Source organism: Agrobacterium sp. 20P9.1.2 (assembly GCF_057799395.1).
Genome location: NZ_JBYOKI010000001.1, coordinates 1,126,117 through 1,170,421 on the forward strand (window position 1 = coordinate 1,126,117; position 44,305 = coordinate 1,170,421).

Here is a 44,305-nt window from a genome sequence, read left to right on the forward strand (position 1 = left end):
CTTGAAGACGGCGAACTCCGGTTACCTGACACGTCGTCTCGTTGACGTCGCGCAGGATTGCATCGTCAACTCCGTGGATTGCGGCACCGATAAGGGCCTCACCATGACTGCCATCGTTGATGCCGGTCAGGTCGTTGCTTCGCTCGGCGCACGTATCCTTGGTCGTACGGCTCTCGATAACATCGACAACCCGGTTACTGGCGAGAACATCGTCAAGGCTGGCAAGCTGATCGACGAAGCCGAAGTGGCGATCATCGAAAAGGCTGGCATCCAGTCCGTTCGCATCCGCTCTGCTCTGACCTGCGAAATCCAGGTCGGTGTCTGCGGCGTCTGCTACGGTCGTGACCTTGCACGCGGTACGCCTGTCAACATGGGCGAAGCCGTTGGCGTTATCGCCGCTCAGTCCATCGGTGAACCAGGCACGCAGCTTACCATGCGTACCTTCCACCTTGGCGGTACGGCTAACGTGGTCGACCAGTCGTTCCTGGAAGCGTCTTATGAAGGCACGATCCAGATCAAGAACCGCAACAGCCTGCGTAACTCCGAAGGCATTCTCATCGCGATGGGCCGTAACATGTCGGTCACCATTCTCGATGAGCGTGGCGTCGAGCGTTCCTCGCAGCGTGTTGCCTACGGTTCGAAGCTGTTCGTGGATGATGGCGACAAGGTCAAGCGCGGCCAGCGTCTGGCAGAGTGGGACCCTTACACCCGTCCAATGATGACGGAAGTGGAAGGCACCGTTCACTTCGAAGATCTGGTCGATGGTCTTTCCGTTCTGGAAGCAACCGACGAATCCACCGGTATCACCAAGCGTCAGGTTATCGACTGGCGTTCGACACCGCGTGGTTCGGACCTTAAACCGTCCATCGTTATCAAGGATGCTTCCGGCACCGTGCTGAAGCTTTCCCGTGGTGGTGAAGCCCGCTTCCAGCTGTCGGTTGACGCTATCCTGTCGGTCGAGCCTGGTCAGAAGGTCTTCCAGGGTGACGTGCTTGCACGTTCGCCGCTGGAAAGCGCCAAGACCAAGGACATCACCGGTGGTCTGCCGCGTGTTGCCGAACTCTTCGAAGCGCGTCGTCCGAAGGATCACGCTATCATCGCCGAAATCGATGGTACGATCCGTCTGGGCCGCGACTACAAGAACAAGCGTCGCGTTCAGATCGAGCCTGCGGAAGATGGCGTCGAGCCAGTCGAATACCTGATCCCGAAGGGCAAGCCCTTCCACCTTCAGGAAGGCGACTACATCGAGAAGGGCGAATACATTCTCGATGGTAACCCGGCACCACACGACATTCTGGCGATCAAGGGTGTAGAGGCTCTGGCTTCTTACCTTGTGAACGAAATCCAGGAAGTCTACCGCTTACAGGGCGTTGTCATCAACGACAAGCACATCGAAGTGATCGTGCGCCAGATGTTGCAGAAGGTGGAAATCACTGATGCAGGCGACTCGCATTACATCGTTGGCGACAGCGTTGATCGCATCGAGATGGAAGACAACAACGACCGTCTGATCGACGAAGGCAAGAAGCCTGCCTATGGCGACCCGGTTCTTCTGGGTATCACCAAGGCATCGCTGCAGACGCCATCGTTCATCTCGGCTGCTTCGTTCCAGGAAACCACAAAGGTTCTCACGGAAGCTGCAATCGCCGGCAAGACGGATACGCTGCAGGGTCTGAAGGAAAACGTCATCGTCGGCCGTCTCATCCCGGCCGGTACCGGCGGCACCATGACCCAGATCCGTCGCATCGCTACAAGCCGCGACGATCTCATCATCGAAGAGCGCAAGAAGAGCACCGGCTCTTCTTCCGCAAACCAGATGTTGCAGGACATGACAGACAAGGCTCCAGCTGCCGAGTAACGGCGGTTGGGGTAGGGGCCTCGCGAGGCGCCGTCTGATGTAAATGAAAACGCCCGGAGTGATCCGGGCGTTTTTGCGTTTCGGGGGTGGTTTGAAGCGTGGCGTGTCACAGACCCGACTTAAAAGCAGGACACACTCAGCTTATGCGTTGAAACAGGATGTGGCACTTGGAGCAACTGACCTTTCGCAGAGCAATCGCAGCCGATCTGACGACGATCATTGGCCTCCTTGCTGATGACGTTCTAGGCGCCGGACGGGAATCGGTTCTTGCTGAAAAGATGGCCCTGTACCGGGCGGCCTTTGCCGATATCGATGCTGATCGCAATCAGTTCCTATGCGTGGTCGAAGATGGCAACGAGGTCGTCGGCACATTCCAACTCACCATCATTCCGGGCTTATCTCGCGGCGGCGCGAAGCGCGCTCAGATCGAGGCCGTTCGCGTGGCCAGATCAAGACGAAACGAGCAAATCGGGGAGGCGATGTTTCAATGGGCCATCGACTATAGCCGCTCTCAAGGCTGCTCGCTTGTTCAACTGACGACGGACAAGGAGCGTCCGGATGCGCACCGGTTTTATGAGCGGTTGGGTTTTGAGCCGACACATATTGGTTATAAGCTGCAGCTGTCTTGACCATGGGCCGCAACGATCATCCCTACAACTAAGAGTGTAACGCAATGTTCAGTATGAAGCCGGTCTCGTTCAAAAACGGAACTATCGATGTGGCAGGCAACATCTATCTTCCGGATAGTTTTGACGAAGATCGGTCTTACGCCGCAATTGTCATCGCTACGCCCGGCAGCAGCGTTAAAGAGCAGATCGGTGCGATCTATGCGGAAAAGCTGGTAGATGCTGGGCTTATCGCTCTCGTCTTCGACCCGTCCTATCAGGGCGAAAGCGGCGGCACGCCACGCGATCTTGAAAACCCTTCAGTGCGGGTAGAAGACATACGCTGCGCGGTCGATTTTCTGATGACGCTGGCTTACGTCGGCGAAGAGCGCGTCGGTCTGCTCGGCATATGCGCAGGCGGCGGATATGCCGTGAATGCGGCGCTACTGAACACCGCTTCAAGGCAGTTGGAACAGTGGTCGCTAGCGATATAGGCCGTGCCTTTCGTGCAATGTACTCCAAAGCAGACCTCATCGGTACCTTGGAAGCCGTCGGGCGACAACGCACCGCGGAGGCGCGGGGTGGTGAAGAGCGTCGTGATCCATGGATTCCCGATAGTCTGAAGGCGGCTGATGCCGCCGGCATGACCGACAGGGATGTGTTGGATGCGGTTGCTTTCTATCGCGAGTCACGCTGGCGCCATGACAACTCGACGAACCGCGTGTATTTCGCGAGCTTCGATCATATCCTTGGCTTCGACGCGTTTCACCTCGTTCCGGATTTGCTGACGCAGGCGCTTCAGGTAATCGTCGGAGGTCGCCGTGGCATTACCGGTTCGTTTGAAGATGGTGAACGGCTGTTTGATCTCGCGCGGACAACGAAGGACTTCTTCGTGATCGAGGGGGCAGGCCATTACGACATGTACCATAAACCTGAATATGTGGCGCAGGCGATTGGCCGATTGGTGCCGTTCTATACCCAGCACCTCGCTGGATAGCGGGTCCGCACATGGCTGAAAATCGGAGGCGGGTCGGGTGAGGGGCGGTCAGCACGCCCAACACCTTCAGCCAGCCACCTGAGTTACTTACGCAAACCTAATAATCGCCACTTCGCCCTCAAGCGCGCCCTGATAGGCAGACGCATGCGGCTCTTCGTCGGGGGCATCCGTCAGCATGCCGATCTGGTCGAGGTCGGCTTCCAGAAAACCTTCTTCGGAAAGAGCGTTCAGCGCTTCGCGCACGGCGCTGTCGTCGTCCGGTGCGCTGAGAATGACGTGGATGTCGATGCCTTCGTCGCCTTCACGCTCATAGGCCTTGCCGATGACGATGAACACCATGGCATCGTCGCGTCCGTTGTCGTTGTCTGGTTCTGTAATCATGACGCGATTCCTTTTCTGGCTATGATTGTGTGGCATATGAGGAAGGTGTGGCCGATGGCCTTGCTTCTTCTTTGCCCTCAAGGGAATCAATAGACGGCTTTTGTGAAAAGCCAAAGGCCGGAATGGGAAAAGCATGCGCGGGGAGGGGCTTTATGTTAAAAGCGTTTCGAAATCCTGTACACCAGGGGCTCCCAGCCCGCCGCGCGGGTACTAAATGCGGATTCACCCTTGACGAAAGCGGGGTAAAACAGTAGTACGCCCGCCATCGGAGCCAATGTGAGGTCTGGCCGTCTGGAACGACTCGTTCTGGAGATCACCTCAAACAAGGCTCCAAAAACACGTACGAGACACGAATGTTGCACGCACGACGTATGATTTACGTCCTCTGCATTGAGTGGTCCATCCGTGAAAACCGGATCGGGCCACGTTTTGCGCATGAGACTATGCGTGCGTCGTTGCCGGAAACGGTATAACCGCCATCCGTGAGGGTGGCTAAAGTAGTTTTTGCAAGGGATGGTTATATGCCTACCGTAAACCAGCTGATCCGTAAGCCACGTCAGGCACAGGTAAAGCGTAATAAGGTTCCTGCTCTGCAGGAAAACCCACAGAAGCGTGGCGTTTGCACCCGCGTTTACACAACGACCCCTAAGAAGCCTAACTCGGCTCTTCGTAAGGTTGCCAAGATCCGCCTGACCAACGGCTTCGAAGTCATCGGCTACATTCCTGGTGAAGGCCACAACCTTCAGGAACACTCCGTTGTCATGATCCGTGGCGGTCGCGTAAAGGACTTGCCGGGCGTTCGTTACCACATCATCCGTGGTGTTCTCGATACGCAGGGCGTCAAGAACCGTAAGCAGCGTCGTTCGAAGTACGGTGCAAAGCGTCCGAAGTAATTCGGTTTAACAAATTCCGGCGCTGCGCGAGGTTCTCCGCGTGGTAAAGCGTCATTCAAAGTTGAGAGACAAATAGTATGTCCCGTCGCCATAGTGCAGAAAAGCGTGAGATCAACCCGGATCCAAAGTTCGGTGATCTGATCGTTACCAAGTTCATGAACGCCATCATGCTTCACGGCAAGAAGTCGGTCGCAGAAAGCATCGTTTACGGCGCGTTCGACGTCGTTCAGGGCAAGACCAAGGCAGAGCCGCTCGGCATCTTCCATTCGGCCCTCGACAATGTTGCTCCGCACGTCGAAGTGCGTTCGCGCCGCGTTGGTGGTGCCACCTACCAGGTTCCGGTCGATGTTCGCCCAGAGCGCCGTCAGGCTCTCGCGATCCGCTGGCTGATCGCTGCTGCGCGCAAGCGCAACGAAACGACCATGGTCGATCGCCTTTCCGGCGAACTCATGGACGCTGCGAACAACCGCGGTTCCGCAGTCAAGAAGCGCGAAGACACGCACAAGATGGCCGACGCCAACCGCGCATTCTCGCATTACCGCTGGTAATCTAACCGATCCGAAAGGCAGTCCGTTATGGCTCGCGAATATAAAATCGAAGACTACCGCAATTTCGGTATCATGGCGCATATCGACGCCGGCAAGACGACCACTACCGAGCGTATTCTTTACTACACCGGTAAGTCGCACAAGATCGGCGAAGTTCACGATGGCGCAGCCACGATGGACTGGATGGAGCAGGAGCAGGAACGTGGTATCACCATCACGTCCGCTGCTACGACGACCTTCTGGAAGGGTCGCGACGGCAAGATGCGCCGTTTCAACATCATCGACACCCCCGGCCACGTTGACTTCACGATTGAAGTCGAGCGTTCGCTGCGCGTTCTCGACGGTGCTATTGCTCTTCTCGATGCCAACGCCGGTGTAGAGCCACAGACGGAAACCGTCTGGCGCCAGGCAGAGAAGTACAACGTTCCGCGTATGATCTTCTGCAACAAGATGGACAAGACCGGTGCTGACTTCTACCGCTCGGTAGAAATGATCAAGACCCGTCTCGGCGCCATCGCAGTCGTCATGCAGCTCCCAATCGGTGCAGAAACCGAGTTCAAGGGCGTTATCGATCTGATCGAGATGAACGCACTCATCTGGCGCGACGAGTCTCTCGGCGCTCAGTGGGACGTCGTTGAAATCCCAGAAGACATGAAGGCCAAGGCAGACGAATATCGCGAAAAGCTGATCGAGACTGTTGTCGAGATCGACGAAGAAGCGATGGAAGACTACCTGAACGGCAAAATGCCTGACAACGACAAGATCCGTGCGCTCGTTCGCCGCGGCACCATCGACGTCAAGTTCCACCCGATGTTCTGCGGTACTGCGTTCAAGAACAAGGGCGTTCAGCCTCTGCTCGACGCCGTTTGCGATTACCTGCCTTCGCCGCTGGACATTCCTGCGATCAAGGGCATCGACTTCAAGACCGAAGCCGAAATCGAGCGTCATGCAGATGACTCCGAGCCGCTTTCGATGCTTGCGTTCAAGATCATGAACGACCCCTTCGTCGGTTCGCTCACCTTCGCACGTATCTATTCGGGCAAGCTCGAAAAGGGCACATCTGTCATCAACACGGTCAAGGACAAGCGCGAGCGCGTCGGCCGTATGCTTCAGATGCACTCCAACTCCCGTGAAGACATCGAAGAAGCCTTTGCTGGCGACATCGTTGCTCTCGCAGGCCTCAAGGAAACCACAACAGGCGATACGCTCTGCGATCCTCTGAAGCCGGTTATCCTCGAGCGTATGGAATTCCCTGAGCCGGTCATCCAGATCGCTATCGAGCCGAAGACCAAGGGCGACCAGGAAAAGATGGGCCTCGCGCTCAACCGCCTGGCAGCTGAAGATCCTTCGTTCCGCGTCAAGACGGATGAAGAATCCGGTCAGACGATCATCGCTGGCATGGGCGAACTTCACCTCGACATTCTCGTTGACCGTATGCGTCGCGAGTTCAAGGTCGAAGCCACCGTCGGTGCTCCGCAGGTTGCTTACCGTGAAACCATCACGCGTCAGCACGAAGAAGATTACACACACAAGAAGCAGTCCGGTGGTACCGGTCAGTTCGCTCGTGTCAAGATCATCTTCGAACCGAACCCAGATGGCGAAGAGTTCAAGTTCGAGTCCAAGATCGTTGGTGGTGCTGTTCCGAAGGAATACATCCCGGGCGTTCAGAAGGGTATCGAAAGCGTTCTGTCTTCCGGTCCTCTGGCTGGCTTCCCGATGCTTGGCGTCAAGGCAACCCTGATCGACGGCGCATACCACGACGTTGACTCCTCGGTTCTGGCGTTCGAAATCGCATCGCGTGCCTGCTTCCGTGAAGCAGCGAAGAAGGCTGGTGCACAGCTTCTCGAGCCGATGATGAAGGTTGAAGTCGTTACTCCTGAAGATTACGTCGGTGACGTGATCGGCGATCTGAACTCGCGTCGCGGTCAGATCCAGGGTCAGGAAAGCCGCGGTATTGCCGTTGTCATCAACGCGCACGTTCCGCTGGCCAACATGTTCAAGTACGTCGACAACCTGCGCTCCATGTCTCAGGGCCGCGCGCAGTACTCGATGACCTTCGATCATTATTCGCCGGTTCCGAGCAACGTTGCTCAGGAAATCCAGGCAAAGTACTCCGGTCAGAAGTGATCGGGGTACGCCCCAAACGAATTTAGAGTTTATTCCCGTTACGGGATCAGAATGGAGAGCCACTAATGGCAAAGAGCAAGTTTGAGCGCAATAAGCCGCACGTCAACATTGGCACGATCGGTCACGTTGACCACGGCAAGACGTCGTTGACTGCTGCGATCACGAAGTACTTCGGCGAGTTCAAGGCGTATGACCAAATCGACGCTGCACCGGAAGAAAAGGCCCGCGGTATCACGATTTCGACGGCTCACGTTGAATATGAGACTCCGAACCGTCACTACGCGCACGTTGACTGCCCCGGCCACGCCGACTACGTGAAGAACATGATCACCGGTGCTGCCCAGATGGACGGCGCGATCCTGGTTTGCTCTGCAGCCGACGGCCCAATGCCACAGACCCGCGAGCACATCCTGCTTGCTCGTCAGGTTGGCGTTCCGGCTCTGGTCGTGTTCCTCAACAAGGTTGACCAGGTTGACGACGCAGAACTCTTGGAACTGGTAGAACTGGAAGTTCGCGAACTTCTGTCGTCCTACGACTTCCCAGGCGACGATGTTCCTGTCGTCAAGGGTTCGGCACTTGCTGCTCTTGAAGATTCTGACAAGACGATCGGTGAAGACGCGATCCGCGAGCTGATGGCTCAGGTTGACGCCTACATCCCTACGCCAGAGCGTCCAATCGACCAGCCGTTCCTGATGCCAATCGAAGACGTGTTCTCGATCTCTGGCCGCGGTACGGTTGTGACGGGTCGCGTTGAGCGCGGTATCGTCAAGGTTGGTGAAGAAGTCGAAATCGTCGGCATCAAGCCAACATCCAAGACGACTGTTACCGGCGTTGAAATGTTCCGCAAGCTGCTCGATCAGGGCCAGGCTGGCGACAACATCGGCGCACTGGTTCGCGGCGTTACCCGTGACGGCGTTGAGCGTGGTCAGATTCTGTGCAAGCCAGGTTCTGTCAAGCCGCACAAGAAGTTCATGGCTGAAGCCTACATCCTGACGAAGGAAGAAGGCGGCCGTCATACGCCGTTCTTCACGAACTACCGCCCACAGTTCTACTTCCGTACGACGGACGTGACCGGTATCGTTTCGCTTCCAGAAGGCACGGAAATGGTTATGCCAGGCGACAACGTCACCGTTGCTGTTGAGCTGATCGTTCCGATCGCGATGGAAGAAAAGCTGCGCTTCGCTATCCGCGAAGGCGGCCGTACCGTCGGCGCCGGCATCGTTGCTTCGATCGTCGAGTAATAAACGCTGACGGTGCCATGGCATCGTCGCGAATAGAGCAGGGGGCAATTCCTGCTGTGTGTTAGTGGCCGATGGCGGTGCGAAAGACACCGCCATCGGACGTTTTATAAAAAGCGTTGCGGCGTTGCATTTTTAAGGCTTGAAAAATCCGGTGAAAGCGCGTAAACGCGCACTCACACTCACCAGTTGGATTCGCATCCGTTGCGAGGCCCGGTGATTTCAACATTACAGACTACCGAAATGATTGGGATGCTGCTTTGCATTCCTCTTGATTTTTGAAAATCTGCGGCGCCACGATCAACAGGTTCATGTATTTCCGCGTGCGGAAATCCAAAGACAAAGAACAAGGACAAGACGAATGAACGGCCAGAATATCCGTATCCGCCTCAAGGCGTTTGATCACCGGATCCTCGATGCCTCTACCCGTGAAATCGTGTCGACCGCCAAGCGCACTGGCGCCAGCGTTCGCGGCCCGGTTCCGCTGCCTACACGCATCGAAAAGTTTACCGTCAACCGCTCTCCTCACGTTGACAAGAAGAGCCGTGAGCAGTTCGAAATGCGGACGCACAAGCGTCTTCTCGATATCGTAGACCCAACCCCACAGACCGTCGATGCTTTGATGAAGCTCGACCTGGCTGCTGGCGTTGACGTCGAAATCAAGCTCTAAGACCTCGGCCTGACCTTGCGAAAGTAAGGGCCGATATAACAAGGAAGGTACGTGGAGCAATCCAACGACTTCCAATCCGGAGACCGGAAACGTCGTGAGATGTCGAAGGGAACTCCTTAACAAAGGCCACAGAGGGTTCTCCCTTGAAGGCTCGCAAGAGGATTGAACCAATGCGTTCAGGTGTGATTGCACAGAAAGTGGGTATGACCCGGGTCTATAACGACGCCGGTGAGCATATTCCAGTAACGGTACTGCGTTTGGACAACGTACAAGTTGTTTCCCAGCGCACAGAAGACAAGAATGGCTACACCGCAGTTCAGCTCGGTGCCGGCCAGTCCAAGGTCAAGAATACGACAAAGGCACTTCGCGGTCATTTCGCCGCCGCCAGCGTCGAGCCGAAAGCAAAGCTCGTTGAGTTTCGGGTTTCCCCCGAGAACCTCATCGACGTCGGTGCAACACTGACCGCAGATCATTTCCAGACAGGCCAGCTGGTAGACGTTACCGGCACGACAATCGGTAAAGGTTTTGCCGGTTCGATGAAGCGCCACAACTTCGGTGGTGGCCGCGCGTCGCACGGTAACTCGATCTCGCACCGCGCACATGGTTCGACTGGTTCGAACCAGGATCCGGGCAAGGTCTGGAAGGGCAAGCGCATGGCTGGTCATATGGGCAGCACACGCGTCACCACCCAGAATCTGGAAGTGGTTTCGACCGATGAGGGTCGCGGTTTGATCCTCGTGAAGGGCGCCGTTCCCGGTTCCAAGGGTTCCTGGATCATCGTCCGCGACGCCGTTAAGTCGGCAGCGAAGTAAGGGAGCCTCATCATGGAATTGAACGTCAAAACCCTCGAGGGAAAAGACGCCGGCACGGTATCCCTGTCGGACGAAATTTTCGGCCTCGACCCGCGCCAGGACATCCTGGCCCGCATGGTTCGTTACCAGCTTGCCAAGAAGCAGCAGGGAACGCACAAATCCAAGAACCGTTCGGAAGTTTCCCGTACGGGTGCAAAGATGTACAAGCAGAAGGGTACGGGCCGCGCTCGTCACCATTCGGCTCGCGCACCGCAGTTCCGCGGCGGCGGCAAGGCCCATGGCCCAGTCGTTCGTAGCCACGCTCACGATCTTCCGAAGAAGGTTCGTGCGCTTGCTCTGCGTCACGCTTTGTCTGCAAAGCTGAAGTCGGAAGAACTGATCATTGTCGATCAGCTCGTTGCGACCGATGCAAAGACAAAGGGCCTGCTTGGCCACTTCGCAACGCTTGGCCTGACCAACGCTCTCGTAATTGGCGGCGCTGAACTTGATGGCAACTTCAAGCTCGCAGCTCAGAACATTCCGAATGTGGACGTTCTGCCGATTCAGGGCATCAATGTTTACGACATCCTGCGCCGCGGTAAGCTCGTGCTGTCCAAGGCTGCGGTAGAAGCCCTCGAGGAGCGGTTCAAATGACGGATCTTCGCCACTACGACGTGATCGTATCTCCTTCGATCACAGAAAAGTCGACGCTGGTCTCTGAACAGAACCAGGTCGTATTCAACGTCGCCAAGGACGCTTCGAAGCCTGAAATCAAGGCAGCGATCGAAGCACTCTTCGGCGTCAAGGTCACGGCAGTGAACACGCTTATCCGCAAGGGTAAGACCCGTCGTTTCCGTGGATTCGCTGGTAAGCGTAAGGATGTCAAGAAAGCCATCGTTACGCTGGCTGAAGGTCAATCCATCGACGTGTCCACCGGACTCTAAAGGTTAGGCCCAAGCGGGCAAAGACCCAAAAGGGAACAAATACAATGGCATTGAAAAGTTTCAATCCGACCACGCCAAGCCAGCGTCAGCTGGTTATCGTGGACCGTTCTTCGCTCTACAAGGGCAAGCCGGTAAAGGCTCTTACAGAGGGCCTCAGCTCGAAGGGTGGCCGTAACAACCAGGGCCGGATCACCGTTCGTTTTCAGGGCGGCGGTCACAAGCGGACCTACCGTCTGGTAGACTTCAAGCGTCGTAAATTCGACGTTGAAGGTACGGTCGAGCGTCTGGAATATGACCCTAACCGCACCGCATTCATCGCGCTCGTGACATACACGGACGGCGAACAGGCTTACATTCTCGCGCCACAGCGTCTCGCTGCCGGTGACAAGGTGATCGCCTCCGAAAAGGCAGTGGACGTGAAGCCAGGCAACACAATGCCTCTTCAGTACATTCCTGTCGGATCGATCATCCATAACGTCGAGATGAAGCCTGCAAAGGGTGGTCAGATTGCCCGCTCTGCCGGTACTTATGTTCAGCTCGTTGGTCGCGATGCAGGGATGGCGATCCTTCGCTTGAACTCCGGTGAGCAGCGTCTGGTGCATGGCTCTTGCCTTGCATCCATCGGTGCTGTCTCGAATGCCGATCATGGCAACATCAACGACGGCAAAGCCGGTCGTTCACGCTGGCGCGGCAAGAAGCCTCACGTTCGCGGTGTCGTGATGAACCCGGTCGACCACCCACACGGTGGTGGTGAAGGTCGCACGTCGGGTGGTCGTCACCCGGTTACCCCTTGGGGTAAGCCTACCAAAGGCAAGCGCACCCGCTCGAACAAATCGACCGACAAGTTCATCATGCGTTCGCGCCATCAGCGCAAGAAGTAAGAGAGGAACTCTCAAATGGCTCGTTCAGTATGGAAAGGTCCGTTTGTTGACGGCTATCTTCTCACTAAGGCTGAGAAGGTACGTGAAGGCGGACGCAATGAAGTGATCAAGATCTGGAGCCGTCGCTCCACGATCCTGCCGCAGTTCGTTGGTCTGACATTCGGCGTCTACAACGGCAGCAAGCATGTGCCCGTCTCGGTCAACGAAGACATGGTCGGACACAAGTTCGGTGAATTCTCTCCGACCCGGACCTATTACGGTCATGGTGCGGACAAGAAGGCAAAGAGGAAGTAATCATGGCGAAGGCTAAGACCGAACGCCGGCTGAAGGACAATGAGGCTCAGGCCATTGCCCGTACGCTCCGCGTCAGCCCCCAGAAACTGAACCTGGTTGCCGCTCTTATCCGTGGCAAGAAGGTTGATCGCGCTCTCGCCGAGCTCGAATTCTCCCGCAAGCGTATCGCTTCCACCGTCAAGAAGACGCTGGAATCGGCAATCGCTAACGCTGAAAACAACCATGACCTCGACGTCGACGCTCTCGTCGTCGCCGAGGCCTATGTCGGCAAGTCCATCACCATGAAGCGTTTCCACGCTCGTGGCCGTGGTCGTGCATCGCGTATCGAAAAGCCGTTCTCTCACTTGACGATCGTTGTTCGTGAAGTGGAAGAAAAAGGGGAGGCCGCATAATGGGTCAGAAAATCAATCCAATCGGCTTCCGCCTCGGCATTAACCGTACGTGGGATAGCCGCTGGTATGCAGACACTGCCGAATACGGCAAGCTTCTGCACGAAGACCTGGCTATCCGCGCTTACCTGATCAAGGAATTGAAGCAGGCTGGCATCGCCAAGGTTATCATCGAGCGTCCGCACAAGAAGTGCCGCGTGACCATTCACTCGGCTCGTCCGGGTCTGATCATCGGCAAGAAGGGTGCAGACATCGAGAAGCTTCGCAAGAAGATTTCTGAGATGACCGCGTCTGAAACGCACCTCAACATCGTTGAAGTGCGCAAGCCTGAAATCGACGCAACGCTTGTTGCTCAGTCGATTGCTCAGCAGCTTGAGCGCCGCGTGGCATTCCGCCGTGCAATGAAGCGCGCTGTTCAGTCCGCACTGCGTCTTGGCGCCGAAGGCATCAAGATCACCTGCGGTGGCCGTCTCGGCGGCGCTGAAATCGCTCGTACCGAATGGTACCGCGAAGGTCGCGTTCCTTTGCACACGCTGCGTGCAGACATCGATTACGGTGTAGCAGAAGCTACAACGGCATTCGGTATTTGCGGCATCAAGGTCTGGATCTTCAAGGGCGAAATCCTTGAGCACGATCCGATGGCTTCTGAACGTCGTGGTCTAGAAGGCGATGCACAGGGCCCTGCAAGCCGTGAGCAGCGCGGTGATCGTGGCGACCGTCGCCGCGAAAACGCTTGATTGACGCTGGCGAAAGATAAGCTCGGAGAAGTTAGAAAATGTTGCAGCCAAAGCGTACTAAGTACCGTAAGCAGTTTAAGGGTCGCATTAAAGGTGTGGCCAAGGGCGGCTTTGACCTGGCATTCGGTGAATTCGGCTTGAAGTCGCAGGAACCGAACCGCGTGAACGCGCGCGAGATCGAGGCGGCCCGCCGCGCGATCACGCGTTACATGAAGCGCGCTGGTCGTGTGTGGATCCGCGTATTCCCAGACACTCCGGTTACGGCGAAGCCGACCGAAGTTCGTATGGGTAAGGGCAAGGGTTCTGTTGAATACTGGGCATGCAAGGTCAAGCCCGGTCGTATGATGTTCGAGATCGACGGTGTTTCCGAGGAGATCGCCCGCGAGGCGCTTCGTCTCGGCGCTGCCAAGCTCTCGGTGAAGACGCGCTTCGTTCAGCGCATCGCAGAGTAAGGAGCAGGCACCATGAAAGCCGAAGACGTTCGCGGCCTCAGCGCCGATCAGCTCAAGGACAAACTTGCCGACCTGAAGAAAGAGCAGTTCAACCTGCGCTTCCAGAAGGCAACCGGCCAGTTGGAAAAGTCCTCGCGCATTGACGAAGTCCGCAAGGACATCGCCCGCGTGAAAACCATTGCCCGCCAGAAGGCGGCAGAAGCCAAGGCCTAAAGGAAGAATAATATGCCTAAACGCATTCTGCAGGGCGTCGTTGTGTCCGACAAGAACGAGAAGACTGTCGTAGTTCGCGTCGAGCGCCGATTCGCTCACCCGCTGCTTCAGAAGACCGTTCGCCGTTCGAAGAAGTACAAGGCGCACGACGAAAACAACCAGTACAAGATCGGCGATGTCGTTTCCATCGAGGAATGCGCACCGATTTCCAAGGACAAGCGCTGGACGGTCGTTTCCGCCCAGGCATAATTTCAACTGATTTTCGCGCAGCTCTTGCTATATGCGCGAAAGTCTGTATGAAGCAGCGCAAGGACGCTCGTTCACGGGCGTTCTTTTGCTTTGATGCGCACGGAAGGTCCTTTAGGAAACCACCCTGTCACGATTATTCCGCGCGAAAACAGAGACATTTCATAAGCTGGAACAGGGGGCTGTTTCTATAAACTTGCCCAACCGGTCCGGTAACAACAAGAAGGCGACCTGACATGATTCAGATGCAAACAAACCTCGACGTGGCGGATAACTCCGGCGCACGTCGTGTCATGTGCATCAAGGTGCTGGGCGGCTCGAAGCGTAAGTATGCTTCCGTTGGCGACATTATTGTCGTTTCTATTAAGGAAGCCATTCCGCGCGGCCGCGTCAAGAAGGGCGACGTGATGAAGGCGGTCGTTGTTCGTACCGCGAAAGACATCCGCCGCGCTGACGGCAGCGTCATCCGTTTCGATAACAACGCAGCCGTTCTTATCGATAACAAGAAAGAGCCGATCGGCACCCGTATCTTCGGACCGGTTCCACGCGAACTTCGCGCTAAGAACCACATGAAGATCATCTCGCTGGCTCCAGAAGTACTGTAAGGAGCGATAGCGATGCAGAAGATCCGCAAAGGCGACAAGGTTGTCGTATTGACCGGTAAGGACAAGGGCCGTACCGGCGAAGTAACACAGGTCTTGCCGAAAGAAGACCGGGCTGTCGTGAGTGGCGTAAACATGGTGAAGCGTCACCAGCGCCAGACCCAGAGCCAGGAAGCCGGCATCATCAACAAGGAAGCTTCCTTGCACATTTCCAACCTCGCCATCGCCGATAAGGATGGCAAGCCGACTCGCGTTGGTTTCAAGGTTGTTGACGGCAAGAAGGTCCGCGTGGCCAAGCGTTCGGGAGAAGTGATCGATGGCTGAGTCCAAGTACGAGCCGCGTCTCAAGACTGAATACGTTTCCCGTATTCGTGGCGCAATGCAGGAGAAGTTCTCCTACGCTAACGTTATGATGATCCCCAAGCTGGACAAGATCGTCATCAACATGGGCGTTGGTGAAGCAACTGCTGATTCGAAGAAGCCAACGGTTGCTGCTGGCGATCTGGCGGCAATTGCCGGTCAGAAGCCTGTCATCACCAAGGCTCGCAATTCGATCGCGGGCTTCAAGGTTCGCGAACATATGCCAATCGGTGCGAAGGTTACCCTTCGTGGCGCCCGCATGTACGAATTCCTTGATCGTCTGGTCAACATCGCGCTTCCGCGCGTTCGCGACTTCCGGGGTCTGAACCCCAAGAGCTTTGACGGCCGTGGCAACTTCGCCATGGGCATCAAGGAACACATTGTGTTCCCTGAGATCAACTACGATAAGGTTGATCAGATGTGGGGCATGGACATCATCGTTTGCACGACGGCGACGTCGGACGACGAAGCGCGGGCTCTTCTAACAGAGTTCAACTTCCCGTTCCGTCAATAACCGTAACGACGAGCGTAGAAAAGGAACTACGATATGGCGAAAACAAGCGCAGTTGAAAAGAACAAGCGCCGCCGCAAGACAGTGGCTTCGCAGGCCGGCAAGCGTGCCGCCCTGAAGGCTATTGTCATGAACCAGTCCCTTCCGATCGAAGAGCGGTTCCAGGCAACTCTGAAGCTCGCTTCGCTGCCGCGTGACGGCTCGAAGACGCGTATCCGCAACCGCTGCGAAGTAACGGGCCGTCCGCGCGCGTTCTACCGCAAACTCGGAATGTCGCGTATTGCGCTTCGCGAGTTGGGCAACTCCGGCAAGGTGCCGGGTATTGTCAAGTCGAGCTGGTAAGGAGACGGGCACATGACAATGACTGATCCGTTGGGTGATATGCTCACCCGAATCCGCAATGGTGCTGCCCGTCGCAAGTCTTCGGTCAACACGCCAGCATCCAGCCTCCGCGCACGCGTTCTCGACGTGCTGCAGGCTGAAGGCTACATTCGCGGTTATTCCAAGGTCGATTTCGAGAACGGCAAGTCCGAACTCACCATCGAACTGAAGTACTACGAAGGCGCGTCTGTGATCCGTGAGATCGGCCGCGTGTCCAAGCCGGGCCGCCGGGTTTATGTCTCGGTCAAGTCCATTCCGCAGGTCGCGAACGGCCTCGGCATTAGCATTCTTTCGACTCCGAAGGGTGTTATGGCCGATCACCAGGCTCGCGAACAGAACGTTGGTGGCGAGGTTCTTTGCTCGGTCTTCTAAGACTGAGCAGGGATCTCCTTAACGGACAGACAGGATAGAAATATGTCTCGTATCGGTAAAAAGCCCGTTCAGGTTCCTGCAGGTGTGACGGCCAGTGTCGACGGCCAGAAGATTACTGCCAAGGGTCCTAAGGGTGAACTGTTCTTCGTCGCCAATGACGAAGTCCAGGTTAAACTGGAAGATAACGCGGTTTCGGTTACGCCTTCCAATGACAGCAAGGAAGCTCGTTCCAAGTGGGGCATGTCCCGCACGATGGTCGAGAACATCTTCAAGGGTGTCAAGGACGGTTACGAACGCAAGCTCGAAATCAACGGCGTTGGTTATCGTGCGGCCATGCAGGGTAAGAACCTGCAGCTGGCACTCGGTTTTAGCCACGACGTGATTTACCAGACTCCGGAAGGCATCACGATTGCCGTTCCGAAGCCAACGGAAATCATCGTTTCGGGTATTAACAAGCAGCAGGTCGGTCAGGTTGCCGCGGAAATCCGCGAATACCGTGGTCCCGAGCCCTACAAGGGCAAAGGCGTCAAGTACGCTGAAGAACGGATCATCCGCAAAGAAGGCAAGAAGAAGTAAGGATCACGCGAAATGGCTAGCAGGAAAGAAGCACTTGCACGTCGCGCGAACCGCGTGCGCCGCCAGATCAAGGCGGTTGCCAACGGTCGCCCGCGCCTGTCGGTTCATCGCTCGTCGAAGAACATCTACGTTCAGGTCATCGATGATGTGGCTGGAAAGACGCTTGCGTCTGCCTCCACGCTCGAGGCTGATCTGCGCTCGTCCCTGAAGACGGGTGCAGACGTTGCAGCAGCTGCCGTTGTTGGCAAGCTGGTTGCTGAACGTGCCAGCAAGGCTGGTATCAAGGATGTCGTATTCGACCGCGGCGCTTTCATTTACCATGGCCGCATCAAGGCTTTGGCTGAAGCAGCCCGCGAAGGCGGTCTGAACTTCTAATGACTTTATCCGCCCGGACAACGTTTCGGGCGGATTTCACCGGGCCATGCGGGCTTCAGCAATGAAGCCGATGGTCTTTTCGTTTGCCGTTCCACCCGTAAAAGAAAAAGGAAAAGGACAATGGCACAAGAAAAAAGAGGTTCTCGCGACGACCGCCAGAACCGTGAAGAGCGCGATAGCGAATTCGTCGACAAGCTGGTCGCGATCAACCGCGTAGCGAAAGTCGTCAAGGGCGGCCGTCGTTTCGGTTTTGCTGCTCTCGTAGTTGTAGGCGATCAGAAGGGCCGCGTTGGCTTCGGTCACGGCAAGGCTCGTGAAGTTCCTGAAGCAATCCGCAAGGCAACTGAAAGCGCAAAGCGCGATCTGATTTTCGTTCCGCTTCGCGATGGCCGCACGCTGCACCACGACGTCAACGGTCGTCACGGCGCTGGCAAGGTTCTGCTGCGCTCGGCAAAGGCCGGTACCGGTATCATCGCCGGTGGTCCGATGCGCGCTGTTTTCGAAACGCTCGGCGTTCATGACGTCGTCGCAAAGTCGACCGGTTCTTCGAACCCATACAACATGGTTCGCGCAACGTTCGACGCTCTGAAGCACCAGGTTCATCCGAAGGACATCGCTGCACAGCGTGGTCTTAAGTATGCGACCCTTCAGTCCCGCCGCGCCGCTTCCGGCAACGCGACTGAAGAATAAGGAGCAGTATCATGGCCAAGAAGACTACTGAAGCCAAGACGACTGTTACGGTCGAACAGATCGGCAGCCCAATTCGCCGCCCTGCGGTTCAGCGCCAGACGCTGATCGGCCTGGGTCTCAACAAGATGCACCGTCAGCGCACTCTGGAAGATACCCCAGCTGTTCGCGGCATGATCCGTGCTGTCCAGCATCTCGTTCGCGTCGTAGACGAGAAGTGAGACGGAGGAAGTCATCATGAAACTCAATGAAATTAAAGACAACGAAGGCTCCACGAAGGACCGTATCCGCGTAGGTCGCGGTATTGGTTCCGGCAAGGGCAAGACCGGTGGTCGCGGCGTCAAGGGTCAGAAGGCTCGTTCCGGCGTTGCCATCAACGGCTTCGAAGGCGGTCAGATGCCAATCTACCGTCGTCTGCCAAAGCGCGGCTTCACCAACATCTTCGCATCTGAATTCGTCACCGTTTCGCTCGGTCGCGTTCAGGCTGCTATCGATGCAGGCAAGCTCGATGCCAAGGCAACGATCGATGCTGCTGCTCTCAAGGCTGCTGGCGTTATTCGTCGCCCGAAGGACGGCGTTCGCATTCTGGCCGACGGCGAGCTGACAACGAAGGTTTCCTTCGAAGTTGCTGGCGCTTCCAAGCCTGCTGTTGAAAAGATCGAGAAAGCTGGTAGCTCTATCAAGCTTCTGGTTGTTGCAGCGGAAGCCGCAGAGTAATATAAGATGCTGAACGCCCGGTGTGTTTCACTCCGGGCGTTCGCGCTCTAAAGTCGCATAAGTTCTTGAATCCTAATCGATTATATCGAGGATTATGCGGAAACTCTCAAGCAGCGTGAAAATGTTGCGGGGAGAGCCTCACAGTTCTGAAGCATTCAGGTGAATGTGGAGCGAACGAACGAAAACAAGGGTGAGGCATGATTTCGGCGTAAAAGCCGTGATCCGTCCGAAGCCCGGTTTTTGAACCAGTATCTTTACGACCTTTTCCGGAATTGCCGGTTTCCGTGCCGCTGGACAAGGGTCATGCGGAGAAATTTATGGCTTCAGCAGCGGAACAACTGGCCTCAAACCTGAATTTTTCGACCTTCGCGAAAGCTGAAGATCTGAAAAAGCGCCTCTGGTTTACCCTTGCCGCACTTCTCGTTTATCGTCTTGGTACGCATATTCCGCTTCCTGGTCTGAACCCGGAAGCCTATGCTCGGGCCTTTCAGGGTCAGGCCAACGGTATCCTCGGTCTCTTCAACATGTTTGCGGGCGGCGCCGTTGAGCGCATGGCGATCTTCGCGCTCGGCATCATGCCTTACATTTCCGCATCGATCATCGTACAGCTGATGACATCGGTCGTGCCTTCGCTCGAAGCCTTGAAAAAGGAAGGTGAGGCGGGCCGCAAGATCATCAACCAGTACACGCGCTACGGCACGGTGCTTCTCGGCACGCTGCAGGCTTACGGTATTGCCGCAGGTCTCGAAAGCGGGGCAGGGCTGGTCATCGATCCAGGCTGGTTCTTCCGCGTCTCGACCGTCATCACGCTGCTTGGCGGCACGATGTTCCTGATGTGGCTCGGTGAGCAGATCACATCGCGCGGTATCGGTAACGGTATTTCTCTGATCATCTTCGCGGGTATTGCCGCAGGTCTGCCGAAGGCTCTGGCTGGTACGCTGGAACTGGGTCGTACCGGTGCTCTGTCCACAACGCTGATTCTCACCGTCGTTGTCGTTGCTATCGGCGTGATCGCGCTGATCGTTTTCGTGGAGCGCGCACAGCGTCGTCTTCTGATTCAATATCCGAAGCGACAAGTCGGCAACCGTATGTTCCAGGGCGATACATCGCATCTGCCTTTGAAGCTCAACACGGCTGGCGTTATTCCTGCGATCTTCGCATCCTCGCTGCTGCTGCTGCCTGCGACTGCCGCTGGCTTCACCAACAGCACGAACCTGCCACCATGGGCGACGGCCATCATTGCGTCTCTTCAGCACGGACAGCCGCTGTTCATGCTGCTTTACGGCCTGCTGATCGCCTTCTTTGCTTTCTTCTACACGGCCATCGTCTTCAATCCGAAGGATACGGCTGACAATCTGAAGAAGCATGGCGGCTTTATTCCAGGCATTCGCCCCGGCGAGCGCACGGCGGAATATATCGACTACGTGTTGACGCGCATCACCGTTGTGGGTGCCATCTACCTCGTCTTCGTCTGTATTCTTCCTGAAACGCTTATCGCGCGCACAGGTATCCCATTAGCCCTTGGTGGTACTTCGCTTTTGATCGTAGTCAGTGTAACTCTTGATACTGTGGCACAGATTCAGGGTCACCTGATCGCCCAGCAATATGAGGGGCTGATCAAGAAATCGAAACTGCGTGGAGGAAAGAGGGGACGATGAGACTGATATTTTTGGGACCACCGGGAGCTGGCAAGGGAACCCAGGCGAAGCGGCTGACCGACAAGTACGGCATTCCGCAGCTGTCTACGGGCGATATGCTCCGGGCGGCCGTCAGCGACGGTTCTGAGATCGGCAAGCGCGCCAAGGAAGTCATGGATGCTGGCGGTCTCGTATCGGATGATATCGTCAACCAGATCGTTTCCGAACGTATCGAGCAGCCGGACTGTGCCAAGGGGTTCATCCTCGACGGTTATCCGCGCACGGTTCCGCAGGCCAAGGCGCTTGCGGAAAACATGCGGCAGAAGAATCTCGTGCTCGATGCCGTTATCGAGCTGAAGGTGGACGAAGAGGCGCTCATTCGCCGAATCGAAAACCGCGTGGCAGAAACGATTGCCGCAGGTGGCACGGTTCGTTCGGATGACAATCCAGAATCGTTCCGCAAGCGTCTTTCCGAATACCGCGAAAAGACGGCACCTTTGTCCGCCTATTACGAGGGGCAGGGCGAGCTTGTGGTGCTGGATGGCATGGCGCATGTCGATGATGTGACCGTCGCTATCGAGGGTGTTCTTGAAAAAGCACCGAATGCAGCGGCTTCTGCTGCGCGTATCTAAAGAATCTTGGCGGGGCCGGTTGCTTTTTTGAACCGATTCCGTTAAACACCGCGCCAACTCGCGACAACCCAAGCGACTGGCGCGGATTTTCCTTTAGGGAAGGAAAGTCCGGGTTCGGTCGTTTTGACTTGTGACGAACAGGAATTTGAACTGGCGGCAAACTCGTGCCGCTCAAATGAAAGCACCACTTGCCGGATGGCAACTGGAACGCAAGGAGAATAGACGTGGCACGTATCGCTGGCGTCAACATCCCGACGGCTAAGCGCGTTGTTATCGCTTTGACCTATATTCACGGGATTGGTCCGAAATTCGCGCAGGAAATCATGGACAAGGTCGGTATTCCGGCTGAGAAGCGCGTTCATCAGCTGACGGATGCCGAAATCCTTCAGATCCGCGAAGCCATCGACCGCGACTATCGCGTCGAGGGTGATCTTCGTCGCGAAACCGCGATGAACATCAAGCGCCTGATGGACCTCGGTTGCTACCGTGGCCTTCGCCACCGTCGTGGCCTTCCGGTCCGCGGTCAGCGCACGCACACCAACGCTCGTACCCGTAAGGGTCCGGCGAAGGCGATCGCTGGTAAGAAGAAGTAATTTTCCGGTTTTCCGGAAAGGGGAGGCTGGTGCAAGCCGCACCAGCCTTTCTGAGTTTGGCGAGATGCTTCTCAGGAAGCTGATCGCCGGTGTAGCCGCTGGTGTTACGGCGGTGAAGAGATCAATGAAAGGTACATCATGGCCAAGGAAGCCACACGCGTACGCCGCCGCGAACGCAAAAATATCACGTCGGGTGTTGCGCACGTCAACTCGACCTTCAACAACACGATGATCACCATCACCGACGCACAGGGCAATGCTATTGCCTGGTCGTCTGCTGGTGCAAAGGGCTTCAAGGGTTCGCGTAAATCGACTCCTTTTGCTGCTCAGATCGCTGCTGAAGATTGCGCCAAGAAGGCTCAGGAACACGGCATGAAGTCGCTTGAGGTAGAGGTTTGCGGTCCAGGTTCGGGTCGTGAGTCCGCACTTCGCGCTCTCCAGGCTGCCGGTTTCATGATCACCTCCATCCGCGACGTGACGCCGATCCCGCACAACGGTTGCCGCCCGCGCAAGAAGCGTCGCGTCTAACGCGTTTCTGTCTGGGAATTCCGCCTTGCCTTTGGTCTGGCGGAATTTTCGCGTAATCGGCGTGTGGTTGCCGGCTTGTCCGGTTTTCCGACGCTTTCAAACCCTCCGATGAACCTTCGGGTTCCTCTCGGTGATCATGCTCGGTCCGCCACGATTGGATGGTGGCGGCGAACGGAAGGTTTAAAGATGATTCAAAAGAATTGGCAGGAACTGATCAAGCCGAACAAGGTCGAGTTCACGTCTTCCAGCCGCACCAAGGCAACGCTGGTTGCCGAGCCGCTGGAACGCGGTTTCGGTCTGACGCTCGGTAACGCGCTCCGTCGCGTTCTCTTGTCGTCTCTGCGTGGCGCCGCTGTGACAGCGGTACAGATCGACGGCGTTCTGCACGAGTTCTCCTCTATTCCCGGCGTTCGGGAAGACGTGACTGATATCGTGCTGAACATCAAGGAAATCGCCATCAAGATGGATGGTGACGATTCCAAGCGCATGGTCGTGCGCAAGCAGGGTCCAGGTGCCGTCACCGCTGGTGATATCCAGACGGTTGGCGACATCGAGATCCTCAATCCCGACCACGTTATCTGCACGCTTGATGATGGCGCTGAAATCCGCATGGAATTCACCGTCAACAACGGCAAGGGCTACGTGCCTGCAGAACGTAACCGCGCGGAAGATGCACCTATCGGTCTTATTCCGGTGGACAGCCTTTATTCTCCGGTCAAGAAAGTGTCCTACAAGGTGGAAAACACCCGTGAAGGCCAGGTTCTGGACTATGACAAGCTGATCATGACGATCGAGACCAACGGTTCGGTTTCTGGCGAAGACGCCGTTGCCTTCGCCGCTCGCATTCTTCAGGACCAGCTCGGCGTCTTCGTCAACTTCGACGAGCCGCAGAAGGAAGCAGAAGAAGAATCTGTGACCGAACTGGCATTCAACCCGGCGCTTCTCAAGAAGGTCGACGAGTTGGAACTGTCCGTTCGTTCGGCAAACTGCCTGAAGAACGACAACATCGTCTACATTGGCGACCTCATTCAGAAGACAGAAGCCGAAATGCTTCGCACGCCGAACTTTGGTCGCAAGTCGCTCAACGAAATCAAGGAAGTTCTCGCTTCCATGGGTCTGCATCTCGGCATGGAAGTGCCCGCATGGCCACCAGAGAACATCGAAGATCTCGCTAAGCGTTACGAAGACCAGTATTAACCAATAAAAAGGCAGGCCCTTTAAAGACTGCCTTTCCCCGTCAAACAGCAGGCACGTCGCCTGCATGTGCCAGGAAACGGCAGGGCCGAACAGGAAACCTGCATTAAAGGAGAATAGCAATGCGCCACGGAAATTCAGGCCGCAAGCTCAATAGAACCGCCAGCCACCGCAAGGCAATGTTTGCCAACATGGCTGCTTCGCTCATCACCCATGAGCAGATCGTAACAACTCTGCCAAAGGCGAAGGAAATTCGCCCGATCGTAGAAAAGCTGGTAACCCTCGGCAAGCGCGGCGACCTGCACGCTCGTCGTCAGGCTATCTCGCAGATCAAGGACCAGGACGCTGTTCGCAAGCTGTTCGAAGCCATCGCTGAACGTTACGCAACCCGCAACGGCGGCTACCTGCGTATCATGAAGGCTGGCTACCGTCAGGGCGACAACGCTGCCATGGCTGTTGTCGAGTTCGTAGAACGCGACGTAGACGCCAAGGGCAAGGCTGACAAGGCTCGCGTTGCTGCAGAAGCTGCTGAAGCCGAAGCTGCATAATATTCGTCCCTTACGGGGATGAAACAAAAAGCCGGACGAGCGATCGTCCGGCTTTTTTTTGTTTTGGTGGTGGGTGAGGGTAGTTGGGAGGGTGCACACAGCCAAGCGCGTCTGCTCGCAGATTTTACAGGCGCGGGTGGCTTTATTGGAGTGAGTCGTTTAAACGGCAGCTTTTTATGGATGAAAGAATGACCACTGAACCGGTATTGCGCCTAGCTTCAACGAACGAGCTGGCAGATCTTTCTGCAATTATGTCTGACTGCCTGCAGCATTACTTCGGCAGCAGCGAAGGCGGACACGAAGCGGCGTTGAGAACGTTGGAGTCGTCACCTAAATCCGTGGAGGCTGTTATAGCATACGCCGGCTCAACGCCTGCGGGGTTCGCTACTTTTGCAGTCGTTTATCCAGGGCCTGACGGCCGCGGCACTCTCTACATGAAAGATCTTTTCGTTTCTTCAAACGCTCGGTCGCAAAACCTCGGCCGCAAATTGATGATATATCTAGCGACAATAGCGGTCGAACGGAATTGTATCCGGTTTGATTGGACGGCAGAGACCAGCAATCCCAAAGCCTTGGCTTTCTATGATCGACTAGGAGCAAGTCGAGTCGAGGAAAAGGTCTATTTCAGACTGCAAGGGGACGCGCTGATAGACTTTCTCAGTGAACGGTAGCTTGCCGATTTCAGTGTTTTCCGCTGAGACGACACCTGGAGCAAGTCGTGCAAAAAAAGAGGCCAGACGCAAACCATCCATCGTCGAGTTTTCAGTCGAACTGCTCATCTTCATAGGGAAGGTTGTACTCGGCCCATCGATCGCGCGGAATCGAGGCGCCCAACATGAATTCGGAGGCCACCACTTTCTTTCTATCCGGAGCCAGCTGGCATTTGAACTGAATTGAATACCAATCGCGTTCGCTATGGACCGCCGCTCCCTTCGCGATAAAGTCACTGCCTGAAAGTTTTGGATCAGCCATGGCATATGCCACTACCCGGTCAGGCTTGAGTTCCTTGTTCCAAGCTCCGACCTGCGCCATCGCTTCGAGATTACAGAGCTGTTCGATCTGATCAGCTGGCGAAAGCTGTCTCAGCGCCTCTCTGGCTTGGCCGCTGCGGCGATCTGCAAGAACGTCCTCCGAGAGCATTTGCGAAGGCTTTACGAATGTCGGTTCACTTTTTTGCGCAAGTCATTCGGCGGCGCTACGGCTGGGTCGGCCTCAGGGTCGGGTGGCTGAGAAATGACTGGTTGGGCAGGCGGGGACGGGAGGTCATCTGCTGATGCCGAAGGCTGTGCTGGCTTCTGTTGGACATTGTCCAAAGCCAACGTAACGATTTCCACACTGATGCCGTCTTCCTGCACGGCTGATTTCTGTGCAGGCGAGGGCATGAGGAAGAGGAAGATGCCAAGAAGACAATGGAGCAGAACAGACAGAACGACGCCCCGTCCGTCGAACCTTCGTTTCACTCGTTCGGTTTCTCTCATCGCTGCTCGTCAACTCACTCCGGCACCGAAATTCGCCGTTTGATGTGCTTCAGATGCGAAACAATCGTGAACGTCATGATGACCAGCAATGACCAGGAACTCCACTTCCCGATATGCACTGCCGACCACGCGCCGAGCAGGTTGGGATAGCTCCAGATGCCGAAGAAGGTGGAGATGTTCTCTGCAAGCCAGACGAAGAAGCCGATCAGGATGAAGGAGAGCAGCAGCGGCATTTTGCGGTCTCGGTCATAGGGGCGGTAGATGACGGTGGCGCGGGCGTAGAGGCCGATGGCGCAGGCGGCGATGTACCAGCGGTAGTCACCGATGAAGTGGTGAGTGAAGAAGTTGGCGTAGATGGCGATGCCCATCAGCGACGCCATCCAGTAGGGCGGATGGTGGCGGATGCGCACATCCAGCAGGCGCCATGCCTGAATGATGTAGCTGCCGACGGCGGCATACATGAAGCCGGAAAAGAGGGGTACGCCCAGAACTTTCGTGTAAGCGAAGTCCTGATAGGACCATGACTGGATGCTGCCGGATGTCTTGAACACCTCCAGTGCAAAGCCGACGACGTGAAAGAGCAGAATGGCCTTGGCTTCGTCCCATGTTTCCAGCTTGCTCCAGATCATGAAAAACTGAATGCCAAGGGCGATGACAAGCAGCACATCGTAGCGGGGCAGGCCGAACAGGCCACCGCGTGGCACAAGAAAGATCGAGATGAAAAACAGCCCGGCGAACATGCAGGCTCGCGCTTCCTTGATGCCGAAATAGAGAAACTCGACGATGAAACGCTTTACGCCTCTCAACTCTCCCCAGGGCTGTCTATCGCATAGAAAGGCGTCAAGCGTAGCGAGGCGACTGGCGGGGTAGGTGGTTTCGCTTGTCAAAGCCATCGGTCCTCTTACTCGGCAGGATTGTATCTCTACAACAAACCGGAAATAAAGCGACATGATGATCAAACATGCCCACCGATTTTATGGCAGCCGATTGGCGTTTTTTATCTCCGCCTGTGGAGTGATCTTCGCCGGTCTGCTGCTGCGGCGATATGGCTATACGGTCGGGTTGCCCTTCGTCGTGGTGAAATATGGCGGGTCGGTGCTGTGGGGATCAATGGTCTATCTGCTTGTGGCGACCGTCATGCCATTGCGCAAACGGCATCTGGCCGTCGCAGTCGCTTGCGGGCTGGCAATCGCTGTGGAATTGATCCGGCTCGTTCATTTTCCAGCGCTGGATGCGTTTCGGGCTACGACATCGGGAGCACTGCTGCTCGGCCGCGTTTTTTCGCTGTGGAATATTGCGTGTTACGGGCTGGGAATAGCGGCGGCTGCGCTCATCGCGCAGCGCCTCTAGGCGAAAGAGCTGCCTTGCGCGCCCGCTTCCGGGCCATGATTGCGGGTCTGATGGTTCGATAGCCGAGCAGAATGAGCATGACCGAAATGTAGAAGACCGGCTCTAGCGTCAGCGATTTGCGCGCCAGCACGAAATGCAAAATGCCGGAGATGAGGATGAAATAGCTCAGGCGATGCAGCGTGTTCCAGCGCGAGCCAAGTTGGCGGATCGACCAGCGGTTGGAGGTCAGCGCCAGCGGGATGAGCATGACGAGCCCCGCCATGCCGAACATGATGTAGGGCCGCTTGAGAATATCGCCGATGATGGAGCTGAAGACCATGCCCCGGTCCAGAACCAGATAGACCGCGAAATGCGCCAGCACGTAATAAAAGGCGATGAGGCCCAACGCCCGGCGATAGGCGATGAGATTGATGTTGAAGAGATCACGCAGCGGCGTGACGCAGAGGCCGAGACAGAGGAAACGCAGCGCCCAGATGCCGAGAAGATGCTCGAAATCCTTGACCGGATTGAAGCCGAGCCCGCCGGTGGCTGCGAGATAAAAGTACCAGATGCCGGGACACAGGCCAATGATGTAAAGCGCCCAGATGGCCGCGGGCTGATATCGCTTCGGCAGGGACGGGAGCGAGACGGCAAACGCCATGGTCAGTAATTCGCCTTCAGATCCAGCCCGTTATAAAGACTTGCGACCTCATCATAGCCGTTGAACATCAGCGTTGGACGTCTCTGGGTGCTGAAGAAGCCGCCTTCGCCGATGCGTTGCTCGGTGGCCTGGCTCCAGCGCGGATGATCAACCTTCGGATTGACGTTGGAGTAGAAGCCATATTCGCGGGCATTGGAGTTTTTCCACGTCGTTTCCGGCTGCTTTTCCACCAGTGAAATACGCACGATAGATTTGATGCCCTTGAAACCATATTTCCATGGCACGACAAGGCGGATCGGCGCGCCGTTCTGGTTCGGCAGCGTTTCCCCATAAAGGCCGACTGCAAGAATCGTCAGCGGGTGGCGTGCCTCATCAAGACGCAGGCCTTCGACATAGGGCCAGTCCAGTGGCTGGAAAAAGCCCTTCTGCCCCGGCATTTCCTCCGGGCGAACCACTGTTTCAAAAGCGACGTATTTGGCACTGCCCAGCGGCTCCACCTTATCTAGTAGGGTGGAGAGCGAGAAACCAATCCATGGGATGACCATGGACCAGCCTTCCACGCAGCGCATGCGATAGGTCCGCTCTTCCAGCGGAGATTTCAGCAGGTCTTCGATGCCGAATTCCTGCGGCTTGCCGACCAGCCCATCCACCTTCACCGTCCACGGCGTCGGTTTGAAGTCGCCTGAATTGGCTTTCGGGTCGGCCTTGTCCGTGCCGAATTCGTAGAAATTGTTGTAGCTGGTCACAGCATCGAGCGGCGTCAGCTTTTCATCCAGCTTGTAAGGGCCGGGTTGGGCGGTGAGCGGTGCTGCGAAAGCACTCTCAGCCGTCAGCCCCATGGCGGCAAAGCCCGCTGCGGTTCCGAGAAAATTGCGCCGGGACATGTAGACGTCGCGCGGGGTGATTTCGGCAGACGAAATGCGGGGCGGGCGGTAGGCGGGCATGGAAACCTCCTGAGAAGCCAATCAGCGATATTGCTATCCAATACCCAGTACGTTGGCTCGTAAGATATGTTTCACATTACGAGAAAAAAATTGAAATGGAGCATGCGCGGAAAACAATTTTACGAGAACGATATGCAATTCGCGGAAAAAGATGAGGCGCACGGTTGAAGGTGCGCCTCATGATATCAGCCTCAGAGGATCAGGCGGAACTTGGCGAAGCCCTCGGCACCATCGCCAGCTTCCTCGATCTTTGCGCCCTTGACGTCCTTGGCATATTGGCGCGCCTTCGGGCCGGTTTCGAACACGGCTGTCGTGTTGGCCACTGGTGCAAAGGACCAGTTGTCGTCGGCAGACGGATTGATCGTGCCCTGCGCGATGATGTAGCGCACGATGACATCGCGGTTGGTATCCGGCGCAACGAAGATGATCTTGTCGGACGCGATACCGGGGAACTTGCCGCCACCGCTGGCGCGGTAATTGTTCGTTGCAACCACGAATTTCTGTGCCGGATCGATCGGCTTGCCTTCGAACTGAAGGTTGACGATACGGTTGCTCTCCGGCGTCACGGCCTTGCCGTCCTTGTCGAACTTGGCCGGTTTGGAAATGTCGATCTGGTAGGTCACGCCGTCGATGACATCGTAATTGTAGGACGGGAAATCGTTGTTCAGCAGCGGCGCGTCCTTTGCGCCAGCTTCGACCGTGTTGAACATGCCTGCCGACATTTCCAGCCAGTCCTTGACCTGCGCGCCGGTGATCAGCACGGCCTGCACCGTGTTAGGGTAGAGATAAAGGTCGGCGACGTTCTTGATGGCGATATCACCGGTGGGGACATCGGTGTAATAATCCGAGCCACCACGACCACCAGCCTTGAAGGGAGCGGCGGCAGACAGAACCGGCAGATCCTTATACTGGCCTTCCTTCAGCATGTCCTTGATGTACCAGGTCTGGGCATTGGACACGATCTGGACAGATGGATCATCCGCCACCAGCGCGAAGTAGGAATAGAGCGGCGCGGATGTCTTGCCCACGGGGCGGCGGACATAGGCGAGGGTGGCTTCGTGATCGGTCTTGGCGGCGGCGATGATTTCCGGCTTGTCTTTCACGTCGGCCACGATCTTGCGGTTATCGTCGCGGTGATAGATCGGGCGGGCTTCGGTGGTAAAGTCCACGATCTTCCAGTTCTTGCCATCCTTTTCCAGCAGCAGATCGATGAGGCCCATATGCGAGCCCCAGAAACCGGCCATGACGGCGGGCTTGCCCATCAGCGTGCCCTTGACCGGATCGGCACCTTCGATGCCATCCCATGTCTTGGGGCCGGGGAAGACGAGATGCTGGTGACCTGTGAAGACGGCATCGATGCCCTGAACGCCAGCGAGATACAGCGAGGCATTTTCCATGCGGTCGCTTTGACCCTTGCCTTCGATACCGGAATGCGACAGCGCGATGATGATATCAGCACCCTGTTCCTTCATCACGGGCACCCAGGCCTTGGCGGCATCGACGATATCGCGGGTCTGTGCTTTGCCTTCAAGGTTCTTGGCATCCCACATCATGATCTGTGGCGGTACGAAGCCGATGATACCGACCTTGACCGGGCTGGTCGCGCCGGAGCCGTCCTTGATCTGCTTTTCAAGGATCACATAGGGCTTGAAGAAGAGGTCGTCCTGCTTGGGGTCGGACGCGAGCTGGCCCTTGGTCAGGTTGGCGCAGACGTAGGGGAAGCCAGCACCGCCCAGCGTGTTGAACATGAAATCGAGTCCATAATTGAACTCGTGGTTACCCAGCGTGCCGCAATCATAACCCAGCACATTCATGGCATTGATGACCGGGTGCTTGTCACCCGCCTTCATGCCACGCTCATAGGCAATGTAATCGCCCAGCGGGTTGCCCTGAAGGAAGTCGCCATTGTCCACCAGCATGGAGTTGCCGGCTTCGGCACGAATGCTGTCGATGATGGAGGCGGTACGGGCCAGACCCAGCGTGTCGTTCGGCTTATCGGCGTAATAATCATAAGGGAAAACGTGGACGTGAATATCCGTCGTTTCCATGATGCGCAGATGCGCCTGGTTGCCCTGCGCACGCGCCGCAAACGGGTGGAGCATGACAAAGGCCGAAGAGGCGGCAATGCCTCTCAGCAGAGAACGTCGCGTGATGGGATGAAGGCCGATAAGCGAAGACATGGAAGCTCCTCGAATGAGTTCAGGCTGCGTGGGAAGGCGGCAGCGTAAAACGAATAATCGAGGAGTCCATCATCAAAATGACAGCCATGTGACTTGTCCCGGATTTTTAAACCATCCGGTAAATTTCATTTCATCCAGCCAGCGTCGGCTTCACATCCGCATGGAAGAAACGGAAGTAGGAGGAAAGCTGGGCCAGCGTGTTGGTGGAAAGCTGCAATTGCAGACCAAGCCTGTTCATGTGCTGCCACTGCACCGTGCCTTCGATGAAGCCGAGGTCTTCGCTCTGCACCTTGACCCGGCTTCCCTTGGTGGCGGCGAATGCGCCTTCCAGTTCCAGCGCCATGCCGGTGGCCGAAAGATCGACCACGCGGCCTTTCACCGATTGATTGAAATACTGAACCGTTCCGTAAATACGTGTCTTGCTGCGGCCCGCGCCGCGATTCTGCATGGTCAGATTGCCGGTCATCTTCATAATTCCCGATTTATCACTGTCCCAAAATCGCACGGAAAATTTGCGGACCGCTTATTTTATTCGGTAAAATTAAGCCCAACTGCGTATTCAGGCGGTCTATGCGGCATTGGTAGCAATTGTTGCGGGCGGAGCGGACGTGAACATAGGCGATGTCATCCCGCGCCAGCAGCTCCTTTGCCCTATCTGCAATATCTCCCGTCGCAGTCACAGCACCCGTGCCGTAAACGATTCGATCAGCATGGCTGTAACCGCGCACGATATAGTCCGCGCTGTCGAGCATGGGCGGCAATATGTCGTCTGCGGCAGGGGGCTCGCAGGCTTCAGCATGGATGAAAATGGGGCCGGTTTCCGCAAAGGGTTGCAGGCGCGGAAAGGGACGATAGGCCAGGAGAAGCATGGCTTCGCCATCCTTTATCTGCCCAAGGCAGACGCGGCAGGGATAGGTGCCGACGGCAATCGATGGTTCGGGATTCTGCCCGTTGGCATCCGGCTTTCCATTGCGAAAGGCTTCGGCCTCACTGGCGGCCATGGCGGTAAAAACGATCTCGGTCATAACGGCTCCTTTGCGTTGCTAGTTTGTCGCTATGCTCTTCAAAGAGTCGTGTATCCACCCGTTTCTTGCCTCTGGAGGCAACCAGCCCATTGCTTGTGCCGTTTACTTTCGCAATCAATCATACGTCCTCGTTTTAGAAAGTTGACGTCCATGCTGCGCAGGTTGATGACCGCTTCTCTGGTCACCGTTTTTTCGTTCATTTCACCTGCCGCCCATGCGCAAACAGCACCCGCGCTGGATGATCTTTCGGACGAGCAATTGCAGCAGACGGTGAATTTTGTCATCGGCAACGCGATTTTCAGCCTCTATCACGAAGCATCCCGGATGCTGATTTCCGATCTGGCGCTGCCGGAGCCGGGTGCTGGCAAGGATGCCGCCGATCAGCTGGCGGGAACAATGATGCTAGAGGCAAACGAGGAGTGGCTGGACACGGCCATCGTCAACGCGACCGACAGCTGGTATCTGGCGCGCTCGGCTCAGGCCTTGCCAGACCACAACTCCCCGCTTTATTCGACGCTGGTGCCCAACCCCGCGCGTGACCGCCAGATGGCCTGCCTGATGGTCGGCAAGGATGCCGGTGGTTATGGCGATCTGGCCGGTATGATTGGCCTGCCCAAGGATGACTGGAAGGCCTGTGAAGCGGCTTACCCGCAAACCGTCAGCCACTGGAACGAAGTGCTGAAACCTTATGTGGCCAAGGCCGGTGCGACGAAATTCATCGCCCGCTATGAGCCGGTGCGTGATCCGTTTCTGGATATCTACGCCACCATCGTCAAGGAATCCAAAGTTCTCGATCTGATTGCCCGCAGCTTCAACGGTTATACGCTCAAGGGCGACGTGAAGCTGACGGCCCGCACCTGTGGCCGCCCGGATGTTTACTGGTCTGCTGAAAAGCGGGAAATCACTTACTGCTACGAAATGGCAAAGTTCCATGGCGAACTCATCGCCTCGCATCTTTCCGGCGGCGGCAGCGAAAAGGAAAGCAGCCCGGCAAAGGAAGTCCCGACGGCGGTTAACCTGGGTCAGGAATTGTAAACCAGGCCAACTCTGCTACTTTTCCCTTAAGACGCGGGAGGTGCAGATGTCACGCTTGGTTGTTCGCAGTTTTTCAATATCGCTCGATGGGTATGGTGCAGGTGTCGATCAAAGCCTGGAGAACCCGCTCGGCGTGGATGGCAAGACGCTCCATAGTTGGGCGTTTGCGACGCAGACATTCCATAAAATGTTCGGTCAGGACGGCGGCTCGACGGGGATCGACGAGCAATTTGCGGCTGCCGGTTTCGACAATCTAGGTGCCTGGATTTTGGGGCGCAACATGTTCGGTCCCATACGCGGACCTTGGCCAGACGACGAGTGGAAGGGTTGGTGGGGCGAGGAGCCACCATACCACGTTCCGGTCTTCGTATTGACGCACCATGCGCGGCCACCTTTGGAGATGAAGGGTGGCACCATCTTTCATTTTATCACTGGTGGCATTGAAGAGGCACTGCAGGCAGCGAAAGCTGCGGCAGGTGGCAAGGATGTGCGGCTGGGCGGAGGCGTTTCCTCGATCCGGCAATATTTGCAAAAGCAGCTGATCGATGAGCTTCATGTGGCGCAGAGCCCGGTGTTGTTGGGGAAGGGCGAGAACCTGTTCGAAGGGCTCGATCTTCCTGCCCTTGGTTATCGCTGCACTGAAACGGTGCGCGGCGAAAATGCCACGCACCTCATCATCAAAAAGACGAGCGCGTCGTAGCGCGGATCAGCCCCGTCGGGAAATTTCCAGATATTCGCTGTCCGTCAGCGGCTCTACCCATGCTTCATAGGTGCTGACCGGTGAGAAGCCCATCATCTGGTAAAGCTGAAGCGCGCGGGGGTGGTCGAGCGTGTTGGTGGAGACGGTGATCTTCTTCGGATTGTCCTGCCATGCGGAATAAAGCGCCTGCAGCAGAAACCATTTGCCCACGCCTGCGCCAATCGCTTCCTCCATCAGGCCGAAATAGGACAGCTCAGTCACGTCAGAATCGAGCTTGTGAAGCTCGAAGAAGCCAGCGGGCGCGCCGTTCATATAAAGCACGGTCACCGAATTGGCCGGGTCGCGCAGCGTGGCGGAAAGCTCGGCGTCGCTCATGCGCATACGCTTGTGCCAGTGCCAGCGCTTGCCGACGCGCCAGTAGAGATAGCGATAAAAATGCAGCGGAATATTCGTCGTGCGCATGATGGCGGTCTGGATATTGACCGGCACCGGCAGGCTGACCTTGGGTGCCGACGTCATTTCCAGCTGCGTAACATGGGCCTTGATCGGGCCGTGTGGCTGTGTTGGAACAGGCTCGGCTGGGCCGGTCACGATGGCCGTGTCTTGCTTGCTGCCCCACTCGGACCATGATCCGTCGTAGAGCGAGTTGTCCGAGTGGCCCAGCGATTCCAGCGCAAGCGTGATCACGGCAGCCGTAACGCCGGAACCGCAGCTGGTCACGACCGGCTGCGACAGATCGATGCCCGCTTCAGATATCATCTTGCGGATCGTCGGCAGATCCTTGAAGTGGCCGTTTTCCGAAAAGGCGGTGGCGGGCAGATTGCGTGCGCCGGGCATATGGCCGGAACGCATGCCAGCGCGGGGCTCGGCCTCTTCTCCGGTAAAGCGGCCAGCGCCACGGGCATCGGCAACCTGCACCTCGCCATTATCGACGATAGAGCGCATGGCGGAGAAGGTGGTGATGCGCTTCGGGTTAAAATGCACTTCGAACGTTGAAGGCTCGATGCTTGGCGCGTCGGTTTGCATTGGCTTGCCTGCGGCTTTCCAGCCGTCCAGACCGCCATCCAGCACATAGACCGTCTCGGCACCCATTACGCGCAGCATCCACCACACGCGCGGCGCAGAGAAAAAGCCGGGGCCATCATAAACGACGATGGTATCCTGCTCGCCGATGCCGAGTTCACCGACCTGTTCGGCAAAGAACTGCGGTGATGGCAGGGAGTGAGGCAGGCCTGTATCGTGGTCCGCGATCTTGTCCTGATCGAAGAAGACAGCGCCGGGAATGTGTCCCGCAGCGTATTCTTCCTTCCCGTTGCGCTTATGCGCGGGCAAATACCAAGAGGCATCGACCAATCGAAAATGTGGGGTGCCAAGCTGCTGCTCAACCCAATCCGCCGAAACGACGAAACGGCTTTTATCCGTGCTCACGATATTTCTCCCAGAAATCAGGCGGATGCGCCGGGCTTGCCGAAACGAATTCGGAAACGGCGATTCTCCTTGCCCTTCTTTTCGATCTTGGCGATGTGGATTTCGCCGACTTCCTGCGTCTTGGACACATGAGTGCCCCCACAGGGCTGACTGTCAACAGCAGAGTTTTCGCCAATGCACACAAGGCTGACGCGCCCAAGGCCAAGCGGTGGGCGGACATTCTTGGATTTGACGATGTCTGGATTGGCGGCAAGTTCTTCGTCGGTGATCCATGTCAGGAAAACCGGGTGGTTCTCTTCAACCAGCGCCATCAGCTTTGCCGTCACCTCGTCCTTGTCGATGGTCTCCGACATGTCGAAATCGACACGCGATTCCTCTTCACCAACGGCGGCGCCGGTGATCGGCCAAGGGCAGACGACGGACAGAAGATGGCAGGCCGTGTGCATGCGCATGAGCTTGTAGCGGCGCGGCCAGTCTACGTGCAGCGTCAGCTTCTCACCGATCTCGGGTGAAGCCTGTCCCTCGGTGGGGACATGGATGATGATGCTTTTGTCAGCGCCGTGTTTCGTCTGGCCGAGCTCTATCTTGGAGCCATCGGCTCTCTCCAGAAAGCCGGTATCGCCGGGTTGACCGCCCGATGTGGCATAGAAGCAGGTCTGATCCAGCTCTATGCCGCCATCTTCATGCATTGCCGTGACCACCGCTTCACATGTGGAAAGATAGAAATCATCACGAAACAGGGCATTCACAGGCATGTGGGCATCGACCTCAGACGGTTTCGTACGGAACCGAAATCTCCTGCTTTTCCGTCAGCCATGCGGGAAGGGGAAGACCCTTGGACCGCAGGAAATCCGGGTTGAAAAGCTTCGACTGGTAACGGTTGCCGTAGTCGCAAAGAATGGTAACGATTGTATGCCCCGGACCGAGGTCGCGGGCAAGTCGAATTGCACCGGCAACATTAATTCCAGATGAGCCGCCAAGGCACAGGCCTTCCTTCGTTACCAGATCGAACAGCACGGGCAGGGCCTCGGCATCCGAAACGCGATAGGAAAAGTCGGGCTCGAAACCCTCCAGATTGGCGGTGATACGGCCCTGGCCGATGCCTTCGGTGATGGACGAACCCTCGGATTTCAGTGTGCCGTTCTTGTAGAACTCGTAGAGAGCCGCACCATCAGGGTCGGCAAGGCCGATCTTGATATCGGGGTTGAAATCGCGAAGACCATCCGCCACGCCAGCCAGCGTACCTCCGGAACCAACGGCGCAGACGAAGCCATCCACCTTGCCGTCCGTCTGGTCCCAGATTTCCGGTGCCGTGGTTTCGATATGGGCCTGACGGTTGGCGATATTGTCGAACTGGTTTGCCCAGACCGCACCATTGGGGTCCGTTGCCGCCAGCTGCTTTGCCAGACGGCCGGAGACCTTCACATAGTTGTTCGGGTTGGAGTAGGGTGCGGCTGGCACCTCGATCAGCTGGGCTCCCAGCAGCTTCAGCGCGTCCTTCTTTTCCTGGCTCTGTGTTTCGGGAATGACGATAACCGTCTTATAGCCCAGCGCATTGGCGACCAGTGACAGACCGATGCCGGTATTGCCCGCCGTGCCCTCAACGATGGTGCCGCCGGGGCGCAGCTGGCCGCGTCGCTCCGCATCGCGGATGATGTAAAGGGCTGCGCGATCCTTGACCGACTGACCGGGATTCATGAATTCGGCCTTGCCGAGAATCTCACATCCCGTCGCCTCTGATGCTGCGTTCAGGCGGATGAGCGGCGTGTTGCCAATGGCAGTAAGCACAGAGGTATGAATGGTCATGGTGGGGCCTTTTCGTCCGTCGCGAATGAGATGCCGTTATGTCCTTGTCTATCCGCGTTGTGACAAGAAAATATCTTCCGGTGAATAGGGTTGGCGCGCAAAATCTTGCCGATAACAGGTTTTATTCACCTTTCTTGATATCCGAATAGGTTGCGAGCGCCCGCTGCCGCGCCGCATTGTGGTCCACCAGAGGTTTCGGATAGGTCTTGCCAAGTTCGATGCCGGCCTTCTGCAACACGTCCTTCGGGGCATCGAACGGCTTGTGGATGAATTTCTTCTCCAGGTTGGAAAGTTCCGGCACGAAGGTTTTCACATAGTCTCCGTCGGGATCGAATTTCTCACCCTGGAGAATGGGGTTGAAGATGCGGAAGAAGGGGGAGGCATCCGCCCCGGACCCGGCCACCCACTGCCAGTTGGCTGCGTTGGAAGCGGGATCGGCATCGACTAGCGTATCGCGAAACCACTTCTCGCCTTTGCGCCAGTCGATCAGCAGATGTTTGATGAGGAAGGAGGCGGTGATCATCCGCACGCGATTGTGCATGACGCCGTGCTTCCAGAGTTGGCGCATACCGGCATCCACGATGGGATAACCCGTCATGCCCTTCGTCCAGGCCTTGAAACCTGCGCTATCGGTCTGCCATTCGAACACGTCGAAACTGTCGTTCCAGTTCTTCTCGTCCAGCTCAGGGAAATGGAAAAGCAGGTGGTAACAAAACTCACGCCAGACGATTTCCTTGCGGAAACGGCTGAGATCGTGAGACGCGATGCTGCGCGAAAGTCCACGCGTGGCATCCCAGACCTGAGCCGGAGAAATTTCTCCCATGGCCAAATGTGGCGACAACATGGATGTTGCCGGCTTGGCCGGGAAGTCTCGCCCTTCCTCGTAGCCCTTCAAAGCGTCATCGATGAAGGTCTCAAGCTTGTCCTTTGCGCCGTCTTCACCCGGCGTCCAGACCTCGGAAAAATCCTTGGCCCAGTCCGGTTTGGTGGGCAACAGCTTCCAGCTTTTCAGCTCTTCAGATTTCGGCCAGTGAGATGGCGAGGTGAGTTTCGTCGGGGCGGATACAGGCTCATCCGGTTCCTGGCCGCCCTCGAATGCGCGCCAGAATGGCGTATAGACCCGGTAGGGACCGCCGCTCTTCGTCTTCAGCTTGGATGGTTCATGCAGCAGATGGCCTGCGAAGCTTTCCACCTCAAATCCATCGTCACGGAATTTTTTCTTGAGGTGGCTGTCGGTCGCCATGCCCTGCGGATCATAGCGCCGATTCCAGAAAATCGCGCCCGCTCCGGTCTCCTCCAGCAGCGATTTTAGTACCGTTTCCGCCTTGCCGCTGCACAAAATCAGCCGTGAACCAGCTTTCTCCAGCGCAGACGACAGAACCTCCAGAGAGTGGTGAAGCCACCACTCTTGAGCACCGCCGAGAGCCCCGCTGGAAGGTGCGTTTTCCTCACGGACATAGATCGGAATGATGGGGCCGCCGTGGTCCTTGGCGGCTGAAAGCGCACGATTGTCGGCAAGGCGTAAGTCCTTGCGAAACCACACAATAATGGGGGTGTTTTTCTCAGCCATATGCCACTCGGTTCACTTCAGATTGAATGATTGTTGAAGAGCTTTGTTCCCGCAAGGGGCGTATAATAAGGCCATTCAACGACATGGTTTTCAATTGGTGAATTATTGTCTCTTGAAACCACTTATCGCGGAACCATATGTCGGGTCCGACGTTAGAGGCGGGTTAATTGAGTATGGAAGTCCAATCAATGATGCTGAACGACGTCAAGTGGGATGCCCCAGTGGTTATTTCTCTGGAAAACGGCGCCCCCCGAACCTTCAACGGCGTTTACGAGGCTTTTGATTTTTTGCAGCACGAATGGCCAAGCCGTCACGGCAAAGTCTATGAGCAGGCATTGAGGCTGTGCAGAGCCTCGCTGCTGGGAAGCGTTGCAGGCGAAATCGCACGTATCGCCTTCATAGAAGCAAGCCGTGATGCCCATTGCCTCGTGGAGACGCGAAAACTCGCTTCTTAAAACACCGCATCGATTTTTTAGAGATAACAAGCCACCCGCCGCGAACCGCCGGGTGGCTTTTTGATTCTGACAATCAATGTTTTACAAGTAGCTAAAATCGGTCCACGAAAACCTTTAGAAAACCTTTAGATTTTCGATAATAAGCGTTCTAATTTTCGCCTATATCTCGTCAAATTCTCGCTAAATTACAGGAATAGATCGACCCTCGCTGGCGGTGAGCCTGATGAGAATTATCGGCTTTCACCACTATACTTTGAATATGCGCACAAGACTTCTGACGGGGCAGGAGCGAAGTCATTGTGTGCTTCTAAAGGGCGAGAATTTGAAAGTAACTGCGTTCGTTCTGGCCGCTGCTCTTTGCACGGCTTTCACTGCACCTGCATCCGCTGGAATGCTCAATCAAGCTGAGCGATATTCCGGACTTCATGAGGGCAAAAACAACAAAACACTCAAGGCCATTCTGGGTGTCAATCCACGCAAGACGCCATGGTGTGGGCACTTCCTGAGTGTCGTCGCCGAAAAGTCGGGCAGGCAGCCACCGAAATCTTCCGGTTTTGCGAAATCATGGACGTCGTTCGGTTATGCCGTCCCAACCGGCAATGCAAAGCCCGGCGATGTCGTCGTGGTCAGAAGCGGTAAAAGCTACCATGCTGGTATTCTGAAAAGCCTCAATAAAAATACCGCCCAGATACTGGGCGGCAATCAGTCGGGTCGCGTTCAGGTCTCGAATTTCAGCCGAAAGTCGATCGTTTCTGTTCGACGCTAAAATCGGACACTTCGCGCCTTATGGCTGCTCTCTCGTGCCGGGAGCAGCATCACGCTGGTCATCATCTTCCAGATCCGTTGCCACGATGAACGCGTCTTCATGCTGACGCGCAGCCTGGCGGCGTGCACGCAGGTTGATTTCTTCATCTGGATCGAGTTCATCCGGCATGCCCTTCAACTCGCGTTCAGTATGGAAGTCGGCAACATCCTTGTCATCGATATCCAGCGGCTTGGTGTGTTTCTCTGTCATGTCGCAATCTCCTTGCTTTGCAGAGACAACGACCGGCTTCACCATGAGGTTCCCTAGTGTTTGTTCTGCGTGCGCAGGAACTAAACATTGCGCCGGATTGTTTCTCTCTCATTCATACCAAGGGAGAAGCAATATGGTTGATCGCGAAGCAGAAATTCGCAAAAAGGCTTACGAAAAATGGGAAAGCGAAGGCCGCCGCGAAGGTGACCACGAGCGCCATTGGTCAGAAGCTGAAAAGGAAATCGGTTTTGATGGCGGTGAAAATTCGCCAGCTGCAGAATCGGTAAAGAACGAACGAGCAGAAGCGCAGGATGGCAGCAGGGATCAGGACCTGGAAGAAGGTCTGGAAGACAGCTTCCCAGCCAGCGACCCTGTCTCTGCCACCTCCACTACCGTTTCCGGAGGTGCTGGAAAGAACAAAAGCTCTGCCCAGCGTCGCTAAGCAAACCTCGAAAGTTACAAATGGCGTCATTCATCGCGAATGACGCCTTTATTGTTTTCTCACCCACCACAGAAGCAAGGCAAGGCACAGCAGAGCCGTCGGCCAGAAATCTGTCGCCTGATCCCAGGACCACTTCCACATATAATAGGCGTCGAGGTGAGGCGGCGGCATATGCACCGAGACCTCATAGTCCCGCTTTTCCCGCCCGTGAAAATGACCGATGGCAAATGCCAGACCAACGATGCCTGCATCGCGCCAGTTCAGGACAATACGGAAGATGAGGGCCACCACAGCGGCCATGATAACCGCTTCGAGCATATGCCCGGCCCAGTCCCAGTCTCGCTGTATATAAGCCCAGTCGATCTGCATGACACAATCCTGTCGTGACGATGGTGTTATGAAGCCTGCGGAATGGATGTGTATGGGTGCAGCTGATGATCTTGCAGGTCTCTACCTGCATCATAACCATTTTATCTGATTAGAAAAAATGGCTCCCCGGGCCGGATTCGAACCGGCGACCTGTCGATTAACAGTCGAATGCTCTACCGCTGAGCTACCAGGGAACGTGCGCTGCTTGGCGCGGTGTGAGCGGGGTAATACAAATGCTTTTCCGATTTGCCAAGCGCTTTTTTCAAAAAAAATGAATTCCTCTTGTTTTATCCACTGAAGTCCCCACGTTTCTGGGAATGTTGGCCTCAAAAAAAATTCGCGCGGCGATCTCAAGCAAGGGTGTTTTGCAATGACTTTCGGTCTTCACCCTAAAACTGGGCGCTTGCATTTGGGAAAATGGAGCGTGGCGATGCCGCGTTCGCGAGTCGGACGCATCATTATCGGCGTTTTGCTCGTCATTGGCGGTCTGCTTGGCTTCCTGCCGATTCTCGGCTTCTGGATGGTGCCGCTCGGTCTTTTGGTGCTGTCGCAGGATTTGCCCTATGTGAGGCGCCAGCGCAGGCGCCTGACAATCTGGTGGCTTACCAAGCGGCGCGCCAGAGAAGCGCGCCGTGGGGGCATTACGCGCTCGTGAGCGAGTTGCTGATGCCCTGTCCGGCCCAAAATGCGCCGTAGGCCAGTGCCGCGAAATAAATCGTCGTCAGAATGAGGAAGAGATAGCCGCCAAGAACGGTCGCGCCATCGCGCTGGATCATGCCAGCCGAAAACAGGAGAATGGCGACACCCGGCAGCGTATTCGAAAACGGCACGAAACCCAGCGGCATCATCAGCAAAATTCCGGCGGCCATGATGGCAAGGCCATTGAGGCGGGCCATGATGGTGCCGCTGGTCAGCGCGGGCAGGCGAGGGCGCATGTAGCGGTCCAGCTTGGACACGATGTTCACGCCCTTCTGGAGAGCAGGCGCAAGCCGGGCCGTTTCCATCTGCTTGTCCAGAATCCGTTTGGGAAGCCAGGGCAGGCGGTTCAGCGTAATCGCAAGGCTGATCATGACGATCGCTGCGCCGAAGACCGTGCTGACGCCGGGAATGGACACTGGAATGAGAAAAGGCAGGCAGGCGATGGCACACATCAGCAACAAGCCCTGTTCGCCAATGGCCTCCATCAACTCGCGCAAGGTGATCGTCTTGCCGCTTAGATTGCCAATCAGCCGCTGTAAAACCGTGCTGAGGCTTTCAGATGTGTCCGTAAACGTAAAATTCTGCGTCATTCTCTATCCCGAAGCTATTTCAGTGTCGGGATAGATAACATTCCAGAAATGTCATGCCTATGGCGAACGCAACCAGTAACGCAATTGCGTGTCTCGCAACAGCGCTGTTAATGATCGCTCAGGCCCGGCTCAGTGGGATACCCACGAACTATAGGCCCCAGCCAAAAGCACAGCCACCAGAATGGCGATGATGAAAGGGTTTATCGAAGTAACGAAGCCAACATAGTCCATAACTATTTCCTCCTCCATTCGTCCCCTCACAACTATACATCAGACGCCGAAAATATACTAGCAGAAATGGTTTTATGTTTGCGTTGCAACATAAGGTTTTGCAGATTGACCGCATTTATTGCGAACTCGCCTTGCTGCGCTGCAAGATATTATCGCCATGCCTGCCTCAATATTGCTCCGCAACATTTGCCATAGGCCATCACCGTGGTTAAACCAGCCGTCTCAAAGAGGTGCGGAATGCTCAAAGGACTATACGCTTGGACCATGGCGCTCGCGGCCAGAACAACAGCCGTCTGGTGGCTGGCCATCGTCGCTTTCGTCGAAAGTTCGATTTTCGTCGTTCCGGCTGATGTTCTGTTCATACCCATGGTTCTGGCAAAGCCGAAGCGCGCCATGTTCTATGCGGGCGTGGCGACCGTGGCTTCGGTATTGGGCGGCATCGCTGGCTGGTATCTAGGCCATTATGCCTTTGAGAGCATCGCCCGACCCATTCTGGAGTTCTACGGCAAGCTTGACAGCTTCGAGCAACTGAAGGCATCCGTCGATGACCAGACCTTGTTGCTGCTGCTCGTGACCTCCGGTCTCGCCCACCTGCCGCCGATCAAGGTGGTGACGATTCTGTCCGGTGCCGCGAATATCAGCCTCGGCTTCTTCATCCTGTCGGCCATCATTGCCCGTGGCGCGCGGTTTTTCATTCTCGCCGGGCTGTTGCAGCGTTATGGAGAGCCTATCCGTGATTTCATCGAAAAGCGCCTCGGCCTTATCGCCGGGCTCTTTGCAGGTGCGCTGATTGCCGTTTACGCGGTCTATGTCTTCGTTCGGTGACATCGAAAGACTGGCCGTAACCGGCACATAAGCCATCGGGTTGCCGGCTAAGCGGCTCGTTCAGCTTAGTGTCAGCAACGGCATTCATTTTCCTGTCAAACAACAGGAAAAATGAAAATGCGTAATATCTTGCTTCGGGGCGTTCTGCCGATCCTTTCCGTCCCGTTGGTTTTCCTAGCCTATTTCGGCATTCTTCTCGTCTCCGGCAATTTTCATGAGGTCATCGCTGGGCAGCTCTATCGCTCAAGCCAGCTGAGCGATGCGCAACTGGCGCGCTACGTGAAGGAAAATGGCATCAAGACCATTATCAACCTGCGCGGCGAAAACGACGGATCCGCATGGTACAAGCATGAAACCGCAACGGCTGAAAAGCTTGGCGTCCAGCATGTCGATTTTGGAATGTCCGCCCGCAAGCAACTGGGGCTGACGCGCGTGGCGCAGCTGATTCAGATCATGCGCGATGCCCCCAAGCCTATTCTGATCCATTGCAAATCCGGTGCCGATCGCACAGGGCTCGCCTCCGCCATCTATGTCAACCGTGTCGCAGGCATGGATGAAGACACCGCCGAGCAGCAGCTCTCCATCCGCTACGGCCATCTCGGCATTCCCTTCCTGTCATCGACCTACGCGATGGACAAAAGCTGGGAAGACATCGAGCGCGCAAAGACGATCACCAGCATGGTGACGATACCGGATCAGATGATCTGATACCGTCCTTAAAAGCCGAAAGACCGGCCTCCGCACACGATGGGACGGGAATAACCCGTCTCATCTCTCACGCCCGCGCTCCTCACTTGGAGCCCACCCCCTGGTGTAGCCGTGCCCCATTGCCACGACCGCCAGGCTCAATTGATGCTGAAGGTGTTCAATCTCTTCCTGCATGGCCTCTATCGCAGCTTTGGCGTTTCCCTCATGGCACTGCAAAATATAATCCGCCACATCGACGTTGGCGGTTTTGTCATTTGGACGCACGTTCTCAATCTCCATCTTCCAGAGCCCTATGCCGCACTATGATGTCAGAAAGCACGCGCCCCCGTGCCAGCGATGTTCTTATTATGTTCCGGCTCTAATATGAGTCAAGCCGATAGCCGAAGAATCATTTTATGGATGGGAAATGGTGCGCAAAGCGCGCCAAAGAGCCTTGGCAAAAACCAACTGTAAACCGAGTCTTTTCGTGAAATCTGCTTGAGGGTGGGGAGGCCTCAAGTCTTTGAAGTAATGGTCGGAGCGGCGGGATTCGAACCTTATATGGGGCCGAGGGTGTTCACTATTCGCTACTGGCCTTTAAACCTCGTTGCAGCCCCGATGAAATGCGACGGTCAGTCATCAGGGATTGTGGTGCGCGGCAAATAGCCGCACCGATTATTGGTTTTCCTTGTCAAGCGATTTAAATGTAGTTTCCCAATTTTAAAATATAAAACTCAAGGATTTCAGATCCCAACGAAATTTTTTAAATAGGAAATCTAACGATATAGCCAGACACCGCAACGGTCATAAAGGAATTCTATTTTCCAAGGAGATGTATTCCTTGTCAATGACTATTGAG

Annotated in this window: 61 protein-coding genes and 1 tRNA gene (1 of these 62 cut by a window edge); 45 read left to right on the forward strand and 17 right to left on the reverse strand. The window is 56.1% G+C overall.

What is annotated here, in order from left to right; genetic code table 11:
• From rpoC to AC27VJ_RS05595, 4 genes are all read left to right on the forward strand, one after another.
• Nucleotides 1-1,858, forward strand: the 3' portion of a protein-coding gene (rpoC, locus tag AC27VJ_RS05580; protein WP_353579282.1) for a DNA-directed RNA polymerase subunit beta'. 2,351 nt of this gene lie to the left of the window's left edge; 1,858 of the gene's 4,209 nt are visible here — the last part of the coding sequence; its start codon lies beyond the left edge, outside the window; its stop codon occupies nt 1,856-1,858.
• A 158-nt stretch (nt 1,859-2,016) separates the two neighbouring features.
• Nucleotides 2,017-2,487 carry a GNAT family N-acetyltransferase gene (locus AC27VJ_RS05585; RefSeq protein ID WP_488683117.1) on the forward strand — a complete coding sequence of 157 codons (471 nt, stop codon included), beginning with the start codon at nt 2,017-2,019 and terminating at the stop codon, nt 2,485-2,487.
• Nucleotides 2,488-2,531: 44 nt separating this feature from the next.
• Complete coding sequence (locus AC27VJ_RS05590; protein ID WP_488683118.1) at nt 2,532-2,957, forward strand: alpha/beta hydrolase; 426 nt, start codon at nt 2,532-2,534, stop codon at nt 2,955-2,957.
• Nucleotides 2,958-2,974: 17 nt separating this feature from the next.
• Nucleotides 2,975-3,460: a hypothetical protein gene (locus AC27VJ_RS05595; RefSeq protein WP_488683119.1), complete on the forward strand. Its 486-nt coding sequence runs from the start codon at nt 2,975-2,977 to the stop codon at nt 3,458-3,460.
• Between the two features lie 87 nt (nt 3,461-3,547).
• Here the strand turns inward: AC27VJ_RS05595 and AC27VJ_RS05600 are convergent, their stop codons facing one another.
• Nucleotides 3,548-3,841, reverse strand: a complete 294-nt coding sequence (locus AC27VJ_RS05600) for a hypothetical protein (RefSeq protein WP_062450737.1) — start codon at nt 3,839-3,841, stop codon at nt 3,548-3,550.
• Nucleotides 3,842-4,362: 521 nt separating this feature from the next.
• Between AC27VJ_RS05600 and rpsL the strand changes: the two genes are divergently transcribed.
• The 32 genes from rpsL to AC27VJ_RS05760 all read left to right on the forward strand — a co-directional run bounded on the left by rpsL (nt 4,363) and on the right by AC27VJ_RS05760 (nt 24,648).
• A complete protein-coding gene (rpsL, locus tag AC27VJ_RS05605) occupies nt 4,363-4,734 on the forward strand; it encodes a 30S ribosomal protein S12 (RefSeq protein WP_003507760.1) in 372 nt (123 codons plus the stop codon).
• Between the two features lie 77 nt (nt 4,735-4,811).
• Nucleotides 4,812-5,282: a 30S ribosomal protein S7 gene (rpsG, locus tag AC27VJ_RS05610; RefSeq protein ID WP_062450738.1), complete on the forward strand. Its 471-nt coding sequence runs from the start codon at nt 4,812-4,814 to the stop codon at nt 5,280-5,282.
• A 27-nt stretch (nt 5,283-5,309) separates the two neighbouring features.
• Nucleotides 5,310-7,409: an elongation factor G gene (gene fusA, locus AC27VJ_RS05615; protein WP_113090066.1), complete on the forward strand. Its 2,100-nt coding sequence runs from the start codon at nt 5,310-5,312 to the stop codon at nt 7,407-7,409.
• Nucleotides 7,410-7,474: 65 nt separating this feature from the next.
• Complete coding sequence (gene tuf, locus AC27VJ_RS05620) at nt 7,475-8,650, forward strand: elongation factor Tu (protein ID WP_113089520.1); 1,176 nt, start codon at nt 7,475-7,477, stop codon at nt 8,648-8,650.
• Nucleotides 8,651-9,008: 358 nt separating this feature from the next.
• Entirely contained in the window at nt 9,009-9,317 is a 309-nt protein-coding gene (gene rpsJ / locus AC27VJ_RS05625) for a 30S ribosomal protein S10 (protein ID WP_003507767.1), read from the forward strand.
• A 170-nt stretch (nt 9,318-9,487) separates the two neighbouring features.
• On the forward strand, nt 9,488-10,129 hold the full coding sequence (gene rplC, locus AC27VJ_RS05630; protein ID WP_113089519.1) for a 50S ribosomal protein L3: 642 nt from the start codon (nt 9,488-9,490) through the stop codon (nt 10,127-10,129).
• A gap of 12 nt (nt 10,130-10,141) precedes the next feature.
• Nucleotides 10,142-10,762 (forward strand): 50S ribosomal protein L4, encoded by a 621-nt coding sequence (gene rplD / locus AC27VJ_RS05635; protein WP_077123217.1) that lies wholly within the window; start codon nt 10,142-10,144, stop codon nt 10,760-10,762.
• The gene (locus AC27VJ_RS05640) at nt 10,759-11,052 is read left to right on the forward strand and encodes a 50S ribosomal protein L23 (protein ID WP_062451321.1); all 294 of its coding nucleotides are present in this window, start codon (nt 10,759-10,761) and stop codon (nt 11,050-11,052) included. The genes rplD and AC27VJ_RS05640 overlap by 4 nt, the downstream gene beginning before the upstream one ends.
• A gap of 44 nt (nt 11,053-11,096) precedes the next feature.
• Nucleotides 11,097-11,933, forward strand: a complete 837-nt coding sequence (rplB, locus tag AC27VJ_RS05645; protein WP_111838908.1) for a 50S ribosomal protein L2 — start codon at nt 11,097-11,099, stop codon at nt 11,931-11,933.
• A gap of 15 nt (nt 11,934-11,948) precedes the next feature.
• The gene (gene rpsS, locus AC27VJ_RS05650; RefSeq protein WP_045230774.1) at nt 11,949-12,227 is read left to right on the forward strand and encodes a 30S ribosomal protein S19; all 279 of its coding nucleotides are present in this window, start codon (nt 11,949-11,951) and stop codon (nt 12,225-12,227) included.
• A gap of 2 nt (nt 12,228-12,229) precedes the next feature.
• Entirely contained in the window at nt 12,230-12,619 is a 390-nt protein-coding gene (gene rplV / locus AC27VJ_RS05655; protein ID WP_037172087.1) for a 50S ribosomal protein L22, read from the forward strand.
• Nucleotides 12,619-13,353 (forward strand): 30S ribosomal protein S3, encoded by a 735-nt coding sequence (rpsC, locus tag AC27VJ_RS05660; RefSeq protein ID WP_113089518.1) that lies wholly within the window; start codon nt 12,619-12,621, stop codon nt 13,351-13,353. Before rplV ends, rpsC begins: the two co-directional genes overlap by 1 nt.
• Before the next feature lie 38 nt (nt 13,354-13,391).
• Nucleotides 13,392-13,805 (forward strand): 50S ribosomal protein L16, encoded by a 414-nt coding sequence (gene rplP / locus AC27VJ_RS05665; protein WP_042618528.1) that lies wholly within the window; start codon nt 13,392-13,394, stop codon nt 13,803-13,805.
• 12 nt (nt 13,806-13,817) lie between these two features.
• Nucleotides 13,818-14,018, forward strand: coding sequence for a 50S ribosomal protein L29 (rpmC, locus tag AC27VJ_RS05670; protein WP_042618527.1), 201 nt, complete (start codon nt 13,818-13,820; stop codon nt 14,016-14,018).
• Between the two features lie 12 nt (nt 14,019-14,030).
• Nucleotides 14,031-14,267 carry a 30S ribosomal protein S17 gene (rpsQ, locus tag AC27VJ_RS05675; protein ID WP_062451325.1) on the forward strand — a complete coding sequence of 79 codons (237 nt, stop codon included), beginning with the start codon at nt 14,031-14,033 and terminating at the stop codon, nt 14,265-14,267.
• A gap of 233 nt (nt 14,268-14,500) precedes the next feature.
• Nucleotides 14,501-14,869, forward strand: a complete 369-nt coding sequence (gene rplN, locus AC27VJ_RS05680) for a 50S ribosomal protein L14 (RefSeq protein WP_003495199.1) — start codon at nt 14,501-14,503, stop codon at nt 14,867-14,869.
• A gap of 12 nt (nt 14,870-14,881) precedes the next feature.
• Nucleotides 14,882-15,190 carry a 50S ribosomal protein L24 gene (rplX, locus tag AC27VJ_RS05685; RefSeq protein ID WP_113089517.1) on the forward strand — a complete coding sequence of 103 codons (309 nt, stop codon included), beginning with the start codon at nt 14,882-14,884 and terminating at the stop codon, nt 15,188-15,190.
• Complete coding sequence (rplE, locus tag AC27VJ_RS05690) at nt 15,183-15,740, forward strand: 50S ribosomal protein L5 (protein WP_113089516.1); 558 nt, start codon at nt 15,183-15,185, stop codon at nt 15,738-15,740. Before rplX ends, rplE begins: the two co-directional genes overlap by 8 nt.
• Nucleotides 15,741-15,773: 33 nt before the next feature.
• Nucleotides 15,774-16,079 (forward strand): 30S ribosomal protein S14, encoded by a 306-nt coding sequence (gene rpsN / locus AC27VJ_RS05695; RefSeq protein ID WP_042618523.1) that lies wholly within the window; start codon nt 15,774-15,776, stop codon nt 16,077-16,079.
• A 12-nt stretch (nt 16,080-16,091) separates the two neighbouring features.
• A complete protein-coding gene (gene rpsH, locus AC27VJ_RS05700; protein ID WP_062589337.1) occupies nt 16,092-16,490 on the forward strand; it encodes a 30S ribosomal protein S8 in 399 nt (132 codons plus the stop codon).
• A gap of 42 nt (nt 16,491-16,532) precedes the next feature.
• Complete coding sequence (gene rplF / locus AC27VJ_RS05705) at nt 16,533-17,066, forward strand: 50S ribosomal protein L6 (protein WP_113089515.1); 534 nt, start codon at nt 16,533-16,535, stop codon at nt 17,064-17,066.
• Nucleotides 17,067-17,078: 12 nt separating this feature from the next.
• On the forward strand, nt 17,079-17,441 hold the full coding sequence (gene rplR, locus AC27VJ_RS05710; protein ID WP_062589339.1) for a 50S ribosomal protein L18: 363 nt from the start codon (nt 17,079-17,081) through the stop codon (nt 17,439-17,441).
• Nucleotides 17,442-17,561: 120 nt separating this feature from the next.
• Nucleotides 17,562-18,131 carry a 30S ribosomal protein S5 gene (rpsE, locus tag AC27VJ_RS05715; RefSeq protein WP_062589340.1) on the forward strand — a complete coding sequence of 190 codons (570 nt, stop codon included), beginning with the start codon at nt 17,562-17,564 and terminating at the stop codon, nt 18,129-18,131.
• Nucleotides 18,132-18,142: 11 nt separating this feature from the next.
• Complete coding sequence (rpmD, locus tag AC27VJ_RS05720; RefSeq protein WP_045230765.1) at nt 18,143-18,349, forward strand: 50S ribosomal protein L30; 207 nt, start codon at nt 18,143-18,145, stop codon at nt 18,347-18,349.
• A gap of 16 nt (nt 18,350-18,365) precedes the next feature.
• Nucleotides 18,366-18,845 (forward strand): 50S ribosomal protein L15, encoded by a 480-nt coding sequence (rplO, locus tag AC27VJ_RS05725; RefSeq protein ID WP_353575555.1) that lies wholly within the window; start codon nt 18,366-18,368, stop codon nt 18,843-18,845.
• Nucleotides 18,846-19,162: 317 nt separating this feature from the next.
• Nucleotides 19,163-20,503 (forward strand): preprotein translocase subunit SecY, encoded by a 1,341-nt coding sequence (gene secY / locus AC27VJ_RS05730; RefSeq protein ID WP_113089513.1) that lies wholly within the window; start codon nt 19,163-19,165, stop codon nt 20,501-20,503.
• Nucleotides 20,500-21,114, forward strand: coding sequence for an adenylate kinase (locus AC27VJ_RS05735; RefSeq protein ID WP_113089512.1), 615 nt, complete (start codon nt 20,500-20,502; stop codon nt 21,112-21,114). Before secY ends, AC27VJ_RS05735 begins: the two co-directional genes overlap by 4 nt.
• A 224-nt stretch (nt 21,115-21,338) precedes the next feature.
• Nucleotides 21,339-21,707 carry a 30S ribosomal protein S13 gene (gene rpsM, locus AC27VJ_RS05740; protein WP_353575557.1) on the forward strand — a complete coding sequence of 123 codons (369 nt, stop codon included), beginning with the start codon at nt 21,339-21,341 and terminating at the stop codon, nt 21,705-21,707.
• A 138-nt stretch (nt 21,708-21,845) separates the two neighbouring features.
• Entirely contained in the window at nt 21,846-22,235 is a 390-nt protein-coding gene (gene rpsK, locus AC27VJ_RS05745) for a 30S ribosomal protein S11 (RefSeq protein WP_007766864.1), read from the forward strand.
• A gap of 186 nt (nt 22,236-22,421) precedes the next feature.
• Nucleotides 22,422-23,432 carry a DNA-directed RNA polymerase subunit alpha gene (locus AC27VJ_RS05750; RefSeq protein ID WP_003495228.1) on the forward strand — a complete coding sequence of 337 codons (1,011 nt, stop codon included), beginning with the start codon at nt 22,422-22,424 and terminating at the stop codon, nt 23,430-23,432.
• A gap of 119 nt (nt 23,433-23,551) precedes the next feature.
• Nucleotides 23,552-23,977 carry a 50S ribosomal protein L17 gene (gene rplQ, locus AC27VJ_RS05755; RefSeq protein WP_062451336.1) on the forward strand — a complete coding sequence of 142 codons (426 nt, stop codon included), beginning with the start codon at nt 23,552-23,554 and terminating at the stop codon, nt 23,975-23,977.
• Nucleotides 23,978-24,165: 188 nt separating this feature from the next.
• On the forward strand, nt 24,166-24,648 hold the full coding sequence (locus AC27VJ_RS05760) for a GNAT family N-acetyltransferase (RefSeq protein ID WP_488683120.1): 483 nt from the start codon (nt 24,166-24,168) through the stop codon (nt 24,646-24,648).
• A gap of 91 nt (nt 24,649-24,739) precedes the next feature.
• On the opposite strand, the gene AC27VJ_RS05765 is transcribed toward AC27VJ_RS05760, so the two are convergent.
• On the reverse strand, nt 24,740-25,117 hold the full coding sequence (locus AC27VJ_RS05765; protein WP_488683121.1) for a DUF930 domain-containing protein: 378 nt from the start codon (nt 25,115-25,117) through the stop codon (nt 24,740-24,742).
• 352 nt (nt 25,118-25,469) lie between these two features.
• Nucleotides 25,470-26,348 carry a DUF817 domain-containing protein gene (locus AC27VJ_RS05770; RefSeq protein ID WP_488683122.1) on the reverse strand — a complete coding sequence of 293 codons (879 nt, stop codon included), beginning with the start codon at nt 26,346-26,348 and terminating at the stop codon, nt 25,470-25,472.
• Between the two features lie 55 nt (nt 26,349-26,403).
• Between AC27VJ_RS05770 and AC27VJ_RS05775 the strand changes: the two genes are divergently transcribed.
• Nucleotides 26,404-26,805: a ribosomal maturation YjgA family protein gene (locus tag AC27VJ_RS05775; RefSeq protein WP_488683123.1), complete on the forward strand. Its 402-nt coding sequence runs from the start codon at nt 26,404-26,406 to the stop codon at nt 26,803-26,805.
• Here AC27VJ_RS05775 and msrQ read toward each other — a convergent pair.
• From msrQ to AC27VJ_RS05800, 5 genes are all read right to left on the reverse strand, one after another.
• On the reverse strand, nt 26,786-27,445 hold the full coding sequence (msrQ, locus tag AC27VJ_RS05780; RefSeq protein WP_488683124.1) for a protein-methionine-sulfoxide reductase heme-binding subunit MsrQ: 660 nt from the start codon (nt 27,443-27,445) through the stop codon (nt 26,786-26,788). The genes AC27VJ_RS05775 and msrQ overlap by 20 nt on opposite strands.
• Nucleotides 27,446-27,447: 2 nt before the next feature.
• On the reverse strand, nt 27,448-28,389 hold the full coding sequence (gene msrP / locus AC27VJ_RS05785; RefSeq protein WP_488683125.1) for a protein-methionine-sulfoxide reductase catalytic subunit MsrP: 942 nt from the start codon (nt 28,387-28,389) through the stop codon (nt 27,448-27,450).
• Nucleotides 28,390-28,580: 191 nt separating this feature from the next.
• Nucleotides 28,581-30,569, reverse strand: coding sequence for a bifunctional 2',3'-cyclic-nucleotide 2'-phosphodiesterase/3'-nucleotidase (locus AC27VJ_RS05790; RefSeq protein ID WP_488683126.1), 1,989 nt, complete (start codon nt 30,567-30,569; stop codon nt 28,581-28,583).
• 130 nt (nt 30,570-30,699) lie between these two features.
• The gene (locus tag AC27VJ_RS05795; protein WP_488683127.1) at nt 30,700-31,035 is read right to left on the reverse strand and encodes a PilZ domain-containing protein; all 336 of its coding nucleotides are present in this window, start codon (nt 31,033-31,035) and stop codon (nt 30,700-30,702) included.
• A gap of 19 nt (nt 31,036-31,054) precedes the next feature.
• Nucleotides 31,055-31,594 (reverse strand): DUF1203 domain-containing protein, encoded by a 540-nt coding sequence (locus AC27VJ_RS05800; RefSeq protein WP_488683128.1) that lies wholly within the window; start codon nt 31,592-31,594, stop codon nt 31,055-31,057.
• A gap of 165 nt (nt 31,595-31,759) precedes the next feature.
• Here AC27VJ_RS05800 and AC27VJ_RS05805 point away from each other — a divergent pair, with 165 nt between their 5' ends.
• Both AC27VJ_RS05805 and AC27VJ_RS05810 read left to right on the forward strand, forming a co-directional pair.
• The gene (locus AC27VJ_RS05805; protein WP_488683129.1) at nt 31,760-32,629 is read left to right on the forward strand and encodes a DUF4344 domain-containing metallopeptidase; all 870 of its coding nucleotides are present in this window, start codon (nt 31,760-31,762) and stop codon (nt 32,627-32,629) included.
• A 46-nt stretch (nt 32,630-32,675) separates the two neighbouring features.
• Entirely contained in the window at nt 32,676-33,329 is a 654-nt protein-coding gene (locus AC27VJ_RS05810; protein WP_488683130.1) for a dihydrofolate reductase family protein, read from the forward strand.
• Nucleotides 33,330-33,335: 6 nt separating this feature from the next.
• On the opposite strand, the gene sseA is transcribed toward AC27VJ_RS05810, so the two are convergent.
• The 4 genes from sseA to AC27VJ_RS05830 form a co-directional block, all read right to left on the reverse strand.
• Nucleotides 33,336-34,757, reverse strand: a complete 1,422-nt coding sequence (gene sseA / locus AC27VJ_RS05815; RefSeq protein ID WP_488683131.1) for a 3-mercaptopyruvate sulfurtransferase — start codon at nt 34,755-34,757, stop codon at nt 33,336-33,338.
• Nucleotides 34,758-34,774: 17 nt separating this feature from the next.
• Nucleotides 34,775-35,512, reverse strand: coding sequence for an alanyl-tRNA editing protein (locus AC27VJ_RS05820; protein ID WP_488683132.1), 738 nt, complete (start codon nt 35,510-35,512; stop codon nt 34,775-34,777).
• Nucleotides 35,513-35,525: 13 nt separating this feature from the next.
• Complete coding sequence (locus tag AC27VJ_RS05825) at nt 35,526-36,563, reverse strand: cysteine synthase A (RefSeq protein ID WP_113089500.1); 1,038 nt, start codon at nt 36,561-36,563, stop codon at nt 35,526-35,528.
• A gap of 121 nt (nt 36,564-36,684) precedes the next feature.
• Nucleotides 36,685-38,133 carry a cryptochrome/photolyase family protein gene (locus tag AC27VJ_RS05830; protein WP_488683133.1) on the reverse strand — a complete coding sequence of 483 codons (1,449 nt, stop codon included), beginning with the start codon at nt 38,131-38,133 and terminating at the stop codon, nt 36,685-36,687.
• A gap of 188 nt (nt 38,134-38,321) precedes the next feature.
• On the opposite strand from AC27VJ_RS05830, the gene AC27VJ_RS05835 reads away from it, so the two are divergent.
• Both AC27VJ_RS05835 and AC27VJ_RS05840 read left to right on the forward strand, forming a co-directional pair.
• Nucleotides 38,322-38,588: a DUF982 domain-containing protein gene (locus AC27VJ_RS05835; RefSeq protein WP_162727877.1), complete on the forward strand. Its 267-nt coding sequence runs from the start codon at nt 38,322-38,324 to the stop codon at nt 38,586-38,588.
• Between the two features lie 391 nt (nt 38,589-38,979).
• Complete coding sequence (locus tag AC27VJ_RS05840) at nt 38,980-39,354, forward strand: TIGR02594 family protein (RefSeq protein ID WP_113089526.1); 375 nt, start codon at nt 38,980-38,982, stop codon at nt 39,352-39,354.
• Between the two features lie 18 nt (nt 39,355-39,372).
• Here the strand turns inward: AC27VJ_RS05840 and AC27VJ_RS05845 are convergent, their stop codons facing one another.
• Nucleotides 39,373-39,603, reverse strand: coding sequence for a hypothetical protein (locus AC27VJ_RS05845; RefSeq protein WP_488683134.1), 231 nt, complete (start codon nt 39,601-39,603; stop codon nt 39,373-39,375).
• A 133-nt stretch (nt 39,604-39,736) separates the two neighbouring features.
• Here AC27VJ_RS05845 and AC27VJ_RS05850 point away from each other — a divergent pair, with 133 nt between their 5' ends.
• Entirely contained in the window at nt 39,737-40,045 is a 309-nt protein-coding gene (locus AC27VJ_RS05850; RefSeq protein ID WP_488683135.1) for a DUF2934 domain-containing protein, read from the forward strand.
• A gap of 48 nt (nt 40,046-40,093) precedes the next feature.
• On the opposite strand, the gene AC27VJ_RS05855 is transcribed toward AC27VJ_RS05850, so the two are convergent.
• Complete coding sequence (locus AC27VJ_RS05855) at nt 40,094-40,414, reverse strand: hypothetical protein (protein ID WP_488683136.1); 321 nt, start codon at nt 40,412-40,414, stop codon at nt 40,094-40,096.
• A gap of 119 nt (nt 40,415-40,533) precedes the next feature.
• Nucleotides 40,534-40,608 (reverse strand) — tRNA-Asn (locus AC27VJ_RS05860).
• A 176-nt stretch (nt 40,609-40,784) separates the two neighbouring features.
• On the opposite strand from AC27VJ_RS05860, the gene AC27VJ_RS05865 reads away from it, so the two are divergent.
• Nucleotides 40,785-41,069, forward strand: coding sequence for a hypothetical protein (locus AC27VJ_RS05865; protein ID WP_113089495.1), 285 nt, complete (start codon nt 40,785-40,787; stop codon nt 41,067-41,069).
• Here the strand turns inward: AC27VJ_RS05865 and AC27VJ_RS05870 are convergent.
• Nucleotides 41,056-41,703, reverse strand: coding sequence for an exopolysaccharide biosynthesis protein (locus AC27VJ_RS05870; RefSeq protein ID WP_488683137.1), 648 nt, complete (start codon nt 41,701-41,703; stop codon nt 41,056-41,058). The two genes, AC27VJ_RS05865 and AC27VJ_RS05870, sit on opposite strands and share 14 nt — an antisense overlap.
• 468 nt (nt 41,704-42,171) lie before the next feature.
• Between AC27VJ_RS05870 and AC27VJ_RS05875 the strand changes: the two genes are divergently transcribed.
• Together AC27VJ_RS05875 and AC27VJ_RS05880 are read left to right on the forward strand one after the other, a co-directional pair.
• Entirely contained in the window at nt 42,172-42,759 is a 588-nt protein-coding gene (locus AC27VJ_RS05875) for a YqaA family protein (protein WP_488683138.1), read from the forward strand.
• A gap of 117 nt (nt 42,760-42,876) precedes the next feature.
• A complete protein-coding gene (locus AC27VJ_RS05880; RefSeq protein ID WP_488683139.1) occupies nt 42,877-43,467 on the forward strand; it encodes a dual specificity protein phosphatase family protein in 591 nt (196 codons plus the stop codon).
• 60 nt (nt 43,468-43,527) lie between these two features.
• Here AC27VJ_RS05880 and AC27VJ_RS05885 read toward each other — a convergent pair whose 3' ends face one another.
• On the reverse strand, nt 43,528-43,746 hold the full coding sequence (locus AC27VJ_RS05885; RefSeq protein WP_488683140.1) for a hypothetical protein: 219 nt from the start codon (nt 43,744-43,746) through the stop codon (nt 43,528-43,530).
• Nucleotides 43,747-44,305 lie beyond the last annotated feature (559 nt).

Excerpts from the sequence above, each read along its gene's own strand:
- AC27VJ_RS05585 (WP_488683117.1), top strand. The coding sequence starts at position 2,017 with ATGTGGCACTTGGAGCAACTGACCTTTCGCAGAGCAATCGCAGCCGAT.
- AC27VJ_RS05590 (WP_488683118.1), top strand. The coding sequence starts at position 2,532 with ATGTTCAGTATGAAGCCGGTCTCGTTCAAAAACGGAACTATCGATGTG.
- AC27VJ_RS05595 (WP_488683119.1), top strand. The coding sequence starts at position 2,975 with ATGTACTCCAAAGCAGACCTCATCGGTACCTTGGAAGCCGTCGGGCGA.
- AC27VJ_RS05600 (WP_062450737.1), bottom strand. The coding sequence starts at position 3,841 with ATGATTACAGAACCAGACAACGACAACGGACGCGACGATGCCATGGTG.
- rpsL (WP_003507760.1), top strand. The coding sequence starts at position 4,363 with ATGCCTACCGTAAACCAGCTGATCCGTAAGCCACGTCAGGCACAGGTA.
- rpsG (WP_062450738.1), top strand. The coding sequence starts at position 4,812 with ATGTCCCGTCGCCATAGTGCAGAAAAGCGTGAGATCAACCCGGATCCA.
- fusA (WP_113090066.1), top strand. The coding sequence starts at position 5,310 with ATGGCTCGCGAATATAAAATCGAAGACTACCGCAATTTCGGTATCATG.
- tuf (WP_113089520.1), top strand. The coding sequence starts at position 7,475 with ATGGCAAAGAGCAAGTTTGAGCGCAATAAGCCGCACGTCAACATTGGC.
- rpsJ (WP_003507767.1), top strand. The coding sequence starts at position 9,009 with ATGAACGGCCAGAATATCCGTATCCGCCTCAAGGCGTTTGATCACCGG.
- rplC (WP_113089519.1), top strand. The coding sequence starts at position 9,488 with ATGCGTTCAGGTGTGATTGCACAGAAAGTGGGTATGACCCGGGTCTAT.
- rplD (WP_077123217.1), top strand. The coding sequence starts at position 10,142 with ATGGAATTGAACGTCAAAACCCTCGAGGGAAAAGACGCCGGCACGGTA.
- AC27VJ_RS05640 (WP_062451321.1), top strand. The coding sequence starts at position 10,759 with ATGACGGATCTTCGCCACTACGACGTGATCGTATCTCCTTCGATCACA.
- rplB (WP_111838908.1), top strand. The coding sequence starts at position 11,097 with ATGGCATTGAAAAGTTTCAATCCGACCACGCCAAGCCAGCGTCAGCTG.
- rpsS (WP_045230774.1), top strand. The coding sequence starts at position 11,949 with ATGGCTCGTTCAGTATGGAAAGGTCCGTTTGTTGACGGCTATCTTCTC.
- rplV (WP_037172087.1), top strand. The coding sequence starts at position 12,230 with ATGGCGAAGGCTAAGACCGAACGCCGGCTGAAGGACAATGAGGCTCAG.
- rpsC (WP_113089518.1), top strand. The coding sequence starts at position 12,619 with ATGGGTCAGAAAATCAATCCAATCGGCTTCCGCCTCGGCATTAACCGT.
- rplP (WP_042618528.1), top strand. The coding sequence starts at position 13,392 with ATGTTGCAGCCAAAGCGTACTAAGTACCGTAAGCAGTTTAAGGGTCGC.
- rpmC (WP_042618527.1), top strand. The coding sequence starts at position 13,818 with ATGAAAGCCGAAGACGTTCGCGGCCTCAGCGCCGATCAGCTCAAGGAC.
- rpsQ (WP_062451325.1), top strand. The coding sequence starts at position 14,031 with ATGCCTAAACGCATTCTGCAGGGCGTCGTTGTGTCCGACAAGAACGAG.
- rplN (WP_003495199.1), top strand. The coding sequence starts at position 14,501 with ATGATTCAGATGCAAACAAACCTCGACGTGGCGGATAACTCCGGCGCA.
- rplX (WP_113089517.1), top strand. The coding sequence starts at position 14,882 with ATGCAGAAGATCCGCAAAGGCGACAAGGTTGTCGTATTGACCGGTAAG.
- rplE (WP_113089516.1), top strand. The coding sequence starts at position 15,183 with ATGGCTGAGTCCAAGTACGAGCCGCGTCTCAAGACTGAATACGTTTCC.
- rpsN (WP_042618523.1), top strand. The coding sequence starts at position 15,774 with ATGGCGAAAACAAGCGCAGTTGAAAAGAACAAGCGCCGCCGCAAGACA.
- rpsH (WP_062589337.1), top strand. The coding sequence starts at position 16,092 with ATGACAATGACTGATCCGTTGGGTGATATGCTCACCCGAATCCGCAAT.
- rplF (WP_113089515.1), top strand. The coding sequence starts at position 16,533 with ATGTCTCGTATCGGTAAAAAGCCCGTTCAGGTTCCTGCAGGTGTGACG.
- rplR (WP_062589339.1), top strand. The coding sequence starts at position 17,079 with ATGGCTAGCAGGAAAGAAGCACTTGCACGTCGCGCGAACCGCGTGCGC.
- rpsE (WP_062589340.1), top strand. The coding sequence starts at position 17,562 with ATGGCACAAGAAAAAAGAGGTTCTCGCGACGACCGCCAGAACCGTGAA.
- rpmD (WP_045230765.1), top strand. The coding sequence starts at position 18,143 with ATGGCCAAGAAGACTACTGAAGCCAAGACGACTGTTACGGTCGAACAG.
- rplO (WP_353575555.1), top strand. The coding sequence starts at position 18,366 with ATGAAACTCAATGAAATTAAAGACAACGAAGGCTCCACGAAGGACCGT.
- secY (WP_113089513.1), top strand. The coding sequence starts at position 19,163 with ATGGCTTCAGCAGCGGAACAACTGGCCTCAAACCTGAATTTTTCGACC.
- AC27VJ_RS05735 (WP_113089512.1), top strand. The coding sequence starts at position 20,500 with ATGAGACTGATATTTTTGGGACCACCGGGAGCTGGCAAGGGAACCCAG.
- rpsK (WP_007766864.1), top strand. The coding sequence starts at position 21,846 with ATGGCCAAGGAAGCCACACGCGTACGCCGCCGCGAACGCAAAAATATC.
- AC27VJ_RS05750 (WP_003495228.1), top strand. The coding sequence starts at position 22,422 with ATGATTCAAAAGAATTGGCAGGAACTGATCAAGCCGAACAAGGTCGAG.
- rplQ (WP_062451336.1), top strand. The coding sequence starts at position 23,552 with ATGCGCCACGGAAATTCAGGCCGCAAGCTCAATAGAACCGCCAGCCAC.
- AC27VJ_RS05760 (WP_488683120.1), top strand. The coding sequence starts at position 24,166 with ATGACCACTGAACCGGTATTGCGCCTAGCTTCAACGAACGAGCTGGCA.
- AC27VJ_RS05765 (WP_488683121.1), bottom strand. The coding sequence starts at position 25,117 with ATGCTCTCGGAGGACGTTCTTGCAGATCGCCGCAGCGGCCAAGCCAGA.
- AC27VJ_RS05770 (WP_488683122.1), bottom strand. The coding sequence starts at position 26,348 with ATGGCTTTGACAAGCGAAACCACCTACCCCGCCAGTCGCCTCGCTACG.
- AC27VJ_RS05775 (WP_488683123.1), top strand. The coding sequence starts at position 26,404 with ATGATGATCAAACATGCCCACCGATTTTATGGCAGCCGATTGGCGTTT.
- msrQ (WP_488683124.1), bottom strand. The coding sequence starts at position 27,445 with ATGGCGTTTGCCGTCTCGCTCCCGTCCCTGCCGAAGCGATATCAGCCC.
- msrP (WP_488683125.1), bottom strand. The coding sequence starts at position 28,389 with ATGCCCGCCTACCGCCCGCCCCGCATTTCGTCTGCCGAAATCACCCCG.
- AC27VJ_RS05790 (WP_488683126.1), bottom strand. The coding sequence starts at position 30,569 with ATGTCTTCGCTTATCGGCCTTCATCCCATCACGCGACGTTCTCTGCTG.
- AC27VJ_RS05795 (WP_488683127.1), bottom strand. The coding sequence starts at position 31,035 with ATGACCGGCAATCTGACCATGCAGAATCGCGGCGCGGGCCGCAGCAAG.
- AC27VJ_RS05800 (WP_488683128.1), bottom strand. The coding sequence starts at position 31,594 with ATGACCGAGATCGTTTTTACCGCCATGGCCGCCAGTGAGGCCGAAGCC.
- AC27VJ_RS05805 (WP_488683129.1), top strand. The coding sequence starts at position 31,760 with ATGACCGCTTCTCTGGTCACCGTTTTTTCGTTCATTTCACCTGCCGCC.
- AC27VJ_RS05810 (WP_488683130.1), top strand. The coding sequence starts at position 32,676 with ATGTCACGCTTGGTTGTTCGCAGTTTTTCAATATCGCTCGATGGGTAT.
- AC27VJ_RS05820 (WP_488683132.1), bottom strand. The coding sequence starts at position 35,512 with ATGCCTGTGAATGCCCTGTTTCGTGATGATTTCTATCTTTCCACATGT.
- AC27VJ_RS05825 (WP_113089500.1), bottom strand. The coding sequence starts at position 36,563 with ATGACCATTCATACCTCTGTGCTTACTGCCATTGGCAACACGCCGCTC.
- AC27VJ_RS05830 (WP_488683133.1), bottom strand. The coding sequence starts at position 38,133 with ATGGCTGAGAAAAACACCCCCATTATTGTGTGGTTTCGCAAGGACTTA.
- AC27VJ_RS05835 (WP_162727877.1), top strand. The coding sequence starts at position 38,322 with ATGATGCTGAACGACGTCAAGTGGGATGCCCCAGTGGTTATTTCTCTG.
- AC27VJ_RS05840 (WP_113089526.1), top strand. The coding sequence starts at position 38,980 with ATGCTCAATCAAGCTGAGCGATATTCCGGACTTCATGAGGGCAAAAAC.
- AC27VJ_RS05845 (WP_488683134.1), bottom strand. The coding sequence starts at position 39,603 with ATGACAGAGAAACACACCAAGCCGCTGGATATCGATGACAAGGATGTT.
- AC27VJ_RS05850 (WP_488683135.1), top strand. The coding sequence starts at position 39,737 with ATGGTTGATCGCGAAGCAGAAATTCGCAAAAAGGCTTACGAAAAATGG.
- AC27VJ_RS05855 (WP_488683136.1), bottom strand. The coding sequence starts at position 40,414 with ATGCAGATCGACTGGGCTTATATACAGCGAGACTGGGACTGGGCCGGG.
- AC27VJ_RS05865 (WP_113089495.1), top strand. The coding sequence starts at position 40,785 with ATGACTTTCGGTCTTCACCCTAAAACTGGGCGCTTGCATTTGGGAAAA.
- AC27VJ_RS05870 (WP_488683137.1), bottom strand. The coding sequence starts at position 41,703 with ATGACGCAGAATTTTACGTTTACGGACACATCTGAAAGCCTCAGCACG.
- AC27VJ_RS05875 (WP_488683138.1), top strand. The coding sequence starts at position 42,172 with ATGCTCAAAGGACTATACGCTTGGACCATGGCGCTCGCGGCCAGAACA.
- AC27VJ_RS05880 (WP_488683139.1), top strand. The coding sequence starts at position 42,877 with ATGCGTAATATCTTGCTTCGGGGCGTTCTGCCGATCCTTTCCGTCCCG.
- AC27VJ_RS05885 (WP_488683140.1), bottom strand. The coding sequence starts at position 43,746 with ATGGAGATTGAGAACGTGCGTCCAAATGACAAAACCGCCAACGTCGAT.